Source organism: Novipirellula galeiformis, assembly GCF_007860095.1.
In the GTDB taxonomy this organism is placed as follows: domain Bacteria; phylum Planctomycetota; class Planctomycetia; order Pirellulales; family Pirellulaceae; genus Novipirellula; species Novipirellula galeiformis.
Map to the genome: position 1 here is coordinate 1 of NZ_SJPT01000001.1, position 57,671 is coordinate 57,671.

At 55.9% G+C, this 57,671-nt stretch carries 32 protein-coding genes and 1 pseudogene (1 of these 33 running past the window's edge); 14 read left to right on the plus strand and 19 right to left on the minus strand.

What is annotated here, in order from left to right:
- Positions 1 to 420, plus strand: a pseudogene (locus Pla52o_RS00005) (hypothetical protein); the annotation flags it as partial.
- Between the two features lie 194 nt (positions 421 to 614).
- Here Pla52o_RS00005 and Pla52o_RS00010 read toward each other — a convergent pair.
- From Pla52o_RS00010 to Pla52o_RS00040, 7 genes are all read right to left on the minus strand, one after another.
- Positions 615 to 1,949: a hypothetical protein gene (locus Pla52o_RS00010; protein WP_146592561.1), complete on the minus strand. Its 1,335-nt coding sequence runs from the start codon at positions 1,947 to 1,949 to the stop codon at positions 615 to 617.
- Between the two features lie 231 nt (positions 1,950 to 2,180).
- Entirely contained in the window at positions 2,181 to 3,572 is a 1,392-nt protein-coding gene (locus Pla52o_RS00015) for a PhoPQ-activated pathogenicity-related family protein (RefSeq protein ID WP_231611978.1), read from the minus strand.
- Positions 3,573 to 3,672: 100 nt separating this feature from the next.
- Positions 3,673 to 4,818, minus strand: a complete 1,146-nt coding sequence (gene pgsW, locus Pla52o_RS00020) for a poly-gamma-glutamate system protein (protein WP_146592562.1) — start codon at positions 4,816 to 4,818, stop codon at positions 3,673 to 3,675.
- The gene (pgsC, locus tag Pla52o_RS00025) at positions 4,815 to 5,297 is read right to left on the minus strand and encodes a poly-gamma-glutamate biosynthesis protein PgsC (RefSeq protein WP_146592563.1); all 483 of its coding nucleotides are present in this window, start codon (positions 5,295 to 5,297) and stop codon (positions 4,815 to 4,817) included. Before pgsC ends, pgsW begins: the two co-directional genes overlap by 4 nt.
- Positions 5,298 to 5,302: 5 nt before the next feature.
- Positions 5,303 to 6,502: a poly-gamma-glutamate synthase PgsB gene (gene pgsB / locus Pla52o_RS00030; RefSeq protein WP_146592564.1), complete on the minus strand. Its 1,200-nt coding sequence runs from the start codon at positions 6,500 to 6,502 to the stop codon at positions 5,303 to 5,305.
- A gap of 398 nt (positions 6,503 to 6,900) precedes the next feature.
- A complete protein-coding gene (locus Pla52o_RS00035) occupies positions 6,901 to 8,193 on the minus strand; it encodes a DUF1501 domain-containing protein (protein WP_146592565.1) in 1,293 nt (430 codons plus the stop codon).
- A 72-nt stretch (positions 8,194 to 8,265) separates the two neighbouring features.
- Positions 8,266 to 10,236 (minus strand): DUF1549 and DUF1553 domain-containing protein, encoded by a 1,971-nt coding sequence (locus tag Pla52o_RS00040; protein WP_146592566.1) that lies wholly within the window; start codon positions 10,234 to 10,236, stop codon positions 8,266 to 8,268.
- Positions 10,237 to 10,250: 14 nt separating this feature from the next.
- On the opposite strand from Pla52o_RS00040, the gene Pla52o_RS26540 reads away from it, so the two are divergent.
- Positions 10,251 to 10,409 (plus strand): hypothetical protein, encoded by a 159-nt coding sequence (locus tag Pla52o_RS26540; protein WP_197168905.1) that lies wholly within the window; start codon positions 10,251 to 10,253, stop codon positions 10,407 to 10,409.
- On the opposite strand, the gene Pla52o_RS00045 is transcribed toward Pla52o_RS26540, so the two are convergent.
- Together Pla52o_RS00045 and Pla52o_RS00050 are read right to left on the minus strand one after the other, a co-directional pair.
- On the minus strand, positions 10,406 to 11,467 hold the full coding sequence (locus Pla52o_RS00045; protein WP_146592567.1) for a peptidase M42: 1,062 nt from the start codon (positions 11,465 to 11,467) through the stop codon (positions 10,406 to 10,408). The genes Pla52o_RS26540 and Pla52o_RS00045 overlap by 4 nt on opposite strands.
- 302 nt (positions 11,468 to 11,769) lie before the next feature.
- Positions 11,770 to 12,834 carry an alpha/beta hydrolase gene (locus tag Pla52o_RS00050; RefSeq protein ID WP_231611979.1) on the minus strand — a complete coding sequence of 355 codons (1,065 nt, stop codon included), beginning with the start codon at positions 12,832 to 12,834 and terminating at the stop codon, positions 11,770 to 11,772.
- 303 nt (positions 12,835 to 13,137) lie between these two features.
- Here Pla52o_RS00050 and Pla52o_RS00055 point away from each other — a divergent pair, with 303 nt between their 5' ends.
- From Pla52o_RS00055 to Pla52o_RS00070, 4 genes are all read left to right on the plus strand, one after another.
- Positions 13,138 to 16,623, plus strand: coding sequence for a PVC-type heme-binding CxxCH protein (locus Pla52o_RS00055; protein WP_197168906.1), 3,486 nt, complete (start codon positions 13,138 to 13,140; stop codon positions 16,621 to 16,623).
- A gap of 237 nt (positions 16,624 to 16,860) precedes the next feature.
- Positions 16,861 to 17,628 carry an ABC transporter ATP-binding protein gene (locus Pla52o_RS00060; RefSeq protein WP_146592569.1) on the plus strand — a complete coding sequence of 256 codons (768 nt, stop codon included), beginning with the start codon at positions 16,861 to 16,863 and terminating at the stop codon, positions 17,626 to 17,628.
- 312 nt (positions 17,629 to 17,940) lie between these two features.
- Entirely contained in the window at positions 17,941 to 20,862 is a 2,922-nt protein-coding gene (locus tag Pla52o_RS00065) for a Gldg family protein (protein ID WP_146592570.1), read from the plus strand.
- A 12-nt stretch (positions 20,863 to 20,874) separates the two neighbouring features.
- On the plus strand, positions 20,875 to 22,974 hold the full coding sequence (locus tag Pla52o_RS00070; RefSeq protein ID WP_146592571.1) for a DUF4340 domain-containing protein: 2,100 nt from the start codon (positions 20,875 to 20,877) through the stop codon (positions 22,972 to 22,974).
- A gap of 241 nt (positions 22,975 to 23,215) precedes the next feature.
- Here the strand turns inward: Pla52o_RS00070 and Pla52o_RS00075 are convergent, their stop codons facing one another.
- Positions 23,216 to 23,740 carry a tRNA (cytidine(34)-2'-O)-methyltransferase gene (locus Pla52o_RS00075; protein ID WP_231611980.1) on the minus strand — a complete coding sequence of 175 codons (525 nt, stop codon included), beginning with the start codon at positions 23,738 to 23,740 and terminating at the stop codon, positions 23,216 to 23,218.
- Here Pla52o_RS00075 and Pla52o_RS00080 point away from each other — a divergent pair.
- The 3 genes from Pla52o_RS00080 to nagB are packed head-to-tail and all read left to right on the plus strand — an operon-like array spanning position 23,739 to position 26,739.
- The gene (locus tag Pla52o_RS00080) at positions 23,739 to 24,515 is read left to right on the plus strand and encodes a hypothetical protein (RefSeq protein WP_146592572.1); all 777 of its coding nucleotides are present in this window, start codon (positions 23,739 to 23,741) and stop codon (positions 24,513 to 24,515) included. The genes Pla52o_RS00075 and Pla52o_RS00080 overlap by 2 nt on opposite strands.
- On the plus strand, positions 24,512 to 25,966 hold the full coding sequence (locus Pla52o_RS00085; protein ID WP_146592573.1) for an HD domain-containing protein: 1,455 nt from the start codon (positions 24,512 to 24,514) through the stop codon (positions 25,964 to 25,966). Before Pla52o_RS00080 ends, Pla52o_RS00085 begins: the two co-directional genes overlap by 4 nt.
- A gap of 5 nt (positions 25,967 to 25,971) precedes the next feature.
- Positions 25,972 to 26,739, plus strand: a complete 768-nt coding sequence (nagB, locus tag Pla52o_RS00090; RefSeq protein ID WP_146592574.1) for a glucosamine-6-phosphate deaminase — start codon at positions 25,972 to 25,974, stop codon at positions 26,737 to 26,739.
- A 255-nt stretch (positions 26,740 to 26,994) separates the two neighbouring features.
- On the opposite strand, the gene Pla52o_RS00095 is transcribed toward nagB, so the two are convergent.
- The gene (locus Pla52o_RS00095; RefSeq protein WP_146592575.1) at positions 26,995 to 27,999 is read right to left on the minus strand and encodes a Gfo/Idh/MocA family protein; all 1,005 of its coding nucleotides are present in this window, start codon (positions 27,997 to 27,999) and stop codon (positions 26,995 to 26,997) included.
- Between the two features lie 43 nt (positions 28,000 to 28,042).
- Complete coding sequence (locus Pla52o_RS00100; RefSeq protein ID WP_231611981.1) at positions 28,043 to 29,221, minus strand: cysteine desulfurase family protein; 1,179 nt, start codon at positions 29,219 to 29,221, stop codon at positions 28,043 to 28,045.
- 232 nt (positions 29,222 to 29,453) lie between these two features.
- Between Pla52o_RS00100 and Pla52o_RS00105 the strand changes: the two genes are divergently transcribed.
- The 3 genes from Pla52o_RS00105 to Pla52o_RS00115 all read left to right on the plus strand — a co-directional run bounded on the left by Pla52o_RS00105 (position 29,454) and on the right by Pla52o_RS00115 (position 33,407).
- Positions 29,454 to 29,780, plus strand: a complete 327-nt coding sequence (locus tag Pla52o_RS00105) for a DUF6793 family protein (RefSeq protein WP_146592577.1) — start codon at positions 29,454 to 29,456, stop codon at positions 29,778 to 29,780.
- Between the two features lie 172 nt (positions 29,781 to 29,952).
- A complete protein-coding gene (locus Pla52o_RS00110) occupies positions 29,953 to 32,379 on the plus strand; it encodes a hypothetical protein (RefSeq protein ID WP_146592578.1) in 2,427 nt (808 codons plus the stop codon).
- 101 nt (positions 32,380 to 32,480) lie between these two features.
- Positions 32,481 to 33,407 (plus strand): ABC transporter ATP-binding protein, encoded by a 927-nt coding sequence (locus Pla52o_RS00115; RefSeq protein ID WP_146592579.1) that lies wholly within the window; start codon positions 32,481 to 32,483, stop codon positions 33,405 to 33,407.
- Positions 33,408 to 33,620: 213 nt separating this feature from the next.
- Here Pla52o_RS00115 and Pla52o_RS00120 read toward each other — a convergent pair whose 3' ends face one another.
- From Pla52o_RS00120 to secA, 4 genes are all read right to left on the minus strand, one after another.
- Complete coding sequence (locus Pla52o_RS00120) at positions 33,621 to 37,259, minus strand: hypothetical protein (protein WP_146592580.1); 3,639 nt, start codon at positions 37,257 to 37,259, stop codon at positions 33,621 to 33,623.
- Between the two features lie 326 nt (positions 37,260 to 37,585).
- Positions 37,586 to 39,094, minus strand: a complete 1,509-nt coding sequence (locus tag Pla52o_RS00125) for a hypothetical protein (RefSeq protein WP_146592581.1) — start codon at positions 39,092 to 39,094, stop codon at positions 37,586 to 37,588.
- A 159-nt stretch (positions 39,095 to 39,253) separates the two neighbouring features.
- The gene (locus tag Pla52o_RS00130; protein WP_146592582.1) at positions 39,254 to 40,570 is read right to left on the minus strand and encodes a 3-deoxy-D-manno-octulosonic acid transferase; all 1,317 of its coding nucleotides are present in this window, start codon (positions 40,568 to 40,570) and stop codon (positions 39,254 to 39,256) included.
- A gap of 149 nt (positions 40,571 to 40,719) precedes the next feature.
- Positions 40,720 to 44,430, minus strand: a complete 3,711-nt coding sequence (gene secA / locus Pla52o_RS00135) for a preprotein translocase subunit SecA (RefSeq protein ID WP_146592583.1) — start codon at positions 44,428 to 44,430, stop codon at positions 40,720 to 40,722.
- Positions 44,431 to 45,638: 1,208 nt separating this feature from the next.
- Between secA and Pla52o_RS00140 the strand changes: the two genes are divergently transcribed.
- Positions 45,639 to 48,611, plus strand: a complete 2,973-nt coding sequence (locus Pla52o_RS00140) for a hypothetical protein (RefSeq protein WP_146592584.1) — start codon at positions 45,639 to 45,641, stop codon at positions 48,609 to 48,611.
- A 44-nt stretch (positions 48,612 to 48,655) separates the two neighbouring features.
- Here the strand turns inward: Pla52o_RS00140 and Pla52o_RS00145 are convergent, their stop codons facing one another.
- From Pla52o_RS00145 to Pla52o_RS00155, 3 genes are all read right to left on the minus strand, one after another.
- Positions 48,656 to 49,297: an RNA polymerase sigma factor gene (locus Pla52o_RS00145; RefSeq protein WP_146592585.1), complete on the minus strand. Its 642-nt coding sequence runs from the start codon at positions 49,295 to 49,297 to the stop codon at positions 48,656 to 48,658.
- Between the two features lie 12 nt (positions 49,298 to 49,309).
- A complete protein-coding gene (locus Pla52o_RS00150) occupies positions 49,310 to 55,363 on the minus strand; it encodes an alpha-2-macroglobulin family protein (protein WP_231611982.1) in 6,054 nt (2,017 codons plus the stop codon).
- 433 nt (positions 55,364 to 55,796) lie between these two features.
- The gene (locus Pla52o_RS00155) at positions 55,797 to 57,134 is read right to left on the minus strand and encodes an NRAMP family divalent metal transporter (RefSeq protein ID WP_146592586.1); all 1,338 of its coding nucleotides are present in this window, start codon (positions 57,132 to 57,134) and stop codon (positions 55,797 to 55,799) included.
- A 176-nt stretch (positions 57,135 to 57,310) separates the two neighbouring features.
- Here Pla52o_RS00155 and Pla52o_RS00160 point away from each other — a divergent pair, with 176 nt between their 5' ends.
- A protein-coding gene (locus Pla52o_RS00160; protein WP_146592587.1) for a glucosamine-6-phosphate deaminase crosses the window boundary here: on the plus strand, positions 57,311 to 57,671 show its 5' portion. Its footprint extends 407 nt past the window's final position; 361 of the gene's 768 nt are visible here — the first part of the coding sequence; it begins with the start codon at positions 57,311 to 57,313; the stop codon falls past the right edge of the window.

Genomic DNA, 57,671 nt, shown 5'->3' on the forward strand with positions numbered 1-57,671 from the left:
CGTCAGCAGCGACGAGCCAAACGTCGTAGTCCTACTGGACGCAATATGCTTCGCGACGCGTGGCTTGCTCCTTTGACGCTCCAGCCGAGCACGCTTTCAACCGATCCACAGACACACACTGCAGGGTTTCGCAGCAGCGATCGCGGTTTTCTGAGTCTATCTATTGGGGACTACTTGCGTCTGTTGCGCTGGACCGCCCGCCAGGGCGTCGGCGGGAAGAAAGTCCCAGCGGGGCTGGCGCGAACGCTGACCGCGATAGGCATTGATGCGTCGATGTGGCGTGACTTGGTTTGGCACTGGAAGCAGTACTTCGGTAGGTCTTCCTGTGTGGGGCGGCCTGAGTCGATGCGAGCCGATGCGGCGCGAACGAAGCACCAATGGCATCGTGGCCAAGCGAGTGCATCGACTTGTTTCGTTTGATCGGTCGCGTGTTGTGGCAGCCGCGGAAGTCACTGCTCAGGTGCATTCGTAGGAGGGTGTCGGCGTTTCGGCGACATGTCCCTTCAGTGCAAGCGGCTCGGCGGCTGTTTATATCACCCAACGCGAGCTCCTGGTATGTGGAGTCGCTGTGAATTATTGCAAGCAATAGGGAATGTAACGCCCAGTGCGCCTTCTTATTTGGTGGGTGGCACCGTCTGGGGCACCGTGTGACCCTGGTTGTTGCAAAAACTCAAACGCTTGAGCTCTTGTTCCGACAAAACGCGATTGAATACTGCAACGCCGTCCAAGTAGAGTTCCGAGCCATGCTTGGGGTCTTCTGATCCTAGCCCCAAAGCGCGACCAAAGGTGAAGGGGGCACCGGCTTGCACCTTCACTTTGACGATCTCGCCCACGGGTTCCCAAGCCGTCTCCTTGAACGCTTCCAATCGAGAGTAAATCTCATCTCCGGGCGCCACTTGAACGTTGTCGGGAATCAACACCTCTCGGCCGGGCGGTTCGTCGAGCATCATTTCGCGATCCAGAATTCGAGTCCCATTCCTTGCGATGTCAAAGAAAACTCGAAACCGCTTTGACGTTCTCGATCCTGCTCCGTCCTGCTCATAAGTCAAACGTCGGTTCTGCAAATCAATCCGCAATCGGTGCTCGCTGATGCCGTCCTGAGTGCGATAGCCATTGTATTTGAGAACAAAGGCTCGGGGAGAATAGATGGGCAGCGAGAAGTGGAACGGGTTGGCCGCTTGTTCATCCTTGAATTGCCAAACGCTTTGAGCCACCGGATCCGTCAAAAGCAGCGGAGTCATTTTCCCATTGAGATAGGCTCGCACCTCCTTCTTTTCGGGATCAAACGTCATCGCCATCGCCCCCCATTGTCCGCTTTCAAAAGCTTGGCCATCAATTGCACGCAACCTCGCGTATTGCGAACCGCGGGCGATTGACTGAGGAAAACTGGCCGCCCCAGTCGCGGAAACATGAGCGATGGTTCCCTGTTGACCAAACAGACCAGCGAATAGGGCGAACTGTCGTTGTCCTCCGTATTTATCCCAGCCCCCTTCGTCCCAAATGCCAGCCACCAAGTGCCGCCTTCCGACGAACTTGGCCCACGCAATCATCGTAAACGGTCGCCGCCCACTGAGATCGAGAAGGCTGTTGTCTAAGATCTCTCGTTCAACCGCTCCGTATAGATAACCTCGGTTGAATCGGACGGCGGTTCCAAAAGGTCCGGTCGCATCAAACTGCAGCGAAGATGCTTCGTCTTTGTTGGGCCAAGTTTTAATCGAGTAGCTTTTAGGATCGCCGATCTGACGAATGCTGATTGGAAACGGCCGCACCGGCAGTTTGGGATCATGCAGCGAAGTCCATTTGTCGTCTTCGGTATGGTGAAAGTCCCAAAATGCAATCAGCCCGTCCGATTCGGCGACGGCATTTACATTGGCTTCGTTTGCAGAGGACGTAAACATTGCACTGGCGGAGTACGCCAGGACGAGTGCGAAGACAGTTAGTCTGGTCATGTGATTTCCTGGCGTGGTGACCCGTGCGATCAGCCCCGTGAGTCAGGGGCCGTTACGGTCGGGGCCAGTGTGAATAACGCGACGTGGCGCCATTGGGCGAATTGGCGGACAATGTTCGTGCAGCAGTATAGCCATTCACACCGTGTTGGTTACTCCAGGCCCGCACGCAACCAAACACGGCCGATTAGCAACACGTGGCTTAAGAAGCTTAGTCTGCTCCCTGAGGTTGTGTTACTTCGAAAGCACGTGGACTTGAGTGGTCAATGAGAGCGGGAAGCTGTCGCCGGTTTCAAAGCGTGCTTCGAGCATGACTGCCGTGCTGCCGGAATCTGGATTTGGCATTTCGAGCCTCCATTTCCCGTCGCCGCTCACCGCCACTGGTTTGGGGTGCCATTGGGAGTCGCGGAAATCACGATGATTCGATTGTGCGATCCAGGCAGTCACGGCGATTGGCTCACGGTCGCTGGTGGCGACGATCACCCCTCCCGTTTTGCCTGGCTTCCATTCGCCGTGCCAATCGGGCATCGGCTGACCGCCACAGACGCTGCGGTGCAATGCGGTGATTCCTCCCAGGATCCGTGGCAGATCGTTCAGTCCGTGCCCATTGTTGGGGATGTTCAGCAGCGACCGCGGCGACGGTAGTTCGTCGTAGTAAAACCGTGACGCGTCGGCCGGCCAATAGGGGTCGTTCGTGCCGAGTAAAATCAACTTAGGCATCGTCAATTGCTTGCGATGCTCAAAGGGATCGATCATTTGACGCAGCGGTTTGCCGGCGGGAGTGCTGAGTGTTTCTTGCAATCCAAGCCGCGTGTAGTCTTCGATTTGCGGTGAGTATTTGCCCCAGGCTGCGAGCTGATGATCCATTTGAGGTTGCAGGTTTAGCATGTCAATCACCATCGGCGCGATCGCCTTCACTCGCGGATCAGCAGCTCCGACCAAATAGGTAGTCCAGCCGCGTTTGCTGGCACCCGTCACCGTAAAATTGGCCAACTCCAGCCCCCACTGTTGCTTCGATGCGCTGACGATCGCATCCATTGCCGCCGAAGCCGCGCGTGCCATCGCCGGAAGGAGTGGCCATTCGGGATCCTTTGTATCGAGGTATTGCTTCAGTGTATGCGCGATCAAGGCGTCTTCATGACGGCCGTTCATCATCGGTTGAAAGGGAACGTGCTTCAGCACGGCCACGGGAGTTTGGGTGTCGCGAGCAACACGGGCCAGCAGGGTCAGCTCTTTCGGGACAGGCAGCTTTCCTGGACCGGTTTGATCCCACTGCGACTGCCATGAGCCACCTGCGATCATCATCAGTGCATGCGTTTGATCACTGGAAACCTCGGGCGGATTGAGGATAAACAGGGCGTGTCGCCACGGGGTGCCTTGCCAACGCTGTGAGATGAGATCGATTTGCAAATACGCACAGCCCTCTAGTTCGCCCCGGTGTTCAATTTCCCATTGGAAGCTACTGTCGCGACGCATCACCATTTCAGACAGCGACACTCCTTGGATTGCATCGGATTGCGTTTGAGGTGTCTCCAGCGTAGGTGGCTGTTGAGCCATTGCAGAGGGCACCGCAATGCCAGTCAAAAACATCGCAAGCCAAACCAAGAGTCCCAAATATCGATTCACGGCGCAGACCTACTTTTCGGTGTCGAGGAGGATGAGTGAGAGGGATACGATTGTAGTCTACGCACGTCGGTAAGAGGGGAGGTTGTCAGGAAAAGATGGGCTACACCATCGGTTCGGGATGACCCGTGATTTTGCGTGAGCCGCGCCCCTTCATGAAGCGATGGCCAAAGTCGGTCAAGACAAAGATGCGGAGCGACCCGAGAATGGCTAGTAATACGGCCAAGATCAACAAGCGGCTGCGACGGGGTTGTTTGAAAACGCCTCCTTCGCCCACCGCCGGTTGCTGCTGTGGTTTCAGCGGCATTCCATAAAGGGTCGCAATTTGATCCATTTCGACTAAATGAATCACGGGCACGTCGCTACGCATAAAACGGGTCATGATTGAGTCAATTTGCAGTGTGGCTCGTGATGCCGATCGATTCAAACCGGGCTTGTACGCTCGTTTGCCAATCGTTTTGCCAACCGATACCGCGCCTCCGCCAACGTTGATATAGGCTTTGTATGCTTGAGAACCGGCTTGTTTTCGATAGATATTCATACGCTCGTCGATGGCCGAGGCGAAGTCTTCGGCCTCGAGCCGATCAAGCTTGTTTTTCGCAATCGACTCACGCACCATTTTGCGAGCTTCGTCGCCGAGACCGATCCCCAAGTCTTCGTAACCACCGATCGAGCTGGCGACCGAACGGAACGGGATGAAATGCTCTTCGAAGAGCATCGTCTCCATGTCGATCCACAAGAAGCGAGGGCTATTGGCACCCCATTGCGACGACCCCACGCTCGTCAAAATGACGGGCCTCGCACCGATCGTTTTCAGGGCGGCTAATACGTTAACGTTCATTCCAGGAAACGAGCCCGAGTAGCCGACGGCGACCAAATCGCCCTGTCCGACACCGGCTTTGAGCAGCATCTCGACGACGACGGCGGCAAGGTTTGGATTGGTCGACGTTTGTTTGGCTCCGAGTCGTCCGCTGAGGGTCGTCACCGGAGTCATCAATTCGCCGATCATGCCAGTCGCGGCGGGATCGACATCGCTGCTAATTCGTAATCCAAGATGAAGTTTTTCATTGCGGATTGCCTCCATCATTTCATTGGACAATTCAGCCGCTTGCATTTTCAATGCCAGGTCCTCTTGCGGCGCATCGACACGGAAGTATTCGACCGTCGCCAGACCGAGAAGTGAAAACGCCGCCATAAAGACGATGATTGATTGCGAGACTTGACGTGGTCGCCAATACAGACGTTTCATAGTACAAGCTCCAAACCGATCAACATCAATACCAAACGAACTACGGTTGCGGCAGTTAGCAGGATCCCAAGGGTTTCCACCATGCCTTGGCGATCAATCCAAATCGCAATCAAGCCAGGAATGATATAGCCAATCACTTCGTAATCATCGGATTGGCCCATTACATCTATCTCGAGTGAATCGGCAGGTAACGCTGAGAAGGGGGAGAGGGATTCCATCAAGATACCGACGAGAAACCCGACCAGCACCATCAAAACGGTGCGTCGTTTGCCGTAAATGATGATCATGTTCGACAACGAATAGACGATGAAATAGGTGATGATTGACGCGGTGAAGGTGGCGATCACGGTCATCGGTTGGTCCAGTGACAACGCGATGTAACCGGGCACGACCATCCCGCCCGCGGCGAGCCCAAATGTTTCTGAAAACAGCAGACTGACGGCCAAGCCGATCCCAATTGATACAGTTAATGTGTCCATAATTCCTAAAATGCTTTCTCGTCGACGATGCCGCGATTGCGAAAGTATCGGACCACGTCCAATCCCGCGCCACCAATATTTGCCATCCCCATCACCAACGAGGAGCGGCCCGAAAGACTAACGACTTTCTCAAAAATCTCGGGCGCCCCATCGCCCTCGGCCATCACCAATTTCCGTGAGTCCAAGCCAGCGTTGATTGCATGTTTGGCGAAAATGTAGGTCCCTGAGCCAATCAAAACGTAGTGGTCCGCCGGACGCCAAGCGGCACAGCACTCGGCTAATTGCCGCGATCGATCGGGGCGATCAAAGCGACAATTGAAAATCATGATCCGCTTGCCAACACTCGGATAGCGATCGCAGGCCATGTTCCAGATCCGTTCGGTGGATTCCGGATCGTTGGCAGCAAATCCATTCACAAAAACAATCTCGCGGCCGAAGAAATCGAGCTCGGCCACGGTCATGATTCCGGGGTCGGGACTCGCCGACCACATGCCTTGTAACGCGGTTGCGCGGTCGACACCGAGATCGCTTAGCACACGTAGCGCGAGTGCGACGTTTTCGGCATGTTCGATATAAGGGAACTGGGCTAAGTCCAGGGGCTGGATCGCATTGACTTCGTCTTCGCCCACCGTGATCAGTTCGGATTTTCGGTCGTCGCAAACTTTGCGAAACGCATCGAGGTGGCGACGTTCGGCGGTGTAAAGTTTGCCATCGTTAGGGACCATGCCCAACAGTGCCCAGGCCACATCGTTTTCCCCGGGCCCCATCACATCCAAGTGGTCGGCGCGTGCGTTGGTGATCACGCTATGGGTTGCATGCACCAGCATGAATTCACAAAGCCATTGCAAGTAAGGGATCAGTGCCATGCACTCGATCACCAGGGCTTCGGATTCCAGTTCGGCGGCGGCGCGGACAATGCGGATCTGTTCGATCACGTTGGCACGCGCGGGACGAAATACCGGATACTCCGCTCCGTCGGGCAGGATCATCCGGGCCAAGGTGCCGGTCGTTTTGGCACAGGTGCGTTTACCTGATGCGCGTAGACCGGCTGCGATCAACCGAGTGACCGATGACTTTCCGCGCGTTCCATTGACATGGATACGTGTGGGAATCGTCGCGAGTTTGCGTCGATGAAAGTAAGACTCTAATAAGCCCAGCCCAACCAGCGACCCGGTCGTGCCAAGCAGCGCAAGCGAACCATCCATTCGTGATGGTTTAACCTTGTAAGAAATTGTGGAGACAGCGGCTCAGGTAGAAAAGAAGAATATGCGATCCTGAGGCGGAGCGAATTATGGTGATGCTTTAAATCCTTGCTAGGCCAGCACGCCAAAATTCCCTCTAAATTTGTCAAAAACAAATGCCCGTGATTTGCAAACGCTGGGCAAGAAGTCGAGCGATCGCTCAAACCAAAACAGGCTACGAAACGGACCGCAGGGTTAAAGGCTGCCAAGACCACCCGAGATGTCATTGCAGTGGATGTTGCGAATCCACTGGCGTAACGAGGTAACCCTTCGCTTTGGCGAATGGACTTCAGCGCGGTGGTGGCGTCTCACCGCAACGAAATTGGAATCGCAATGAGAGGCGCGCGGGGTTTGGGTGAGCGTTACGCTAAGAGCGCTTGCACCGCGGTCCCGTCGCCGCCAATTTTAAAGGGGCGTCCGGAGGGAGAGAAGATTTCTTTGTCGCCGGGCAACCCCGCAGCGGCGGCGATGGTCTTGTTGAAATCGGCGACCGAGACGTGGTCCTTCTCGACAGAATGACCATGCTTGTCCGACGCGCCATAGGCTTGCCCCCCTTTGATTCCAGCCCCAATCAAGAGGCTACAAAAGGCGCCGGGGTGATGATCACGTCCGGCGTTTACATTCAAGCGTGGCGTTCGGCCGAACTCGGTCGTCACAACGATGAGCGTTTGATGGAACAAGCCTTTGCTGTGCAAGTCACGCATTAGATTGCCGACGGCGTTATCTAGATCCGCGGCTCGCTTGTCGAGCGATTCGTACAGATTATTGTGCATGTCCCAGCCTCCGGAGTTGATCTCAATGAATTGGGCCCCCTTTTCGATCAATCGGCGAGCTAGCAAACAGCCTTGGCCGAGCGAGGTGTTTCCGTAGGCATCGCGAATCGCCTTGGATTCTTCCTTGATGTCAAAAACCTTCAATTGATCACTTCCCATCAATTGGTAAGCGTCCTGGTAGGCTTGGTTGTAGGCGATGACCTTGCTGTTGTTGCGGCGTTGTTGGAACGCTTCGTCAAATTTGCTCGCTAGCACCATTCGGCGACCAAACAATTCCGGTGGCAGGTACTTTGGCAACGTCGTGTTTTGCAGTCCCTTGCCGGCGTCGGCGATCGGGACAGGCGAAAAGGAAGGAGGCAGGAATCCGGCGCCGGGATGTCCGTCACTGGCTCCGATCAAATAGTTGCTGGGCAACCCCGAGTTTGATTTGGGTTGTTGCGAGGTCATCCAGGCGCCCATGCCGGGGTGTTGGATGCTGTTAAGTTTTTTGTAGGCGGTCCGCATCAAATAGCGTCCCTGTTCATGCGCTCCCGTCTCGGTGCTCAGTGAACGAACGACCGCGATCGCAGCGGCTAGGTAGCCGAGTTTGGGGAAGCGGTCACCAAACATCAGGCCTGGGACGCGGGTTTGTGTCGGTTTGGTTTCACCGGCTTCCTCGACGCCCTCTTTGGGGTCAAATGTATCGAGGTGGCTCATCGCGCCATCGAGCATGATATAGACGATGTGCTTTGCCTTGCCCGGGGCAACCGCGGCTGCGGCTTGCGCTTGGCTGCACATCGTTTGCGAGCCCAGTCCGCCGACAAAGGAGACTCCAAGCGTTTGCTTGGCGACCCATTTCATGAAATCTCGACGATGTTGAGGGCTGAATTCAGGTCGATTCATTTCAGGATCCAGATTAGTTACACGAAGAGGTTGCTGAGTGATTGCACGAAGAGAGCGCTTGCAGGACGAGCGTTATTGCACGAAGAGAAATTCGCGGGTGTTCAGTAACGCCCAGATAATATTGCCATAACCCACATTGTCGTTGGGAGTCTGAGACAATTCTTTCGCGGTGATCAGCCGATCGGCGTGTGTCGGGCGACGTGCTAACACACTCAGAAAGATGGCGTCGATACGATCCTTGGTTTTTTTGATCGCGAGTACTTTATCGACGATCGCAGAGCCCGGTTCGAGCATCACATGCGTAATCGGACCGTTGAACATGGCTAATGTCTGTGGCACGGTCGGTTCTTGTTCCGCCGTATGGATACTCTCGCGATTGCCTTGGCCGAATTGACGCAAGAAATGATCCGCGGGCGCAGGAGAGGGCAACTCGCTCGCCCGGCACAACACGTTGCCTTCGTAGGCATGTTGATTGAGCGAGCGTCGGTAGCTGCCCATTTCGTAGGTCTTTCGTAATTGATCGGCGAGATCGGTGACTTCTTGGAAGGAGACGGTCGAAAAGTCAATCGAGACATACGGTGCAATGTCGTCGGCGGTGGGCCGTTGGAAGGGCCATGAATTATGCACGGCCAACGTCAGGATGGAGTCCCAGACTTGTTCGGCGGTCATTCGTCGCAAGACGGGACCTGGGAAGTAATACGATTCGCCGCTGGTCAATTCGTAATCGCTCGCTTCGCGTTGGTAGGTGTTGCTGTACAGGATCGTGCGAATGAATTGTTTCAGATCAAAACCGCCACGCACGACCTCGGCGCTCAAAAAGTCGAGCAGGGGTTCGTTGACACAGGGATTGTCTTCACAGAAATCGTCAAACGGTTCGATGATTCCGATGCCGATAAATCGCTTCCACAAACGATTGGCAATCATGCGGCTGAATTTTGGGTTGTCGCGGCTTGTCACCCAAGCCGCAAATTGTTCTCGTGGCGGACGTGATTTGGCTTCGCTGGGGATCTCTCCCCATAGAACCGCAGGCTGCACTGGAGTGTTCGGTTTGGCGTCGTTGTAGGCGTAGTCGTGTGGCAGTTTCAGCGTCGTCTTGACTTCACGCACGTCGAACAAGCTGGCGTTCATCACGCGTCGGTAATGACCGGGAAGCCGTCCGTATTGGTCTCGTTTTTTGGCTTCTTCGGTGATCGCTGCTCGGCCCTTGCGGTCCTCTTGATAGCCGGGCATGTCACCACCGATGCGAGTTCGTGTTCCTGCCGTCATCGCAGCAAGTTGGTAGAACTGGTGCTGAGTCCAATGGTCAAACGGGTGGTCATGGCATTGAGCGCAACCGATTTGGGTTCCCAGGAAAACGCGCGCCGTGTTGTCGATGTACGCCAGCGGCATCAAGTCGTCGCGGAGTTGGAAACCGACCGCAGGGTTCTCCCACGTTTTGCCGTCGGCCGTCAACATTTCATACACCCATTTGTCGTAGGGCTTGTTGGTGCGAATCGAATCTTTGACATAGGCCAAATAGGGATCCGACAAAATATCGGTGCGGGGCCGTTCAACGAGCCGCAAGGTGTCGGCCCAGAGGTTGTACATGTTGCTGACGTAGTCGGAGCTATTGAGCAGTTTGTCGATCAAGTCGTCGCGTCGATCGGGGTGAGTCGAGTCAAGAAACTCCGTTGCTTCCTCGAGCGTGGGGATGCGTCCAGCGACATCCAAATAGAGTCGTCGTAGAAAGACCTCGTCACTGGCCATTTCATTCGGCGCGATGCCTTTGCTTGCCAATTGTGCTTCCACCGCGCGATCGAGCGTGCGCGCGGCCGTCTTGATTCGGATGCGTGCTCCGGGGTCGACCTGAGCAACTTCCATCGTCATCGAGGACGGTTCGAGAACACTCGCGGGAAGTTTGATTTTCGTAGACGTTGGGGCCGACGTCCACTTTCGCTGTGCTTGTGCTTGCGGCGCTGTCGCTGAGATCGCAATCACGATCATGGACAACGCGATCAACCGGGTGCGGATAACGGTATGGGAGACTTGCGGAGCGCTGCTCATCGAATACGGCCCTTTTGAAATACGACGAAATCAATGCAATGGTGTACTCGCCCAAGGCGGCAGGGAACGCAGCCTTAGGGGACGCCCAACGATTGCGTCGTAACGAGCGTCTCGCCACGTTTAACGCGGCGGGGGATCAAGTTCTCGTTGCCAATCGCGAATCTCAGGCCTAGTCAATATAGCTGGTCAGCAGCCGCAATACTGCTCGAATACTGTTAAGTGAAGCCGTTTCGCTAGCCGTGTGGTAGCTCGTGGTGGGGATTTGCAGGGTCGTGCCGTTGATTTTTCCTTCGGTGGCTGCGGTAAGCCGCCCCAGTTCGGTGCGTCCAAAGGAGAGCGGTTTGTCCCGCGTGCGGTTGATCGCTTCGACATAATCGTCTTTGAAACTGTAGGCGATGCCGAGCGATTCACAGCGATTTTGGAGCTCGAGCGTCATCTCGCTGGCAAAATTTGCGGTCGCATCTCGACGTCGCAAAACGACCTCCTGTGCCGCCGCCGCTAGCGGCGTCGGATAGGGGCTGGTGTCAAGGACGATCAAACGCTGAGTCCACAACTGTTGACGCAAAAACCACTCCAACGCGTAACGCCAACTTCGCCCCGCTTCTTCGCCCGCGGTAAACAACACCGTCCCTTGGAAACCGCAACGGAACATGTGAATGAGGATCGCAACCGAAAGCACGTTGTCGAGTTGTGCCGAGATGAAACCGTTTGAAATCGTTAGCCGATCCACGAACGAGACCGGCGTGCCGGGTTGAAGGTGACTCAAGCCGTCAATTTCAAAAATCAAGTTGCGGCGATTCGGGCAGACAAACGAACGTGTGATCGCGCCTTGTCCCAAATACGTTCCCACATGCGGCAAGTGCGATTGGACTCGTTGGCCGATGAAACGATCTTGGATCAATTCCATCATCTGTTCCGATACCGAGTCGCCGTTGAGCTCGCCACGGTTGCCGGCGATGAAGGCGGCGTATTGGAATTCGTTCGGTCCGGTGCACAGCAACCCGTGACGATCCACGTGCGCCGACAACACAATGGAATCGGGGCGTTTGCCTCGTGCTACCAAGACGCCATGGTAGAGAGAGACGTTGACGGAGAGTTCTTCGAGTTCCCGTAACAGGACTCGAAAAAAAGCTTGTTCAACGCCTACCACCGACGGCTCGCGAACCAAGCCACTCAAGAGATGCAAAAAATCGCTTAACCCAGCATCATTCGCTGTCGAATTTTTAATCAACGTGTCACGGCCTTCGCAGTTGTTCGGAAATCACTCGACGCATTTTTCATGCTCGTCGTCCCTGTTCTCGTCCCCCTCCCTCAATCGCCTAGCGGCGCGGTGAGGGAGAAGAGACGGATGACGCCGTTATTTCCGATCAACTACTCGGCGAAAAGGGGGCAGTGCTCGGCGAAAAAGGGGCACCCCCCGGTCGAAGCTCGGCTCGTGCCGCTGAAAAGCGGAATCGCCTTGGGGCACACGGTAGCTCGCCGAGATGCAAGGCCGATCTGAGCGGCAGGCCGCCGCCTTGCTAGCAACGTGATTTAATTGCGTTCGACCCATGGGTTTACGTCATTGCTGGGGTTCACGTTCGCTTTGACAAACTCGACCACCGCAGGGATCACTTCAGACGATTCATTGACCAACGCGGGGCCGCTTAGGCTTGTCTTGACCATTTGTTGATTGAGTCCCGTGACTTCGCCTTGGCCTACTTTCTTTTTAAATACTTCGATTCGCTTTGCGATTCGAATGGTTTCGGAAGCCTCGGAGCTGGTGTCTCCGGCGACCAGCATGATCGGCAAACGAAGTACATTGGCATCCATCAGGGTGGGGTCGATGCCGATGCCTTTTAATTGTTTTTCGGGAGAGATCAAAACGAGCGCTTTGACATCTTGCCCTTGCTTTTTGCTGCCAATCGAAGGCCAACGCCAATCCCGCATGGCAAAATGCGACGCCAGCACGCCTCCTTCGCGGACTCCGATCATGACCAACGCGTTCAGATTCAAGTTGCCCGCATCGTTTTCGTGTTTCAAAAACTGTTTGGCTTCTTCGAGATCCGCCGACAGGATCGCATCAATGTCTCGCCGGTTCATTGTGGCGAGGTTGAATGTTTGTGTTTTTCCACGCCCGTCGATGTATTCGTTGCTGCCGCCGTGGCCACGGTAATCAGGCACTAGGACGGCGCACCCCGCATTGTGAAGGGCGGCGACAAGTTTGCCATACGGACTCGCTTGACCTTCCCACTCATGGACCAAGATCACGGGGATCGCTTCTTTGCCTTTGTCCGACGGCATGTAGAACGCGCGGAGTGCAATCCCATCACGCGTCTTGAGCGTGACCGTTCGCAGTTTCAGCTTGGGATCTTCCTTGGCTTTGCCTTTGCCTTGGCCCAACGCAACCGAGGCGACAGCGATGCTCATCGCGAACACGAGGAAGGTCACCACCATGCGTCGCGTTGAGTCATGCACCTGGTCCCGGCCAGTCGCTTGGCTTGATCGGGGGCGAAGATCCGAGGGATCGTTTGTGTAGGGAACGGCTACCGCGCTGCGCATGAAGGACTCCTGAACTTGTTTCCGGTCGGTTGAAAGCGATTCGCTATCGTAATCCACGCTCGTCTTGAAAAGGCTCTTTTCGAAGAACGAAAAGGGGGTAAACCCGCTCGTTGCCTCTCCGTAAAGGTTAAACTGCCTGCAGTCGCGGGTCAAACTTGCTGCGCAACCGCTCGCGGGTGATCTATACTCATGGTCAATCCCTGCGGAGGAAATTCTCCCCAGCGGATGGGCTCTCGCCCCCCGCTAAGAGCGGTCTCCCACCCTCCTTCTTCGATTAGCCACCCCATGATGATGTCACGTTACCTGTTTCGTACGGATGCCACTGCGATTGGGGTTACTAATCCGCCTCGAAATTTTTTGATGGCCCGAAAGTTCGTGATGGCGACAGCCGCTTGGATCGTGAGCGTGATTGCGATCTCGTCAACGCTCTATGCACAACGGGATCTTACCGATATTCCGCAGCCCGATCCGGTCGCTGAATCGGAAGTCATGCGAGTCGATGAATCCGCCGCCGTAAACCTGTACGCGGCCGATCCTCAGATTCGCAAGCCGATTCAGATGAATTTTGATGCTTCCGGAGCGTTATGGGTGGCGACCAGCGAGGTGTATCCTCAAGTCAAACCGGGGGAGTTCGCCGACGATAAGATTGTCGTGCTTCGCGACACCGACGGGGATGGCGAAATTGACCAATCCACCACGTTTGCCGATGGGTTATTGATTCCCACCGGGGTCGTGCCCGACGGTGAGCATGCCGCCTACGTGGCCGATAGCACCCAATTGTTGCACTTTGAGGATACCGATGGAGACGGGCGAGCGGACAAGCGGCGAGTGATCTTCAGCGGCTTTGGCACCGAGGACACGCACCATCTATTGCACACGTTGCGTTGGGGGCCGGATGGTTGTTTGTACTTCAACCAATCGATCTATATTCATAGCCACATCGACACCGCCTACGGAACACGCCATTTAGAAGGGGGGGGGATTTGGCGATATCGTCCCAGCACGGGGCGGTTGGAGGTGTTCTGCAAAGGGTTTATCAATCCTTGGGGGCACGTCTTTGACGAAAACGGAGAATCGTTGGTGACCGACGGAGCGTACTTCGACGGAATCAATTTTGCTTTCCCCGACGCGGTCTTTGTCACCTCTCCGGGAGCGACTCGATGGTTGAGCGGACTGAATCCCGGCAGCCCCAAGCATTGCGGGCTTGCCATCCTCTCGGGCACTCACGTCCCGTCTCAGTGGCACGGCAATTTGGTCACCAATGATTTCCGCAGCCATCGGGTGTGCCGGTTCGATGTGACCCCAAGTTTGAGCGGATTCCGCAGCCAGCAACAACCTGAAATCATCACCACTTCGCATGTGGCTTTCCGTCCCATCGATGTTCGGATGGGACCGGATGGAGCGATCTACGTTGCCGATTGGTACAACCCGATCATCCAGCATGGCGAAGTTGACTTTCGTGACGAACGCCGCGACCGCAAGCATGGGCGAATTTGGCGAGTTGCTTTCCCCGGGCGTCCCCTCGACCCGTGGCCTGAGTTTTCAAAGCAATCGACCGCGGCGCTTTGCGGTTTGCTCGAAGATCCTTCGCTCGATGTACGTCAATTCGCCCGAGAAGAGCTGTGGCGACGCGCCGCAAGCGATTCTAGCGGCGTGCTTGCCGCGATCCGAGCTTGGCGTGATTCCGACAGCGCAGGTCCAACCTTGGCCGGGCGCGCGTTGGAGGTTCTGTGGATGAACGAGGTCGTCTCCGAAGTGAATCTCGACGATGCAAAAATCGCGGTCCGGACGAATAGCGAATCCAAGTCTCGCGGGTTGGCAGCGGTGCTAAGAAGCGTTTGGCGTAGTCGCGAGAACGTGGCTGCCGACAGCGATGTGATGCGAGCGATCACCGAGATGGTGTTCGCGCAAGCCAATGCGACGGATCCGCGAACTCGGCTCGAAGTGGCTATCGTGGCCGGTCAGGCCGCGGGCAGTGCCGGTCAGGCGTTGGGCCGCGACGCGTTGAGTGCGGTCGTGAATGTTGCCGGTCAACCGATCGACAGCAATCTTGACTTTGCGATTTGGCAATCGCTGCGAGCCCTTGACGCGGTCGATCCGTCGACTTCGATCTTGCAGCAAATCGATTGGGATTCGAAGCAGAGTGAGTTGGCGACGGCGGTCTTGGCAATCGCTAACCCTCGGGCCGCCAAGGTCGGGCTCGAAATGCTGCAACGTGACGATATCAATCACGTCGCTGTCAACGAGTTGTTTCTCGCCGTGACCAAGGCGGGCGACTCGAATCAATTAGGGCAATTGTTGAACCTACTCACCCACAACCCGCCATCGTCGCTCTCGCATGAATGGATGAGGGCGTTGTTGGAGCGAACCAAGGCAGACGCCACGGTGCCGGTCGATGCGAACCAAGCGATTGCCAAGGCCGTTGCCGATGTAGAGACGTTCGCAAGTAACCCGGATTGGTGCACGGTGGTGTGCCAAGCGGTTTCGTTGTGGAAATTAAGTGACGCCGAGACGGCGCTGCTCGAGGCACTTCCAAAAACAACCGCCGAAACCCGCACTGCATTGATTCAAGCGATCGGCTCCTTTGCTTCGGACAAGGCAAAGCAGACAATTGATGAGTTGCTCCGGGCGGACGATATGGAAACTCGCGTTGCGGCTACGCGGGCGATTGCGGCTCATCGCCCCCAGGCATCCTTTTCCGCCGTGATCGAGCTGGTGAAGCGTTCCGAAACGAGGGAGCAAGGGGCCTCGATCGTAGCCGAATTAGCAAAACGCAAGGGGCTTCCCGAGGCCTTGGCGGTCGAGCTTGGAAAGCATTCGCTCGATGCGGATGCGGCGAGTCAACTATTGCGTCATCTCCGCAGTCGCGGCGGCCACACGGGGTTAGAAGAGGCAATCCGCCGTTCAGGAAAGCTGGAGGATCTCGCCTGGAAGTTGACTCCCGAGTTTTCCGCGGAGACCTTGGCGCTGGCCAAACAGGGCTCGCCCAGCAATGGTGAACGAATCTATCGCCGTGAAAAATTGCAGTGCATTGAGTGTCATGCGATCGGCACGGCGGGCGGATTGGTCGGCCCTAATTTGATCAGCATCGGTGGCAGTTCCCAGCCTGATTACATTCTGGAATCGCTGATCGCGCCCAATGCAAAACTCAAAGAAGGCTACACCACGACTCAATTCTTGACCGATGACGGCCGGGTGATCAGCGGGATTGTGCTAACCAAAAATGACAAGGCCGTCCAAGTACGATTGGCCGATGGGACCGTCACCTCGATTGTCGTCGATTCGATCGAAGAGGAGTCGCCGGGCAAATCGTTGATGCCCGAGGGACTACTCGATAATTTGACTCAAGGCGAGTTGGCCGATCTGGTGGCGTTTCTTTCTGTGCTGGGCCGGTCAGCGGAGTTCACTGTTTCGACACAGCCGATTTTGCGAAACGTCGAAACGTTGATTTATAGCGACGAAGCCAATCACAAAATTAATCGAACCAGTACCGATGCGGTCGCCAGCGGCGATGCGGTGATGAAATGGCGTCCTTTGACATCGCATGTCGATGGAACGTTTTGGGTCGACGAGATGGATGCCTTCAAGCAGCATCAAAACACCCCGTCGACGTCGTTTGTTCGCTTCCAAGTCAACGTGCTCTCCGACGGTGCGATGAAAATCGAGCTTCCGGGTGAAGCGATGAAGGCTTGGCTTGATGGCAAACCGACTCCTGTCGCGGCGCTCCGCACGGCGAAGTTAACCCAGGGAACGCACACGATCGTGTTGTCGATCGACCGGACGTTGCAAACGGCCCCCTTTACCATTGCGTTGTCCGAAAATGTGGGTGCGGTGCAGGCTCCATAGCGGGACGCTTGGCCCAGTTGTTGGATTGGCGATCGTTGTCGCGAGGGCTGCATCGGTTGAAATCGTCGATTCGGTTCGCTGCGGCGGCGTGTTGCCGGAGTGGGAAGGCAACTTTTTGTGCTTTCTAGGTGAACCTTGGGGAAATTGAATGCGTAGCGGAGTTGAGAACTTTTCTCAGGCCGTTATATTCCCGGTTTGAAACCTCCCTCCTAGAAGGACTTACCCAAGAACTGCCGCATGACGATTCAAAACGAATCCCGCCGGCCCATGATCGAAGCGATCGGGCTCAGTAAGTTTTATGGTCCTTTTGCCGCAGCTCGCGACGTCACCTTTTCAGTGGGTGAAGGTGAGTTGGTGGCGTTTTTGGGCCCTAATGGTGCGGGAAAAAGCACAACGATGAAGATGTTGACCGGGTATATCGCCGCCAGCGAGGGCGAAGCTCGGATCGCAGGTCACAATATGATGGAAGACCGTATCGAAGGGAGTCGCCGGCTCGGCTACTTGCCTGAGAACGGGCCGCTGTATCCTGAAATGACCCCCTTTGCGATGCTTAGTTTTTTCGCCGAGGCACGCGGCATGACGGCGGCTCGCAAGAAAGATCGCATCGAAGCGGTCGTCGACATCTGTGACCTTTCCAGCGTGATTTACAAACCCACCAGCAAGTTGTCCAAAGGGTTCAAGCAGCGTGTGGGGATGAGCCAAGCCCTGCTGCACGAGCCTGACGTTTTGATTCTCGACGAGCCGACGGCTGGCTTGGATCCAAACCAAATTCGCGGCGTGCGCGCGACGATGAAGAAGTTGAGCGAAACGAAGACGATTCTGCTCAGCACGCACATTTTGCAAGAAGTCGAAGCGATGGCTGACCGCGTTGTGATGATCAACGAAGGGCGGCTGGTCTACGACGGTGACGTCGAGGGGCTTCGCAAACGTGGCGATAACGACCTCGATGAAGCGTTCTACTCGTTGACCCAGGACGCGACGGCCCAGGACGCGACGGCCTCGTGAGGCGGGCTCTTCGCTTTTGACCTCCTTTCCACAAAATGAGAGGGGCCTGGAGATGAGAGGGCGGCGAGTCGAAGGGGTGATTTCCTGGTGCTCGATCGAGGCGTTTGTGCCGCTTTGTGGCGGTGTGCCCGGTGATTGGGGTGCCCGGAATTGGGGTGGCTAAGAACGGTGCCCCACCTCGCTGCGAGCGGGGGAATTTTCAGGCGTGAGCCTGTGATGAGTGCGTTCCAAGGCTTCGGCTTGGGAACGAGTTAGTCCTGAAGTGAAACGCTTCGACAAGTTTTCATTCAAACCAACAATAAAACAGATAACATGACGCTCAATAACGTCGCATTTGCGCTGCTGAACCTGTTCGTCTTGGACGTGATCCTGCTGCTTGTATTGCTGGCGATCGTCGGAGTGCTGGCGGGAACAAAGCGAGTTGCCTACGCCGTGCTGAAGAGGAACTTTGTCGGCTACTTTGGAAATCCGACCGGTTACGTCTTCCTTTGTATTTTCGTTTTCCTCACCTCCGTTGCTGCGTTTTGGCCGTACGAGTTCTTTAACCAGAACTTGGCCACGCTCGACCAGCTGAATTACTGGTTCCCGTTGATCATGCTGGTCTTTATCCCAGCGATCACGATGAGTATTTGGGCGGAGGAAAAACGCCAAGGAACGGACGAGCTTCTGCTGACGTTGCCCGCCGATGACTTTGACATCGTGATTGGCAAGTACATGGCCGCTGCGTCCATTTTCACCGCGTCGCTGTTGTTCAGCCAATTGAGCACGTTTGTGACGTTGGCCGTGTTGACCGAAGGGACGCTCGATACCGGGCTGATCTTCACCACCTATCTCGGTTATTGGTTCGTCGGTTTGGCGATGATTGCGATCGGCATGATTGCTTCATTCTTGACCGGCAACTTGACGGTGGGGTTTATCCTCGGAGCATTGTTCAATGCCCCGTTGGCCTTTGCCTCGCTGGCCGATTCGATCAGCCCCAATAAGCAAATCGCGGAATGGTTGTCCAGCAGCGGGATCGCACGCCCCTTTGACGATTTCGGTCGCGGTGTGATTAGCCTTTCGGCGGTCGCGTACTTTGCCCTCGTCGCCATGGTTGCCTTGTATGCGACGATGGTCTTGATTGGCCGTCGTCACTGGACCGGCGGCAAAGACGGTAACACGATGGCATGGCACTACATCGCCCGTGTGCTGGCCTTGATCGTCATGACCACCGGCGCGGTGACGTTGTTCCGGAACTGGGATTACCGCAAAGACTTGACCGAAGGTAAGGTTAGTTCGCTGGCCGGTGCAACCAAAACTTTGATCCAACAACTCGACACCGATCGACCGATCGTGATCGACGCGTTCATCAGTTCGGATATCCCTGAGATTTACGCGCGAACTCGCTATGAGTTAGTGAACTTGTTGAAAGAGTTCCGCAGCGAAGCGGCCAAGCGAAACCGTACGATCGAAGTCAATTTGTACGACAATATCGAGTTGTTTAGCGAAGACGCGGCACTCGCATCCGAGCGATTTGGCATCGAGCCGGTCACGCGAATGGTGCGAGAAAAGGGCTCCTTCCAGCAGAAACAATTGATTCTCGGGGCCGCATTCCGATCTGGTCTCGAAAAAGTCACCGTGCCCATTTTTGAGTACGGGATCCCGGTCGAATACGAATTGGTTCGCTCCATCAATACGGTTGCCGAGGGGACTCGCAAGCGAATTGGAATCGTCTCGACCGATGCCCGGTTGATGGGCGGGATGGTGATGCAAGGGATGTCGCCAACGCAAGTGCCTCGTCACCCGTTGATCGAAGAGCTCGCCAAGCAATACGACGTTGAAGAGGTCGATTTGGGGGCTCCCGTCACGACGGGGATGTTTGACGCGATGATCGCGGTTCAGCCTTCGACATTGCCACCGGATCAATTCACTCGTTTCGTCGACGCAATCAAAGTGGGCGTCCCCGTGGCGGTTTTCGAAGATCCGATGCCGGTCTTCAATCAAACGATCACGCCGACCGGAATGCCCAAGCAAGCGGCGGGCGGCATGTTTGGCGGCGGCGGGCCGACGCCCAAGGGGAACATCCACGAATTGTGGGATGCGCTTGAGATTGAGTCTCCGGGAACCCCTGGAATGCAAGGTTTGTATTCGTCCGATTTGGTTTGGCAACAATTCAATCCCTACCCCAACCTCGAGCGGAACATCAACGAGTTGTGGGTCTTTGTGGACGAGAATGCACCCGAAGTCGAAGAGGGTGAGGCGCTGAGCGAAAAGAGTGAGATCACTTCCAAGCTACGCCAAGTGTTGTGCTTGTACGCCGCCGCAATTCGAGCCAAAGATAACAGCAGCCTGCAGCACACCAAGTTGATGTCCACCGGAGGACGCAGCGGGTTGCTTCCGTTCAGCAAGGTGCAACAAATTTTGCAAGGCACGTCCACCGTGGCACGCGAAATTGAGAGCGTAAGCCCTGGGCTTTCGGTCGCCATGGCCATCGAAGGTGCTGCCGCGACGTCCGAAACCAAATCGAGCGACGAGGGCTCCGAAAAAGAGGGCGCCGAACCAGATGCGGAGAAAACCGATTCACCGCCAGCAGCCCAAGGAATCAAGGCGGTCTACGTTGCCGATACGGACATCATGTCCCCCGTTTTCTTGCAAATCCGAGCTGACCCCAAGCAGGCGGCCGATATGCGTTTTCAGTTCCAAAACGTCACGTTCATTTTGAACTCGATCGATTGGCTTACCGGTGAAACGGCCTTTATCGAAGTCCGCAAGCATGAACCGATGTTCGCAAGTTTGCGAATGATCGATTCGGTCAAAGAGGTTGCCAGCAGCAATGTCAGCCTTCGCAGCAAGGAGTTCCAAACCGAGTACGACGAGACGGTTCGTGAAGCGCAGGAAAAAATGGACACGGAGTTGAAATCGCTTCGTGAAGAGCTAGAAAAATTGCAGAGGGAAAGCGCCAACGGACGCGTTCCTCCCGATAAGTTGCAAGCCAAGGTGCAAGCTTTCCAAACGCTTCAAGAACGCGAGCAAACCCGCTTGGAAGTGAAGATTGCTAAGTCCGAGCGTGATCGCGAACAAAAAATCGGCGACATTCAACGTGAAGCCGACCAGAAAGTGACCCGGATTCAAAACCAGGTCAAAGCTGCAGCCGTGGTGCTGCCATGCATTCCGCCATTGATCATCGGTGTGATTGTATTCGCCTCCCGGCGATTGCGTGAACGAGAAAATATCAGCAAAAGCCGTTTGAAATAGTGAGATAGATTCGTGAACGAAGGTACCAAGACAGGAATTTTCTGGGGCGTTGCGGTTGCAACGCTCGGCGTTGCCACGCTCGTGGCTTGGCCAGCAACCCGCGAAGACGAAACCGGCGGATTCATCGGGAAACCGCTGTTCGAGGAGTTTAAAGATCCGTTGGTTGCGGCCAGTCTAAAGATCGTGACGTATGACGAAGTCGACGCAACGCTGCAATCGTTTGAAGTTCGCCGCGACCCCGAATCGGGCCAGTGGACGATCCCGTCGCGCAAGGGACCTTCGAATAAAGGTTACCCCGCCGACGCGGTTGACCACATGAAGGAGGCTGCGAACTCGCTAGTCGATTTGAAGGTTCTCGATATCCAAAGCGAAAACCCCGAGGATCACGAGGGACTCGGGGTGGCCGAACCGAAGCTCGAAGCGCTGAAGCCGGGCGATGAAGGCGTCGGTCGTTTGATCACGCTGCGGGATGATTCCCAGAAGACACTCGCTTCGCTCATCATTGGACAACGGCTGAAGGACGATCCCACAAAGGTCTACGTCCGCAAACCAGGTCAAGATCCGGTCTATGTCGTCAAGCTAGACGACACTCCGCTGACGACCCGTTTTCAAGATTGGATCGAAGAGGATCTGCTGAAATTGAGCAGCATCGATATCGATTCCATGGAGATCAAAGATTACAGCGCAAGTCTCGGCGGGAATGGCATTTCGCTGCAACGCAATTATGCCGCCACCGTCGTGATGGATGGTTCGCAGTGGAAACTTGACAAGTTGTTGAAGTACTCCGAAAAAAATCCACTCGCCGAACCGACGCCGATCGCGGTCAAGGATGGCGAGGAGCTCAACGCGACCAAGTTGAACGACATGAAAAATGCACTCGATGATCTAAAGATCGTCGACGTGGTGCGTAAACCTGCTGGTATCAGCGAAAATCTTCGTGCGGACAAGGATCTTGTCTCGGATCAAGAAGCACTCGAGTCGCTTGCTCGCCGAGGATTCTATCCTTTGCAAACATCCGACGGCGGTGAATACGAGATGATCTCTGCCAATGGAGAATTGACCGTCTCGCTCACCAACGGGGTGCAGTACCTTTTAAGGTTCGGGAATGTTTCGGGACTAACCGATGAAGCCGACCAAGAGCCAAGCGAGGGTGACGAAAAGCCGTCCGCAGGAGGTGTCAATCGTTACTTGTTGGTCACCACGCAAGTCGACGAAGCGAAGTTCCCGGCGCCAAAATTGCGAGAAATTCCCAAGACGCTTGAAGAACTCGAAGCCATGCTTGCGAAGCCTGAAGCCGATGCGGCCGCAGAGCCGCCGGTAGGCGAGGTCAAGTCAAACGATGCTCCTGCGGCGGAAGCGGAGATGAAACCGGGCGACGCCAAGTCGGAATCGGCTGAGGAATCGGCAACGCCAGCGGAAGAACCGTCCAAAACCGAAGACGCAAAGGCTGCGGACGCTAAACCCGAAGACGCCAAACCCGAAGAGCCCGCTGCGAAAGAAAAAGCTAGCGAGCCGGACGCAGAAGCCGCTGACAAAGAAACGGCTGACACCGAGAGCGAAACGCCAGCCGAGTCGGGCGAAAGTGAGCTCGAAGGCTCGGGCGAAGCCAGCGGCCAAGGCGAGGCTGAAGAAGAGGTACAAGACGACACCGCCGCGGAAAAGGATGCCGAAGCTGAAACGCCAGCCGAGCCGAAGGCCGACACCGAAGCGGCGATGGAAAAGCCCAGCGATGCTAAGTCTGGCGATGCTTCTGGCGATGCCAGCGATGCGAAGCCCGCTGCCGATGCAAAGGATTCGCCAAAGCAAGAGGAGCTAAGCGAAGAAGAGAAGCTGGAGCGATTGGCTTCCGAGCAAGAGAAGATCACCAAAGAGAACCAGCGAATGTTGGACGAGCGGAAAGACAAACTTGAAGTGGCACGTCGTCGCGTTCGAGATTTGAATGCTCGCTTTGCAGACTGGTACTACGTGATTCCCGAAGAGACGTATCGTAAGTTGCGTCTCAGCCGTGAGGAATTGTTCGCGAGCGAAGAGGCACCCGCAAATCCTAACGCAGGATTCCCTGGGGGACCCGGTGCAATGCCACAGTTCAACTTCGGCCCTCCCGGCCAATAAGCTCAGGTTGATTTAGTCGCTTCGGCCGGCCCGCGGAATCGCGGCCGGCCCCGCGCCGCTACAAATAACACTGAATATTTCATAACCCGAAGCGTTAGCGTGGGGACTCATCATGGAGTCCCTCGCTAACGCTTCGGGTTATGATTTTTGATTGCGCACATCACTCAAAAACCGTAACGCCCGATGGGTTAGCGGTTAAGCCCTTTTTGGCGGTTTCGGTTTTGGCGGCGAAGTCAACGGTTCACTCACCGAGGCTGCGCACTTGTCGTTGGTGTTCGTACAACACGATCCCCGCGGTCGTGGCGAGGTTCAAGCTACGCACCTTCCCAGTGGTGGGGATGCGAAGGGCGCGAGGATCATCGCGGTCCAAGATTGAGTCGGGCAAACCGGACGATTCGCTACCGAAGACGAAAACGTCGTCCGCTTGGAATGTGGCGTCCCAGATGGTTTTCGTCGCGAATCGCGAAAAGAAGAAAAAACGACGAGGGGACAATTTTTCGAGCAGCTCGTTCCAATCGATGACTTCTTCGATCATCAAGTGTTTCCAGTAATCTAAGCCGGCTCGGCGAACGTGTTTTTCATCCAATTGGAAGCCTGCGGGACGGACAATCCAGAGTTTCGCTCCCACGGCGACGCAAGTTCGTCCAATGTTTCCGGTGTTCCCCGGAATCTCGGGCTGGTAGAGTACGACATGCGACGACGGTAAAGTCGCTATACTTTCGCTTTTCCCATGACGCGGCTCCTGCTTTTCTTGATTCTGTTTCATGCCGATCCAAGTTACCTGTCCAAAGTGTTTTAAGCGATTCCAAGTCAGCGATAAATTCGCTGGTAAAAAGGGGCCCTGTCCCGCTTGCAAGAATACCATATCGGTCCCGGAGGAATCCGAGGAAGTGGTCATTCACGTGCCCGACGACGGCGCGCCGAAGGATCGCACGGGGCAAAGTATTCTCAAACCGATCAAGCGGACCGAAACCGATGTCACTCGCAAGGGATTGATACTCACGATCTCGGCGATCGTGGGCGTGTTTGCGATCGCGATTGGCTTTCGCTTCATGGAGGTCGCCGAGGGGGCGCGGATGATAGCGAACATGATTGGCTTGATCGCCATTGCACCGCCCTTGGTTCGCGCGGGCTATTCCTTTGTTTATGACCAAGAACTCGAACCCTTTACGGGAATCGAACTACGAAATCGGGTCTGGTTATGCTCAGCCCTGTTTGCCTCGCTTTGGATCATCTATGCCTTTGTCCCCACCTATGTTTTCGAACTCGATCGCGCGGCCGAGATGGATTACATGACCTTCGGGATCATTCTCTGTGTGATGCTAGGGATCGGCACGTTTATCTCCATGATGACGTTCGAGGTCGAAGGGCTCGGGGGGCTGACTCATGCGGGATTGTACCTGCTAACGACCGTGTTGTTGGCCATTGTTAGCGGCGTCACGCTCGCCGGAGCGGAGACTCGCGACGACATTCGGCGATCCTCGGTTATGGCTATCGAAGTCAGTGTGTCCGAAGTCAACGCGGTCGATCCGACACGATGATTCCCGAAGTCATTCAATTGAACCAAGCATCGACATTGGTTCGCATTCCTCCGGCCGACGGTGTTCCGATCTCGCCCCGCGTGCGGCGAATCATCGATTCGGCGCCGCTGCGCCGACTCGCTTCGATTAGCCAACTCGGCATGGTCGCGTTGGTCTACCCCGGTGCCACCCATTCTCGATTTGAACATTCCCTTGGCGTCTATCTGAACTCGCTGCGGTTGCTCGCACGGTTCACCGGCGATGCGTCGCTTGATCCTCCACTGGACGCACGCAGCGCCGATGCGTTCGTCCTCGCGGCGCTGTTGCATGATGTTGGGCATTGGCCCTTTTGTCATCCGATCGAGGATATGAAGCTGAAGGGGTTTCGCGCTCATGAATCGCGAGTCTCGGACTGGATCGACCATTCCGAGCTTCGTCGTTGTATCGAAGAGGATTGGTCCTGCGAGGTGCAAGATGTCATCGATTTGCTCGAGCCTAAGAAGGGCGACTCCAATTCGAACGAACCCGGCGATGGCGAGATTAAAGCTGCGTCCTCGACCGGGACGACACAAGACTTCTTGCGCAGTTGTCTCAGTGGCCCGATCGACATCGACAAACTCGATTATCTGCAGCGTGACAGCCTGCATTCGGGAGTACCCTACGGTCGCAATTTTGACGTCGGGCGATTGATCGATTCGATGTGCGTCCATCCCAGCAAAGGGATCTTGGCGATTGGAGAAAAGGGGCGCACCGCGGCGGAGATGATGGTCTTTGCACGCTATGTGATGTTCAGCGAAGTGTATTGGCACCACGCGGTTCGAGCGGCGACCGCGATGCTGCAACGCGCCGTGTTCCTGTTGCGGGATCAACTCGATCTTGAATCTGCGATCAAGTTAGATGATGCCCAGTGGATTTCTCGACTGATGCAGATCAGCCATTCGCATGATGAAACCAAACCCTTGGTGAGTGGTTTGTTTGGTCCCCAGCGACGACTCTACAAGCGGGTGGCCGAATTTAATGCGGTCGATGCGATCGGGGGCGAGAGAGTCGAAGTCCATCGTCAAATCGCTCGCCGACCGTATTGGTGGTTGGTTGCGGCCAGCGAGAGGCTTGCGGATCACTTGACCGAGGTGGTGGGAGAGCCAATTCGCCCTACGGATGTTTTGATTGATGCGCCTCCGGTTAAGCTCGAAGTCGATATCAATGTCGATGTCGTGCTGCGAGATCGAAGTCTGCCCCCTCAAGCGGGCGATGTAAAAGGTGGTGTTCCCCCCACATGTGTGGAGCTGGCTAACGTATCCCCCGTAGCGAGGGCCTTGGCTCGGCAGCAGTTTGATGATCAAGTCAAGCGAGTACGGGTTTTCGTGCATCCCCAAAAACGCGACATTATGACCCAAGCGATTCCCAGCAGTCGTGATTGGTCCACAATCCTGCTTGAAGTGATTCACCGCATCGATAACGAGGTAGTTTAGTAGATATGAGCAATCCTGTATCGCAGTCGTCCAACACGTCATCGCCGCAAGTGATTGTTTGTGCGGATGAAGCATCGGCTTCACGAAAGGTGGCCGATATGATTGTCGCCGCGGTCAACGCAAAACCATCGGTCGTGCTTGGGTTGGCCACCGGTGGGACTCCGGTCAAGACCTACGCGAACATCGTTGAAGACTTTCGAGCCGGCAAGGTGGACTTTCGCAACGTAACATCGTTCAATCTGGATGAGTACATTGGGCTAAGTGGGACTCATCCACAGAGTTTTCGGCACTTCATGGAATTGCAACTCTTCAATCACATCAACATTGACCCCAGCAAAACCTTCGTACCCGAAGGCTGTGGTGACGACCCGGCAGCGCACGCAGCCGAGTTTGAAAAGCGAATTGCCGATGCGGGGGGGATTGATCTGCAACTATTGGGCATTGGACACAACGGACACATTGCCTTTAACGAGCCCGGTTCGTCCGCGGATTCGCGGACTCGCGTCGTGGGATTGACGCAGTCGACGATCGAGAAGAACGCGAGATTCTTTGATTCCGAAGACGAGGTTCCCAAGACGGCGATCACGATGGGGATCGGTACGATTCTCGAAGCAAAGCAGATCGTGTTGCTTGCGACCGGCACAGGCAAAGCCGAAGCGATCCGGCTTTCATTGCAAGCGTCGCCGAGTGACGACGTGCCCGCTTCTTGGCTCGCCAAACATCCCCAAGTGACCTTCGTCCTCGACGAAGCGGCTGCCAGCGAATTGGCCTAAGCCTTTTGGAAAATGACGTGGGATTCAATCCGTAGCTGCGTTCGCAAGAACGCGGTGCGACGGGAAAGAGGTGGGCGATCGTAAACTCAGGGTTGCGGCTTACTCGCTGACGCACTCTCGCTTTCCGCAGGTGGCGTTTCGCTTACCTACGGCAAATTTCCTCAATCCCTATCGCGATAGGATCGAAAACCATTCGTCATGACATGTGATGGAAAAAAGCGTGCTGACGCATCGAACCATCAAGAAAACGCAGCTTCAACACTCACGCGGTGGGGGCGCGGACGGTTCGTGATGGGCGAGTTCGACCGATTCTTGGATCGCGTCGATCATGTGTTGGGTGTCCAGGGCTTGTTGGTGAAATGGATCGAGCGGTTCGTCACCAATGAAGCGGGCAATCATGCGTCGTTCTTGGTTGCCTTCGAAGGTCAGTTGCTCGACGGCTCCCGCGGCGTCGTGGATCCAACAGCGCGCCGGCCGGTCGTGCCAAGGACGTGTAAAGTCGTCGCAGACCAGTGATGCGTCACTGCCGGCGACCTCGAACCACTTTCGTGTCGACGTGTCGTAGCCACACGATAGCGTCGCGGTAACGTCATCGTCGAACCAGAGCATCGCTGTGATCCGTTGTGCGACCCCTTGGCGTACGATGCGTCCGGCAACCATCCGGTTGGGTAATGATCCCGCTACGAATCGTGCCAGCGAGCAAACGTACCAACCGAGATCCAGCAAGCAGCCGCCACCGAGTTCAGGGTCAAGGCGATGTTCTCCGGATTGAAACGGGTGAAAGAATGACACAGCCGCCGTGATGTGGCCAAGCTTGCCGAATCGTCCTTCCTGCAGCCAGCCGCGGAACGCATCGGTACGTTCGTGATGCAGCCACGCGGTGGCGTCGAGCAACCGCACCGAGTTCGCCTTGCACGCCGCGTGTACCGCGAGCGATTGGGACGTCGCTACGGTTAGCGGTTTTTCGCAAAGCACATGCTTGCCCGCTTGAGCCGCTGCGATGGCCCATTCGGCGTGCATTGACGGGGGCAATGCGATATAGACCGCGTCGACATCGTCGCGAACCAACAACGACTCGTAGCCTTCGACCGCGGCGGCGATTCCGTATTGGTCGGCGTACCATTGGGCCCGCTGGCTCGTGCGGCTGGCAATCGCGGAGACTTCAGCGCCATCGGTCGATTGAATGTCCGCGACCAATCGCCGGGTGATTCGTCCGGTGCCGATGACTCCAAAGCGTGTGATAGATCCTTCACCACTCATGAACGCGATACTCTCGTTGTAGGGAATTGGGGTTGTGGAAACCTTACGACAATTGTCGTAGTTTCGTGTAGGCCACGATCAGTCGATTCGCGGCCTGTTCTATTTCTTCATCGGTATTGAACCGCCCAATTCCAAAGCGAACGCTGCAGCGGGCGGCGGATTCGCTGAGGCCCAGCGCGGTCAAAACATGGCTGGGGGCTGCATCGGCGCTGCTGCACGCTGAGCCGCTACTAAAGGCCAACTCGGGCGTTGCGGACATCCACGCGGCGCCTTCGATTGCGTCAAGTTGAAAATTTAAATTCCCAGCTAAACGGGATGACTGCGTGAGCGGGGGCCCGTTGAGCACGATTCCTTCGATACCGCGACAGAGCAGGTCAAACAGTTTATTACGCAATTGGGCGATGCGAGCGGTTTCGCTTTCCATTTCATCGACGCAAAGCGTCAATGCGGTTGCCATGGCGACAATCCCTGCGGGATTCAGAGTGCCACTGCGCAGCCCGTGTTGTTGTCCTCCGCCGACGATTTGAGGTTTTAGCCGGACTCGACGATTGCCATTGCCGGCGAGCAAAAAACCGATTCCCTTGGGACCGTAAAACTTGTGAGCCGTGGCGCTCACCAAATCAACATCCGCATCCCCAATGTCCACGGGGATGCGTCCGACCGCTTGAGTCGCATCACTGTGCAATAACGCGCCACGCGAGTGGCAAAGTTGAGCAATGGATTTCATCGGAGCAATCGAGCCGATCTCGTTATTCGCCCACATCACCGAAACGAGTGCCGTGTCCGGCTCAATCGCAGCGGCGAGTCGGTCCAAATCGACGAGTCCAGATGAGTCGTTGCCATTGGCGACCACGGGAACGCGTGTGACTCGGATTCCTTCTCGCTCCAGGTCGTCGGCGACGTCAAGCACGGCATGATGCTCGGACGCGACGGTGACGAAATGTCGCTTTTTCTGGCGTGGATGCAAACAAACACCCCGAATTGCCAAATTATTGCTTTCGGTCGCACCGCTGGTAAACAGCACCGCTTCGGCAGGGGCATTTAGCGCCGAAGCGATCGCGCCGGCCGATCGCTGGACGCCTTCCGCAGCGGTATGCCCCGCGTCGTGCGACACGCTGCTGGGATTCCCATAATCCTCTGACAACCAAGGCAGCATCGCTTGTACGACCCGTGGATCGCAGCGGGTCGTCGCGTGATTGTCCAGGTAAATCATTCGAAGCATTCCAGGAAATGTAGCTCGTTTGTACGAGGCCGTATTGTAGCCCAAGATGACAAATTGCAGACGGGGCGGCGCCGAGTGCGGGGAAACAGCTAAAACCGATGAAAACCATCGTCCAAAACTTTCCAGCAATTCCCTGCGTCGGTATCATGCAGTGGCAAAGCGTGGCGTACAATTTGCTGCTGGCTCGCTGCTGTCCCTCCCCCTCGCCGATTCTCTCCGAAGGAGTTTTCTGATGCCGCTATTCGAGGTTGAAACCAACTCTCATATCATCATCACCTGGGCCGAAGATGAACAGGCGGCTCGTGCCGTGGTTGCCGATGCATACCCCTATGACGAGATCGCTCGGTTGACCAAACGCCCTCGTGACACCTGGGTGATTAGCAAGGGGGCTCTGGGGCTAACCTCCCCGTCGCTGGACCCCTGCTTGGTGGCTCGCGAATGCTTGAGTCGTTCCTCCGGTGACAAGGTGAATGCGATTCGCTTGTATCGCATGGAAACGGGCAGTGACCTCGAACATGCGCGCAAAGCGATCGAGTCGAATATGGTGATGGGCTGGTAGATCGCCGCGATTGTTTCGATTCCCACTCTTCATGCTCGTGTCCTCATCTTGAAGTCGCGAGTTTTTCCTAACCCGCAGCGTCCGCGAGTGAAAATCGATTTTGATTCGGTCCCTCGCTGACGCTTCGGGTTAGGATCTGCTGGAAAAAAAACTGTTATCGACCAGAATCAACATGCCTCGTTTTTCATTTCTGTTCGCCTTGCTCTGTAGCGTCCTGATCGTGGGCTGCGATGGCTGTCGCTGGACGCCCACTGCGGAGGAAGAGGCGGAGGAAAAAAAAGCGTTGCCTGACTTCACTTCCCTTTCGGCTCAACCCTTTCCCGCCGATCGCAATCCCAGTGGAAGTGGGATCAAACCGGGACATTGGTTTTCCGCGGCTCAAGTGCTTAAGAGCAACCGTGACGACACGCGAGGGCAACTCGAGAGCCGGGTGCTATTGGGCGAAGGGGCCAAGCCGGACTCGCAACCCGACGCAGACTCGCTCGTAAACGTTCGCCCGATTGTGCTTCCCAAGGGACAACAGCGACGCTTTGATTACCGTAACTTGGCACCCGGATCGAGCCGGGAACGCGGCAATTTCTTTCTCTCAAGCCAATTGTTCTCCGGGACAAGCCTCGTGCATGACACCGGGGCGGAACGGATTGCGATGCTGCGTCCCGAAGAGTACTTCTTCATCATCTTGACCAATCGCCCTCAGCGATTCGCGAAATTGCTCAGCTCGGATTGGAGGCGACCGTTCCGATCCGATTCTGAGTTTGCCTCGAAGTCGGCGAATTACCGATTTGTGATTCCGAACACCGACCAAGTGTTGCCGGTTGCAGAATCGATGCTGGATTGGACAAGCACGGCGGTCGTGCTTTGGGACGATGTTTCGCCCGATACGCTCACTCCGGGGCAATCACGGGCGATGCAGGATTGGATTCATTTCGGGGGACGCTTGATTGTTAACGGTGCCGATGCAGCCGATTCGATTGCCGCTTCGCCGTTGGCTGGATTGTTACCATTGAATCCACGCGGGAATATTGAACTCGATTCCGAAGCCGCCACGCAGCTCTTGACCCATTGGTCGGTTGAAACGGATCGATCCAGCGAGGGGCAAGTGGCACGGGTCAAAAGCGATTCGGGGCGGATTGCGGTCGATGGGATCGTTGCCTCCGATGCAATCGATGTTCCAGGCACGGGGCATTTGATGCTCAATCGCAGCGTCGGGCGTGGCCGAGTCATGCAGTCGCGATTTGATCTGGTCAGCGATTGGATGACGAACTGGGATTCGTATGACAGTTTTTTTAATGCGGTCATATTGGAACGACCGGCACGCCGCTTTGTTGAGTTTGATCAAGGCATGATGCTGAAGCAGCAATACGTCGTATCGAATCGTTACGATGCGGATCCGACGATGAATAGCACATTTCGCATTGCCGCGCGCGATGCTCGGCTTAGGCTACCCGCGGCCGACCCGCCGCAGAAGCAGATTGCATCGCCGCCCGCGTCGCTCGAAGCCTCCAACGACGTTTCAGCCCCGAAGTCCAATGCCGATTCTATCGTCCCAGCATCAATGCCTGATCGCTACACTCGGGTAGACCCCATTGCGGGGACAAGTGGATGGAGCCATCAAAGTGACGCGATCCAATTGACCCAGGAAATTCTACGCAATGAATCGGGGATTGAGATTCCGTCTTCCTCGTTGGTCATGCGCTCGCTGGGGATTTATTTGCTTGTGCTTGTGCCGCTGAACTACTTGGTTTTTCTGTTGCTTGGAAAGCTAGAATATGCATGGTTGGCCGTCCCCTTGATTGCCGTCCTCGGCGCCGCTTGGGTCGCTCGATCGGCACAACTCGATATTGGTTTTGCGCGGAGCCAAACCGAAATCGCAATTCTCGAAACTCAGCCTGAGTATGATCGCGCGCATCTATCGCGAGTGATCGCTATCTACAATTCGTTATCCAGTACGTACGATTTGCAATTCGCTACCCACGACGCGGTCGCGAACTCGCTCGCCCAATCGACCCCGTCGCGTACTTCATCGTCGTTGCGTTTCAATACGGATTTCGACGAAGGCCCGAGGCTCGCTGGTGTCGCAGTGGGAAGCAACGAAACGCAAATGGTTCGCGCCGAGCAGCTCGTCGACGTCGGCGGGGGCATCACGCTCAAGGGAGAGGAACTTGTCAACGGGACCGACTATGAGCTGCTTGATTCGTTTGTCGTCAAGAAAATCGGCAGCGATCAAACTCGCGTCGCCATCGTAGGACGCTGCGAGTCGGGAGCAAGGATCAAGCTGCGTTTTCAAGAGCCTTCGCCCTCATGGGGGCCAACGGAATTACCACTGCAAGTCTCTACCTTGATGCGTGCGTTGCTCGACGAAAATTCAGTTCCGGACGATTCGGTGCGATTGGTCGGACGGATCGAGCAATCGCTTCCGGGAATGACAGTTTCGCCTGTCGCGAACCAACGCAACGCACAAACGATCGTGCTCGCAAATCTGAGTCATCCGGCTGCCTCGCCCGCACAGAAGGACGTCAATTTAATTAGCGACTTTCGCCCTTCGTTGCCTGGAGCCAGCGGCGGCGAGGATCCGAGCGAGAGCGAAGACGCACTTTAAGCAGAGTGGGGCCTCCCACGCATGTTGACGAGGCATCGACGGAGCGATGGGAAAAGCCCACCGCTAATACCAGCCAGCCCCGAAGGGGAACAGGAAACTTCATGATCACGCTCAATGGATTCGGAAAAGACTACGGCGATTTCATGGCCGTCGAAAGCATCGACTTGCATATCGGTGCTGGCGAAACGTTCGGTTTTATTGGTCCCAATGGCGCCGGGAAAAGTACCACCATTCGCTTTCTGGCAACGTTGCTGCGCGCCAGCCGGGGTAGCGGTTCGGTGGCGGGGTGCGATGTGATGGGCGACCCCGTCGGCGTGCGGCAAGCGATCGGTTACATGCCCGATAATTTCGGTGTCTACGATGGCATGCGGGTGTGGGAATTCCTCGACTTTTTTGCCGTGGCCTACCGCATCGGGCGTACCGACCGAAAACAAATCATCGACAACGTATTAGAACTCTTGGACCTCGGTCATAAACGCAACGATTTCGTTAACGGTCTCTCGCGTGGGATGAAGCAACGACTTTGTCTGGCCAAGACATTGGTTCATGATCCACCGGTGTTGATCCTCGACGAACCCGCCAGCGGGCTTGATCCGCGCGCCCGAATCGAGGTCAAGGCACTGCTAAAAGAGTTGCGGAAAATGGGCAAAACCATTTTGATCAGCAGTCATATTCTGACCGAATTGGCGGATTGTTGCACCTCGATCGGGATTATTGAGCGGGGGCAATTGCTGATGAGCGGACCGATCGAAAGTGTCTATCGTCGAATTCGTCGCAATCGAATGGTGGAAATCAACTTCTTGTCGGGGCTCGAAGCGGGGCTCTCGATCCTAAGAAGTAGTCCGTTGTTGCGTGCGCTCGAGCACGAACCCACGCGAGTGGTCGCGGAGCTTGAGACCGACGATGAAGGGCTCGCTGATTTGCTTGACGAATTGATCGCCGCAGGGGTGCGGATGCGATCGTTTCATGATCGCGATCCGACGCTCGAGGATGTCTTCATGACGGTCACCAAAGGCTTGGTCACATAGTCGCTGATCGCTCCGCGATCATAACGAGAGAGTCGCTGATCGCTCGGGGCGTCGATTTAGTTTGTGACGCATTTGGTTGTAGCGAAAGTCGTCAAGACGTTCGTTTTCTGGGATGACCGAAACCGTTGACGAGTTCCGCTACCTCAGTACATCGAATCGACGTCCTCGCGATGATTACGTATTGATCGCGGGAGCGATCAACGACACTGCATCTCAGCGACCAAAGATCTTGTCGAGACCGCGTCCGAGTTGCTTTTGCAGATAGTTTTCCGCCGTGCCCTGGACCGCTTGCAGACTTAGTTCGGAAACCACCTTGCGAACGCCCGAGGAGTCGAGGCTTGGACGTGACAACGTTCCATCAATCGGTAGCGTTACCGGTTGTCCGGCTAGTCCCTGCAGATCGCTGCCGAGCCAGCGTGCATCGAGCGGAACTTGGGCGATCAAATTCAGTCGGCCATCGATGTTCACATTGCCGCTGGTAACCACTTGGGCTCGGTCGACTTCAAAGAACATCCGTTGGTGGCTAACGACGCCACGATCCAGCGAGAAATCAACGGTTTGCGCGGGCACGCGGATCAAGGTTGTCTCGTTGTTCGAAGCCGCTTGGGGGACGGTTAACTGAGCGAGCGAGCGAAGTTGATGAAGCCCGCCAATGATCTGGTCGGCCATCGGTCCGGAGTTCATATTGATCGATTCGATGTTCAAGCGACCAATGACGCGGCTTTGTTGGGGGTGATCAAAAACGACAATCGCTTCATCAATCTCGGCGCTCAAGGTTCCATCAACGCGGGTCGCATTTGCCGCCAAGGGTGCTAAGTACTTGAGCCAACGATCGGTCATTTCCGGCGTCAAGCGAATGGATTCCGCAACACGTCCGGGCGCAACTCGCATCCATAACGGACCGGGGCGATAGTGGACATCGCCGGCTAGGTTCAACCGCCCTTGGTCCACCGGCACCGACGCGGGTGAAATATAGACGCTGGTTTCCGTCAATCGCACCGGGATGTTGGCGCGACCCAACTTGACTCCAGCGACTTCGCCAGATTCCCAACCTAGGTTTGCCAGGACCTCCATCGCAATTTGATCGTCCGCTTGGCGAGTGAGTTTCAACTCGATCGGAGTTTCTTGAACTCCCTGCATTTGGATTTGAGTTCCTGCCAAATCACTTAATCGTTTAGCGACTTCGTCCATTTTGATACGGGTGGGACCTTTGACGGATACCTCACCCTGCGATTCGTTCCAAATCGCATGCCCTGCCAAATTGGTGGCGAACCAATCGCTGGCCAATTTCAGTGAGGGGGCCGCCACGGTACCGGTCTGAGGATCGAACTGCATCATGCCGTTGATCTTCACGTTGGGTTCCGACCAAACGACACGTGATCCCGAATTTTGGATACTGGTACTACTAGGATTTCCGTTCGCTCCTGTGGCACCCGTCGCGTTGCGAACCGGGCCGACCGTTTGCCAAGCCGCACTGGCTTGGGGCGGTTGGACGATGGCGACGCCAGTGCCGGTAAACTCGGTGTCGATGGAGTATTGCTGCGATTGGCTGGTGATGATGAACCGCCCATCGCAATCGCCCATCACGAGCCATTCATCGGTGGGGACGTTTTGTCCCGGTCGATAGCCCACTTGCGTGATCGCGGGAACGACGCGGGTCGCGACACGAGTTTTCACACTGCCTTGAATGCGTTCCAGCTTGGCTCGCCAAGCGATTTCGAGATCCGTTTTTGTGGGGGTCCATTCGCCTTGAATGGCGGCGGACATGGCATCGCCCTCAACCGTCATCGAGCGGCAATCGAGCGAAGCGGCAGCCCAGTCGTAGTCGCCGTTAAAGTGAAGTTTGATTTTGGGCTGTGCGAAATAGCGATCCGCATAGGCCACGCGAGGTTGGGTCAATTCGATCGAGGTGCCGGTCAATCTTCCGCCCCTCGACGAAATGTCGGCACGTGCATTCATGGTGAATCCGCCGTCGAAATCATGCAGTTCCTCAGGCAACCATGGCCCCAGCGTGTCAGCCAAGGATTCCAATCGCCCGTCGCCTTGAATGCGAAGCGGGAAACGAGTGTCCGCGTTGGGACTACGAATCCCCTGGACCAGCTCTGCTCGTAGGTTGAGTCCCGAGCTAGACAGGACGGCGTTTGCCACCGAAAGCGATTCTAGCCGCCCCGCGTGCCACTGTCCTACGGCGTCGACGTTCATACGCAATGCCGGGTGGCGCAGACGATTTCCGCCGGGCAGTTCGATCAATAGATCCTTGGCATCGGCGGTGCCAGTCAAACGCCATTGGTCACCGCCCGACGCATTCCATTGGATTTTTCCTCTCGCTGAACCCGCCAACGAGGAACTCGAGAGGTCAATGATCGGTCGCAGCATGCTTGCCAAACGTCCAAAATCGACTTCGATATCGGTCGCGCCACTCTGCAGATTGCCTTTTCCACTCGCGGCAGCAAATGTGCTTTTTAATTCAAATTGTTCGGCTTGGATGCGATCGGGGTTACTCGAGACGATGGCCGTCATTTCAACGGGATCGATCACCACGGCTTGTCCATGGGATCTTGCTCGGATGGCATCGCTTCGCAAACTCAAGCGACGCCTGCGCACGTCGTGCGAAGGTAGCGATTCGATCGCGGCGATGGCACGCCCGGAAACAAGCTCCGCGTCACTGCGAATTGGCAAGATCCCCGGCAATGCACGATCCATTGCGGCAAGGTCCAATTCGGCGCTGGCCGTGCCTTCGAGTGCGTCGAGCCAACGGACCGGGTTGTCGCTGGCACCGACTAAGGTGATCGACGTGGAAAAGGCACCATCGAGTTTGATCGAAGCAAAGTCGGTGGTCGCAACTAGCCCGCGTCCCATCACGCGGTCCTCAATCAAACTCAATTGACCATCGAGCATCGCTAGCTTGTTTGTCCAACGTCGCGAGTCTTGTTGAAGATTGGCGGCTTCGAGATTGCGGACTTGAAATTGGCGAACGACCGCGTCAATCGAACCGTCACTGCTGCCGCGAACCTGCAAATTGCCCGTGGCATCGCCAACAAGTTGCGCCGGAATTTGGTCGGCATACGTACTCATCCGTCGTCGCACGAGTGAAACCACCGACAACGGAAGCGAATCACAAGTCAGGTCAATGTTCCAAGGCGAGGCATGGCTGGGATCGGTCGTCGCTGTGAACCCAAACTCAATCGCTCCTTGTAACGATCCTTGGCTTCCCCGCGGTTCGGCTAACACACCTGTAAAGCGGCTTTGAATCGAGTCGGCAAGCAGATCGAGCTGGGTGCTCGCTTGGGACAATTTCCAGGTCTCGCCCGTTTGCTCGTCAGTCACCGTCAGCGTGATATCGCTAATCTCGACGTTGCCTGTGGTCGCGGGGCCATCGCTGGCCGGTTGCTCGAGAAAATACTGCAGGTCCTCTTCAATCGAGCTGTTGCCTTCACTTACCTTGCAGCTCGCATCGACTCCTCGCACCAGAATCGATCCCAATTCGCTGGTCGTGCTTCCCAACAGGTCCAGGACGGTCAATTCGGTATCGATTTGTTCAATACGGATTTGGCTTCCCGCTTGGTTACCGATCACCGTCAAGCCGTTGATACGCAGCGGGGTTACCCAACCGACGCGGAGCCCTTGGGCTTTGGCGTCGAAGCCGTAGGCGGCGGCACTACGGACGACGATCGATTTGCCGATTGGCGAATGGCTGATCAAGCTCGGCGCAGCAAGCAACAGGAACGCGATCAGAAAAACGCCACCGAGTACGTAATAACGCCGCCGTTGATTGCGATTCTCACGTCGACGTCGGGTTTGGTCTTGTTGAGTTCGTTCGAGCTGGTCGAGCAAAAAGTCGTCGGTGGTCACAGGCACATCCTTGCCGCCAATGAAACGAAGAGGAGAAGGTCCGCGGTGCAGTGTACGGGTAAGGCAGCCAAAACCCCAAGATGAGTTTTTGTACGGTAAAACCGGGCCGTTTGGGGGTGGGGCCGTTGGGATTGGCCTGGGCCGCTGAATTTTTAGTCTTGAGCGTCACTAGGCCCAGTGTGTCGGGAGCTGTGTTCTAGCCACGCCGCCTCGCTCTCCAAACGAAGTTGGGGAGGGGGAAGACGAGTGCTTTTACACGCTCGGACGGAGGTGGGATCGCAAAGGTTTGGCGGCCTTCGATAGGCGCAAGAGCTTTGGTTGGCCGCTCAGCCGATCGCATTTTGAATCCGCTCCACCAGCGGCCGCGTCGCTTCGGATGGGCTGCATAATTGGAAAGTCGACGCCGCCAAGAATCGGTTTCGCCAAGCGGGGGAAAGGATGCGATAATCCTCCAGCGCCGCCGAGCTGAACTTGTAGTCGTGTGAATCGTTTCCTTTCAAAAACACCAATCGCCGCGCGTGATCGACCATCGCTTGTGGATCTCCGCCCGCGGCTAAAAGATGGTACATCTGTCGCGAGGCTTGTTGTCGGCTCTTGCCCATCGTTTCGAAGACTTCGGGGATCGACGTGACGTTTTCCTCCGGCGCGGTCGATCCGAGCTCATCAATGCGAGCGTCACTCAGGTCGCCACGCCTACCCGCGGCATCGCGAAACATCGGTAGAAACGATGCGTTTTGTAGCAACAGGTACTTTCGTGTTTGCTCATCGCCCGCGGTTTGGAATGCGTAATGAATTGCGTTGGTGGTGGTAACCGAGTGCAGCGAGACGATCCCTCGTTGGCGCATCAGCAACTCACCGGCTGCGGCGAACATGGCGTCCCAAACCGATTGGACCGAAACATTGCGGCGGAGCAATTCAGCGACTTGGTCGCTCGCTTCGGTCGGCGAACAATCGTGCAATGTCCGCACCAAGTCCCGTGTTGCAACGTCGTCCACAACACCGCCAATGAGTGATGCCGTTAATTTAGCCGATTGCTCACGATTGACTCGGCCCGGGCGGTCGGCTTCTAGATCACTGGTCCCCGGGTTCGGTTCACCATTGTGGTTGAGCATGGCATAAACGAGACTTCTCATCACCGGTTCGGCGTACTCCCATCCGATCGTCTGTAACGTACGAAAGGCGTTGGACAAGTAAATCACCTTATGCCCAATGCTGCGAAAGTCACGGGCGGCATAAGTAGCCAGAAGTTCAAAAACGCGATTTGCGCCTGCGTTTCGGACTAGACTTGTGATCGCCGCGTCGGCCGCCGATTCATCCCAAGCATCCAACGCCACACGTAGGGAGGCGTCGGCCTCAGTTGACGGAGGAAGCGCCGCTTCGTCGACCGCCGGCAAGGTCCAGTTCCCCTCTCGAATATCTCTCGCTTGCGAGCTTTTGAAGTTGTCGATCGCCCAGAATATTGGCAACCATCGGTCTTCGTTGGAGCTGCTGATGCTAGCCAAGTGGGCCGAGTTGACTACCAAGACCGCGTGGAATTTAAATCCTACCGACGGCCGAGGCTCGATGTTCCGCACGCCCGCCAATAACAAAGCGGCAAGCAATTCGCGGTAACCGAGCCCTGCTTTGACCTTCCGGGCGGTTGCTTCGATGATCGATTCCTGAGGGGTTTCTTCTAGAAACCGAACCAAGGGTTCGATGTCGTTGGAAAAACGGGCGATGCCCTGCCCGAGCATGACATCGGCAGCCGATAAAGGACCGAGGGAACGCAGCAGCCCCGTGATTCCTAAGCCCGTTGCCGTGGTGGCTAAAAACGTTCGCCGTTGAAGTTCCGACATTCGATTGCCTCCGATAGGTGAGCGATACCTTGATTGTAGCGTCTCTTCGACGGACTGGCTCGCCAATCCAATCGATCGCGCAATCAAAGCGTCTAGAGTTCACTCGAGGGAAGTCGATGAGGCGCATTGGGTCGTGTTCGGCTTTCGCGTCAATCCCCGTTACGCGGCACGACGTTGGGGCTGCGATGCTCGCAATGGAGCCTGCAGAGCGTCGAGCGTTCGCTCGGTGGCACCTTGATGTTCGGCAATCACACGCCGCGCCGTTCGACCTAATGCGTCGGCGGCAGGAATATCCGTCAGGCATTGTTCGACAAATTGTCGCAACTCCGCTGCATCAGCTACCCGAACGGCGCCGCCCTGAGCGACCAATTGGTTGGCGATTTCTTTGAAATTTCGGGTGTCGGGGCCAAACGAGACCGCGCTGCCGTAGCCCGCCGGTTCAAGCATGTTCTGGCCGCCACGGCTACCAAAACTGCCTCCGACCGTGGCAATTTGGCTGAGCCCCCACCAATGTCGTAGTTCCCCGATTGTGTCGACGAGGATCACGGTGTCGGCACGCCAATGGGTGTCATGCAGCGAAGGAGCGATGGAACGACGGTGCACGTTCAAACCCGCCCCTTCGACCAAATTCGCTACCGCATCAAATCGCTCGACGTGCCGCGGTACCAAGACCAGCCGCAATTCAGGGTGCGATGGGGTTAGCGCGTTATAGATCTCCAACGCCATCGCCTCTTCGCCGGGCTGCGTGCTTCCGACGACCCACACGCGATTCCAGGGATCGAGGCCTGACCATTGGATTCGTGATTGAACTTCGAGTGTCTCACGATCGCTCGGCGCGTTGTCAAACTTGATGGATCCCGTTACCGCAATCTTCTCCGCCGGAGTGCCACAGTCGAGAAAACGCTTCGCTGCCTGTTCATTCTGGCAACCTACCCAAGCGAGTCTTGCAAAGGTCGATTGGGTCAAGAAGCCGAAACGTTGGTAGCCCGCTGCGCTGCGTTCGCTTAGCCGTGCGTTGACGACCATCACGGGGCAATCGTGCTGCGTCGCAATCTGAACCAGATTCGGCCACAGCTCTAACTCCGCAAGCACGAGCAGGCTCGGTTGCAAATGACGAATCGTGCGGGCCACCGCCCAACTAAAGTCCAATGGGCAAAAGAATACCTGATCCGCACCGAACCGTTTCGTCGCCAATTCGTGGCCGGTGTCGGTCGATGAACTGACCAAAATACGGTGCTCGGGATACTGCCGTTGAAGTCGCTTGACGAGGTCCCCGAGTAGGTTGACTTCGCCTACGCTAACCGCGTGCAACCACAGGGTCGGCTTTCCCTGCGTCAACGTCGCTGCCTGAGATTGGCTGATCCCGATTAGTTTTTCGCGAACGCCGCGGCGGTAGCGTCCATGCCGCAGCATGCGATACACGATCAATGGCGAGAGCAGCAATAACGCGATCGTGTAGAGCAGATTGGCAAACATCGGAATCCTTTCCGAGGGGAATCATTCGTGATGGAGTCGTGTGCCGCTGTCGCCCCGCTCGGCGCGACCTTGCCGAGACACGAAACGTCCTAGCCCTCGTTGGCGAGAGACGCTTGCACAAGACACGCGTCTGACTCGGCCATCGCACTCTAGACGACCGGGCCGCTCTTTCGCATGCAGCACGATTTGTACTTTTTACCGCTGCCACAGGGGCATGGATCATTGCGTCCGACGCGAGGCTCGGCATGGCGAACGGGATCGGGACGCGCTTCACCATCCTGGTTGCTTGATTCGGCGGCGCGTTGAGCGGGTGAGTCCATTTCTTGGCTCGTCGCTCGCGATGCGTGCGGATCGGTTCGTCCCGTTTCGGCTTCCACCCAAGTGCTGCGAATGAAATCCTCGTTGAACGATTCCATACGGAAGATCAAATCGGTCACACGCTCGCCAATCGATTCCCACATCGAATCGAATAGCCGCATGCCTTCGCGTTTGTATTCGACTTTCGGATCGAGTTGGGCATAGCCTTTCAAACCGACGCTACTGCGCAAGTGGTCCATCGTGAGCAGGTGGTTCTTCCATGCTTCGTCGACGATGCTCAACAGGATTTGGCGTTCCATCCGTCGCATTTCGGGATAGAAGCGATCGTCGACCGCTCCATCGACCGCCAGCGACAATTCTTTGCGGTTCATTCGCAACAGATCTTCTTTGATCGCGCGATAGTTAAATTCGTCCTTCAACCAATCGGCGAATTGATCGAGCGTGCCGTTGTTGCCGGTGGCAACCGCAGCGGTCGTATCGGCCCCCGCTTTGCCAAACAACTCCTTCAATTTGTTTTGGGCGATCTCGTTTTTCTCGGTCGCGGCTCCGCCTGCCTTGCGACTAAACTCGACCAATTGGGCCTTCAAATCATCACGATTCAGGCGTACTTCCTCGGGCGAGAGTTCTGCACCAAAGCGATGCCCAACCCAATCGACCAAGCCTTCGCGGTCGAGCGATACCTGAGCACCTTGTTTCTCGGTAAAGCGAGAGATACCGGCGATCACCGGGTATTCCGCCTCTTTCTGGGTGTAGGCTTCTTCGGCACGCTTGTTCAACGATTGGCTGACTTTGCGCAAATCTTCGACGTCACGGAATTCATCCGGAGTCGTTTCGATACCGAATTTGTGACGCATCCAAGCGCACATCGTACGTAAACCAAAGTCGGCATCGAGGAACGGTTCGCCCTCGGTGAGATCGACCGTGCTGATGCGAACATGAGCCTTTTGGATCAATTCATCGCTGAGCTCTTCACGCTCCATATTCTTGAGCTGGTGTTCTTGGTAATTCGTGCCCAAGCGGGTGTTGGCCCAATTGGTCAGCGCCTTCCAATTCCACTCATCTTCCATCGCTTGAGGAAGATTCTCTTCGATGATTTCATGGACGGTCACTTCGGACGCACGCTCGGCTTGGTCGACGGCGTAAGCCTTGGCCATCTCGAAATCCATGTTCTGGAAATCGCGAGACTCAAGTTGGCAATCGAGTTGGCTGCCCGCGTAGGCGGCGAACGTGTCGAGACCGTAGTTGGGGTCCAAGAAGGTGTTGACGAACTTGTCGATTTGACCACGAATCAATTCCAAAATCATGGTTCGCGAGCTGTGGCCGTCGAGCAGATTTTGGCGGTAGCGGTAAACCCGTTTACGTTGCTCGTCCATCACCTCGTCGTAATCAAGCAAGCTTTTGCGGATTTCGTAGTTGCGTTCTTCGACCTTTTTCTGGGCCGATGCGATGCGCCGCGTCACCATCGAGTGTTCGATCGCTTCGCCTTCCTTCATGCCCAAGCGTTCCATCATGCTCTTGACGAAATCGCCCGCAAAAATCCGCATCAAGTCATCTTCGAGCGACAAAAAGAATCGGCTCGATCCCGGGTCGCCTTGGCGACCACAACGACCGCGAAGTTGCAAGTCAATACGTCGTGATTCATGACGTTCGGTGCCCAACACGTACAAGCCACCGAGGTCGCGAACGGTGTTCCCTTCTTCGCTCATTTTCTCACGCTCATCGATCTCGTCGACTAGCGCGTTCCACACGTCATCGGGAACTTCCAAACGCGTTGGATATTGATGTTGTAGTTGTGCCCAAGCCAACGTTTCGGGGTTACCGCCAAGCACAATGTCGGTACCACGACCGGCCATGTTCGTCGCGATGGTCACCGCGTTGATACGTCCCGCTTGCGAAACAATATCAGCTTCACGTCCGTGGTTCTTGGCGTTCAAAACATCGTGTTTGATTCCCCGCCGCTCAAGCAGCTCGGAAAGCCGTTCGCTCTTTTCGATACTGACCGTTCCGATCAAAACGGGACGGCCGCTGCGTTCGACCGATTCCACTTTGCTGAGCGAAATCGTCTCGGGAGTCTTTTCCCCTTTAGCGGTGATGACAATCGATTCTTCGTTTTCGCTTTTGATTTTGCCCCAAACTTCGCTGCCATCCTTCATGTTTACCACGTCCCACTTGTGGGCCCGTTCGACTTCATCGGCAAGCGCTTTGAACTTGTCTTTTTCGGTCAGGTAAATCAAATCGAGATGCTCGATTCGCTTCATTTCGCGATTGGTGGGAATGGCCACCACATCGAGTCCATAAATCTTCATGAACTCGGTTGATTCGGTCATCGCCGTACCGGTCATCCCGGAGAGTTTCTTGTACATCTTGAAGATGTTTTGCAGCGATGCGGTTGCAAAGGTTTGCGTCTCCTGCTTGATCGGCACGCCTTCTTTGGCTTCGACGGCTTGGTGCAGCCCATCGCTCCATTGGCGACCTTCCATCAAGCGTCCGGTGAACTCGTCGACGATGACGATTTGACGGTCTTTGACGACGTAGTTGACGTCGACCTTGTAGAGGTAATGAGCCTTCAGTGAGTTGTCGATCAAATGCGGCCATTCCATGTTGCCCGCGGTGTAGAAACTTTCCACCCCGGCCAACTTTTCAGCTTCTCGCACTCCTTCATCGGTCAACGTCACGTTGTGTTGTTTTTCGTCGACGGTGAAATGACTTTCCTTCTTCAGTTGTCGCGCGACGCGATCCGCGTCAGCGTAACGCCCGAGATCGAGATCCGCCGGACCGCTGATGATCAACGGCGTCCGCGCTTCATCGATCAGAATATTGTCGACTTCGTCAATGATCGCGTAGTTCAACGGACCTTGGCACTGTTGGGCTTCCTTCGGATAACGATCGTCCCCCTTGGCTGCCGGACGCATGTTGTCACGCAAGTAATCAAAACCAAACTCGTTGTTGGTTCCGTAGGTGATGTCACAGGCATAAGCAGCTTGCTTCTCGCCCGTCGACATGCCCGATTGGATGGCGTTGACCGTCAATCCCAAGTTCATGTAAAGCGGCGCCATCCACTCCATGTCACGACGGGCCAAGTAATCGTTGACCGTGATCACGTGAACCCCCTTGCCTTCGATCGCGTTCAGGTAAGCCGGTAACGTCGCTACCAACGTCTTACCTTCCCCCGTCACCATTTCGGCAATGTTGCCTTGGTGCAGCACCATGCCACCAATCAATTGGACATCGTAGTGCCGCATGCTGAGAAAACGCTTGCCACCTTCGCGACATACCGCGAACGCTTCTTCGAGAATATCGTCCAACGTCTCGCCATCGCGAAGCCGTTTGCGAAAGGTTTCGGTTTGTTGCCGCAGTTCCTCGTCGCTCATCGCCTCGTATCGCGGTTCCAATTCGCCAATCGCTTCGGCCCGTTGCCGCAACTTGGCGACATGACGAGCATTCGCGGAACCAAAGACGGACGTAATGCTACGCTCCACGGCGCCGAAAGCGCCTCCGAAGATAACGCCACAAATATCAAAAAGTCGTTCGAAGAAAGACATAGTTTTCGTCGGGGTAAGGTCGAATGCGATCCAATGAATTCGCAGTGTCTGGATAATCACGTTTCAAAAGCACGCAACCGATGAGATCGCTCACCACAAGAGCCGATTCACGCGCGCTTTCTATCCGTTCACACGAGCGCCAATATGACACACTCGCGAGTTACCATGGAGGTGTGGCAAATCCAGGACCGAGCTGGAGGCCTCCATGCTATCATCACGGCACGGGATCCCGGATTATTCCAGAAATACGTACCTAAATGCTGTTACATCCGCAAGTTACGAGTTTAGTGAAGATGGGTCAACTGCGATTGTATTTTCTGGTCCCCCAAGTCGCTCTTGTCCGGCGATTTACGCAGGCACCAAGCCCTGCCAAAATCGACAATGCCATAAATTGCTAGCTCAGGGTTCATCATGCACCCCAGCAGTTCAGCGTCGTCATCCAGGCGTCATCCAGAGGATCCGAGCTGAATCGCTCCCAGGAAGCCTCAACTCTCGCTGGCCACGGGGGCCCCAAATGCTCAGCTGAGGTGTCACCAATTTGATTCTCGCGAAATGCCGCGATTCGCTCTCAACGAAAACCAACCGCTGCGACCGGGGGGACAGTGTGACGGGGGACAGAGACAGAGACTGGGGGGCGGGACCGTGTGACGGGGGACAGAGACTGAGACTGGGGGGCGGGACCGAGACGGGGACAGTCCCCGCAGCGGTCCCCGCAGCGGAATGCGATCGACTTTAGTAGCGACGCGAGCGGTCCGGTGGCAGCAAGTCAAACGTTCGAGAAACTCCGGCCGCTCGCACCTCTGGCCGCACCAACGCCCTCGGCTCGATTGGCCCATCAAACCACCTTGGGTCTTGCCTAATCTGCCTATTATTCGCTTCTTAAGTCTTGGTTTAATTTTTTCAATTGTTCCTCTTCGGTATATCCAACGGCGCAACGTCACCGCATTTCTGTTTGCCGGGCAGCTCGATTGCGGAGCGACTCGATCAACTGTTTTCCGAATAAAAGCAGTGCCTCCCAAATAAAATGGAGCCAAAGCGTCCCCGGCGCGAAAATCATTCGACGCTACGTTCCCTACGTCCTAGGATACAAACGAGCCAAACGTTTTCACATTTCGGGACCACCTCCGATTCAAGTCCGACTCCATTAGTCTGCTTATCCTATGCAAATCGCCGGTTTTAAACGCAGCGAAATCTTCCCGTCTGGTGCGATGATGCGAATTTTTGGGGGGCTGATTTTGATCGCCGGAGTGCTTTGCGTGTTTCCACGCATGGCCTCCGCTCAGGGGAGCGGGCTGGGCACCTTTGGGACGCTGGGGGGCGTCGAGCCGGGGGGGCAGTATCCATCGCAAGAGTATTATTTAGCGTTGGAGATTTATCGGAGTGGCGATCTTGAACAAGCCATCGAGGGATTTGAAGCGGCACTTCGCCGCGGTCGGCGTGACGTTAACGGACGATGGATCGATTCGATCCCCGTTTATGCAATGTTGGCCGAATGCTACTGGCACATGGGCAGCCTGCCGCAAGCTCGCGAGAGCATTGACGCAGCGATGCAAGTGGCGATCCGATATCGCGGCTGGCTGAATAAAGTCGACTGGCGTTCAGCGGTGCGCGAGGGGGTCCAGGTTTCGCCTCCGAGTGGTTTATGGCCTGGGGCTGCGGCGGTGAAGCGGATTCCGACCTCGGATCGGATCATGTTTCAATCTGGAAAGCCGCTCACCGAGCAAACGATTCAGCAAGGTGGAGTCATTGAAGAGCCCAACCTGCGCGCGATGGACATCATCGAGATCATGCGAGGTTTGGCAATTGCTTCGTATCGCCGCCGAATCGTGCTGGGGCCGTTGTCCAAAGACGATGCGTTTATCGCCGAACTGACCGAATCGGTTCGCACCGCCGGGGGAGGGCATCCGATTGCGAACTCGATGGCGGGCGCTTTGCACAGCACCGCTCGTTTTGCCCATCACGACGACAAACGCGTCCTACAGGAAGCATCCCAAACGGCGTTCTTCGGCGGCGGGGCGCACCCGTTAACGGCGATCACGTTGTTAGTCCAGGCGTCTGCGGCGGCCGAATCCGACAATGCCGAAGGCGCCTTGGCCGCGGCGCTGGCTTGTGTGAATGTGGCTGCGGCATTGGATCAACCCGAATGGATCGGCGAAGCGATGCAATTGGCTGCCGGGGTGGCCACGGACAAAGAGTCCGTGGTGGTTCGTAATGCCGCGGTCGTCGCAGCGAATGCCATGCAGCGAAAATCACGGCTCGCGTCGGTCCATTGTTTTGTGGCCGCGGCGGACGCCGCGATCAAGGCTCGCGACTACGATGCTGCGACATTGGCGATCGGGCATGCTAAATCGCTTTCGGATCGCCGAGACGTGTTGCAACCACGAATCGATAGTTACGGAGCCTACGTGGCCGCAAGGCTTGCCGCCGGGCGTGGCGAGGCATTTGGGCTGCAGGCGACCAGTGTGGTCGACCAAGCGTACGGATCGATGCGTGCGTTTATCCTAAACCATCGAGTGCGAAATCGACCTCTGGTTTCGATGCCTAGCATTTATCAATTTGCTTTGCTCAGCCAAGCCCTGGGAACGCGCATGGGGGGATCAACGAGTGATGCGGTTTTAAACTATTACACCGGTGATCCTCCTGCGGCGCTATGGCGTCGCGACCCCGTCGATGCGCTGACCTTTTTAACGATCGATCGCTCGAAAGCCCTGCTGATGCGGCTTGCCATTGCGGCCGAACAGAATGATGCCAAGGACGTGTTGGTTCGTACCGATACGCTGTTGGCCGAGCGGTTTTCGCAAACGTTGCCGATGGCAGGCAGAGTGGCTCATGTGCGTGCATTAGCCAACGCCGATGATAAAGCGTTGAGCGACGACCAACGCCTCTTTCGCAACCAAGGGCCGCCCGAATTCAAAAGGCTGCGCCAACTGGTGCTGGCGAATGCCAAATTGGTCCCCGAGACCGTTAATGAGGGAGTGGTCGCGCAGTTGGGGAAAGAACAAGAGTCGGTCGCAACGTTGATCGCATTGTCGCGGGGCACTTTACCTCGTTTGGCTCCTCCGCGTGTCGACGAAAAGGCCCCCATTGAAACGCTGCCCAAACGAACGGCGCTGGTGAGTTTTGCGTTTGCCGGGAATCGGCTTCACGCTACTTTTTCGTTGAACGGAAAAACGCAAATGTGGACGGTCAATAACACGACGCGAATGCCGGCCATGATCGCATCGGTGTTACGTTCGATCGGCGTTGGCAAAACGCGTGGTTCGCGCTTGCCCGAAGACACGACGTGGCGTAAAGACGCGGCGACCTTGATGAAGTTGCTGTTTCCTGACGCGAGTTTGTTCGCGGGCACCGATATCGATCATTTGGTGATCGTGCCCGATGGAGCGTTATGGTATTTGCCACTGGAAATGTTGCCGATGGACGGAGCGGACTCCGAAATGTTGGGTGACAAAATCAGCGTGCGTTACGCTGCGACGCCGGGATTGGCATTGAAGCCAGTGCCGATTCGTCGGCGGAACCCCGCAGTGGGAATCGTGGCGAGTCGTTTCTTTGCACCGCGTGACATGGAGGTCAACACCGCGATCACCCAGTCGATCATTGACGCGGCGGAGGGATCTATCTTGTTACCGGTCGCCGGAATGCCGCCCACCACGATGCTGGGGATTGCCATGGACAGTTTGATCGTGGCGGCTCCGAGTGTGGTCGATACGAGCAATCCATTTGCGATGAGCGTGCTGCCCTACGAGGCTGGAAAACCCCATGCCGCCCTGGGGGCATGGTTACAATTTCCGTCGCAAGTGCCTGCGACGTTGGCATTAGCGGGCTTTCGCTCTCAGGCCGAAGCGGCGCGACTTGGCGATGGACGTGACTTGTTCATGGTCCTTTGTGCGCTGCACACCGCGGGAGTCCGGGATGTGTTGATCAGCCGCTGGGCGGTTGGCGGTGAATCGACAGCCATCGCGCTGCGTGAGTTTTCGCAGGAGCTGCCGTTTTCGGGAATGGTCGACGCCTGGGGGCGGGCTCGGATGGTCTTGCGACGCACCGATCTTGACCCGCAAACCGAGCCGTTATTAACGCATGCCGACAAGGACCTCGAAAGGGTGACGGGCGAAGAACCGCTGTTTTGGGCCGGCTATTTGTTGTCCTCACCGCTCGCCGACGATGCCCCCGCCAAGCCTTAACTCGCGAGCGCGGATTCGCAGTGCGGAAAGCGAACCGAGCGAGATCAATCGGCCAATTCGGGGAACACTTCGGTGTCCAATTCCATGCGGCCGATGATGGACCGCAGCCGGATTTGAAAATCACTCTTAAAATTTGCCACCTGCTGTTCGCTCAGCCCGGCTTTTTCCGCGACCAATTTATTGGACAAGCCGACCACATAGAGCAACTCGATTGCTTTGAGTTTTGACCAACTCTCGCTTTGTTTCCAACGCTCGATTTGTTCGGCAATCGCATCGCGAACGGCGGTCTGTTCGATCTGTTTTCGCTCGCCGCTACGAGCGATCGAACTGGCGACTCGATCGCCACCGACGAATTCCCATTCCGCACTCGTTTGAGAGCCGCGGCGATGCAGTTGCAGCGCAGGGCGTCGCCCCTCACGCCGCAAATGATCCGTCAATTTGTAGGCACAAATCGAAAACAAGTAACTTTCCAGCCGTTTCGATCCGTCATAGTTCGGCAAGCTGATCAAAAAGCCGACGAAGGCCTCTTGAACGATATCTTCGCTCGTTGCGCGGTCGCGAATCCGGCTTTGCGTGTACGCCAACAAGCGACCTTCGTAACGATCGATCAACGCCTGCCACGCCTCGGACTCGCCGGCGCGAATCCGAGTAACCAAGTGCGAATCAATTTCGCTGGGATCTAACATCGATTCATTCTCTTACTGAACCACGATTGGCAAGCTCTCACTATGGCTGTTGAACTCGGGAGCATACATGCATTCGATGTTCGCAAATCCCGTCTGGTACTCGCCCTTTAACTGAACCCGTGTGCTGTACTCGAACACATACGTTCCCTTGGGCAAGTAGTCGATAAAGAAATGCGATGCCGTGTCACGTGTGGATTCGTAATACCCCAGCCCATCTTGGTACTTGTACTGAGATAAAACGTTGACCGGTTCGGTGCCGCTGCCACGATAGTCCTTCATGTGAACATACTCCATGTCACGGTCCGTTCTCAACACGATCCGTACGACTAATTCGTCGCCCACAGCAACCGGTCCATCCACCGCGACCAAGGTGGGGCCTTTCGCGGTGTTCTTTTTGACGAACAATTTCTTTTCCAACGTCAACGGCGTTCCGTCGTGCGGCGTCACCTTGCTGATGTCTTCGAGATATTGCCAATGCAGACTGCCCCACGCGACGCCCTCGTCGACCTTTCGCATGGTCACTTTGCCCAGCTCGGGTTTCACTTCGGCCGCAGGGAAACGAACCTCGTAGAAACCGGTTCCCGCTTCGACATCCTTGGGCTCGATCGGTGTACCGCCGAGGTCGACGCGGACCAATTCGTCGGACGCTAATAGATCGCTGCCACGCAGTAGCAACGCGTAGATCGCATCGGCGGTCGCCTTGGTCGTCTTCCAATCTTGCGTTTGCTTTTGCTTGAGCAGCCAAACTTTACAATCCTCGACCGCTTCGCGATCGTTCATGACCTCGTCAAAGGCTTCGATCATCATCGCCTGGGTTTCGATGGGAGCTCGGTACCACCACCACGAGAGTTCATTCTCACGCCAAAACATGCCGAGTTCTTCGTCGGTGACCGAACGCTCTTTGATCGACGCCATGATGGCTTTGGCCGCATCGAGTTCGTCCCATCGCTTCAGCGCCACCGCCATGTGAGCTTGCGACTGTCGAAAGGCCAGTTTCAACCAATGAGTTTTCGCTTGATCGACCCAGTAATCGACCGCTTCGCGATGTTCCGCTGCAACCGGCTGGTCTTTCAGGAAGAAACTACGGCCGTACAAGTACAACGCAATCGTTGTCGAGAGGTGATTCTCCTTGCGATGGTCCGATTTAAGTTCCTCGTATTGCTTGGTCACCCAGGCATCGAGCCGCGTCAACGAGCGAATCGCAGGTTGCATATCGACCTCGACCCCGAGATGCCGCATCCGTCCAAACCCGGTCGTGATATACAACGTGATGTAATCGTTACCGCGTCCGCCGGGGAACCAGGGCCATGAGCCATCTTCGAGCTGCATTTCGGTCAACTTGAACAACGACCGATTCGTTTCGTCTTGCAAACGATTTTGGTCGAACAAAATCCCTACGTTGCGTCGTGCTTGGCTTTCGCTCTCGGCTTGGCGGACCCAAGGCGTTTCTTCCAACAGGACCGATTTCAGGTCTTGGTTCTTTTCCAATGGGCTGTCCAGCGCCGGCGTGCCACGCCATTGGTCAAAGATCCGTTCGATCTTAGGATCGCTTCCGGCGATATGTTTCGCCAACGAATTGGCGTACAGCCGATTGAAGACTTGCTCGCTGCAATCGTGTGGGAACTCCATCAAATATGGCAGCGCCATCACCGCGTACCACGATGGATTGGACGCGACCTGTAGCGTCAACGATTGATGCTCGAGCGTGTCCGAGCCACCCGAGTTGATCAGCTTTTCGAATTCGAATTGCTTCTCTTGCTGGCCGCGAATCGGCAGCGGCAAGGATTCGGTCACAAGCACGCGTCGCGACAACACGGGCAAATAGCCCTCTTCGCCGTCGGACAAACGTCCCGTCGAGCCCACCGCCTTGTAGGTCAGGAAACCGATGTTATCGGGAACCTTGATCTTCCACGAGAACGAACGCGATTGGCCCGCAGGAATCGTGAACGATTGGTCCACATTTTCGTTACCGAGTTGCTCATCAACGTTATCGGTTGTCTTTGCATCGGCAAACGACAAACGCACTTGACCGCTTTGCTCGGTGGGCGATTGGTTGCTGACCTTGACGGTAAACTCAATCAAATCGCCTTCACGGACAAAGCGAGGTGGGTTCGGTTGGACCATCAAATCTTTCGCCGTCACCGTGGTGGCGGTGATCGATCCGCTGCGTAGTTCTTGGTCGTGGGCAAACCCCAGGAACTTCCACTCGGTCAACGCTTCGGGCATCGTGAATTCCATCCGCACCGTGCCATCCTCGCCCGCCATCAAATGGGGAAAGAAGAAGGCGGTTTCATTCAGGTTTTTGCGCGCCGAGACGTTTTCTAAATCGAGATCCGGGGTCTTCGCACCGCCCTTGTCGTCGGCGCCCTGAACGCCATCTTGTTGCTCGACCGGCGGGGCGGCGGCGACAGCGGACTTGCTCATCATGGCCGCTTCCGGGGCCCCCCTACTCATGGCAGAGTCCATCATCGGGGCCTCCGCCATGTTAAACGCTTCGCCACCTTTCATCATCGCTTGACGCCCACCGCGGGCACGGGCGTGAAATTGGTAGCCATATAAGTTTTGGATGATCATGTTGGGGTAATGGCGATAGCTCAGCGATGCATTGCGTTGCTCGCGATTCCACCCGTACCAAATTTGGCGTAGCGTTTCGGGTGAGTTCTGGAACTGCGAGTTCATACGTGAATGATCCTGATAGAACACGTTGAATCGCTGCATCCATGCGTGCGGCTGAAACGCATCGAGCGAGGCGTCATACAATGTCGCGACCATCTCGGCCGCCGCACGCTCGGCATCCGGTCCTTTGATGATTGCCGTCCAGGATTCTTTGGCGGCGGGAGCCAGTTTGGAAACGAAATGCTCCCATTGGATATCGAGTTCTTTGTTGCTCCAGGGGACTTCCACGCGATGCGTATTCAAGTAGGCGCGGTTTTCGCGCACCATCGTCGTTCGCACGATGAATCCGCCTCGCATCGATTCGTTGACCGCCTGTTCGATCAAAACCTGAGTCGTCTTCGGTTGAGTCCAGTAGCTCTTGATGATCTCTCCGCGATGTTCGATTTCAACGAACGCACGCGCGGTGTTGTAACCGCTGGCCCAAATCGCACGCATCGATTGCCCCGGTTCGACGGAGTTCTTTTCTTGGATGAAAAGATCGGGGATCTTGATCGCAAGCTTTTTGGCTTCAGGATCGAGCACTTGAATTGGCAACAGGGCGGTGACCGCTTTACCGAACCGATCTCGTGTTTCGAGCTTGGCACGATACGCTCCCTCCTCGAGCTTGAATGTCACTTTTGCGTTACCGCCGCCATCGGTTTCGAAGTTTTCTTTGGCAACGGAGTCACCGAGTTCCCAATGCTTGGTGTCCGACAAATCGGCGGGCGAAGTTGCACCGCCCCCGGCTTTCATCGCCGATCCCATGTGGCCGCGGCGCGGCCAATGTCCGCCGCCACTCAGCGGAGCACGGTGCACCTTGCTAGGTTGTTTTAACTGATAAATCGTCACCGTCCCCTTGGCCGATTGGCCCTCGCCATCGAGTGTTTTCGTGGTGATCGAAACGGTAACGGGTTCGGCATTGGTTTGCCAATCTTCGGCGGTCATCGTTGCCGCGAGCGCCGTGTAGCCAACGTTCACGATGCGTTGATCCGAGCGGGTTTCCCCACTCGAATCGGTCACGTCCGCATAGACCGTGAATTGGAAGGTGGGTTCGCTTTGTGCGGGAACCGAGAGATCGGGTTTGGCGACAAACTCGATGTCGAACGTTCCATTGGCGTTGCTACGCGTGGTTCCATGAGCGATTTCTTGGTTGCCTTGCGATGGCATCGGTGGCCAGACCGGACGCCAGAATTGCGACCACGACCACCACACCGGATAACGCACTTCCCGCACCACTCGCCACGAGACCTTGGCGTCGTCAAGCGAAGCTCCGGTGTACGCGGTCGCGTTGCCTTTGACGATCACACGCTCGCCCAAACGGGCTGCTTCCTTCGGAGGATCGAGTTTGACTTGAAACTTCGGCCGTTTGTATTCCTCGACACGGAATTGAGTTTGTCCTTGCGCCGTCCCGTCGACTCGCAATGACATTTGTCCCATCAACCGATCGCGTGGCGCAGTCACGCTGCCGTTAAAGCTGCCGTAGTCGTTCGTGCGATGGGTTAGACGTTCAATTTCCTTGCCGTTGACATCCGAGAACACCACGACGACCGCTTGGTTGGCCAACGTTTTGTAGTCGTTCTGATTTTGATTCACCGAAAAACAAATGCCTTTGTAGCGAATCGTTTGTCCCGGACGGTACAGGGCGCGGTCGGTGAAGAAATGCGTTTGCTGAGAGGTCTCGCGTGAGTGGTTGGCCGTGTAGACCGACATGCCATTGTTTGAGGAAAGGCGATGGCCGCGGTGCGTCGCCAACAACATTAGATTGCGGCCATTGGTGACCTTGCCTTTGAATAGCCCATTGGCATCGGTGGTGAGCGTTGGCAAGGCAACACGCCGATTGCCTTCGTTGGCCCAGATTTTGACGGTCGCGTCTTGGCGTGGGGCTCCCGTCTTGGCATCCAAGACGAATCCTTCGAGTGTGCCCTCGCCATGTTTGGTGCGCAGAACCAAGGCAAGATCGCTGACCCAAACCTCCGCCATACTGACTTGATTGTCGGCTTGCTGGAAATCTTCTCGATGACTGGCGAACAAGAAATACGAACCGGGTTTCACATCCTCGGGCACTTTGACTGACTCGAGTTGCTCTTGATAGTCCTCGGTTTTGGGCAAGTCGGCGGACCATCGTTTAACGACATTGCGGGTCATTAACGCGTTTTGTTCATTTTGATTCAAGTTCATCGGTTGGTAGCGATTCGAATTGACGAATTCATCAAAATCGAATGGCACCAATCGAAAGTACACTTTGTCGACGTTGCGATAACGCACATCAATGGTCGGCCACGGGGCATTCCAAACACGTTCGGTTGTGATCGAAGCGGACGGCGATTCGATCTGCTGGATCAAGTTGAAACAGCGTGCGCCCCCGACGCTATCGGGATGCTGAGCCAAGCCTTGTTCGGCAACTTTCTTGGCGGCGACGAAATCGTTCTCGCTTTGCAGCACGGTGGCGAGCTGATGCAGCGCGCGAGCGGAGATCGGATGCGTGGCATGTTGCTCGGCAAACCGTTTGAGCGCCGCCTTGTAACGGGCGTCCTTCTCTTCGCCAAAGGCGTGGTTGTTCGCGAACTCGAGTCGATGCAGGTCCGTGTCGATGAAGGCCGATGGATCTTTGTCGTCGCGATGAAACGCCAGCAATTGTTGATACAGGCGAATCGCTTTCAGCTTGGGCGAATCGTTGTCCTCGGTGATGGGATTCCAGTCCAGGAACGCTTCGGCCGAAGCGAAGATAGGACTGTCCGCCGAGAGATCAAACGCATCCTCGCTACGCGCCCCGGCCTGTTCCGCCGACGAGTAGAATTCGAGCGCTTCGTAGACCAAGAAATCCCACAGCGTCGGACGATAGGAATCAGGGGCGGAGCCCTTTTCGATCAGTTCGTCGTATTGAGCGATCGGAGTCTTCTGAAGCACATCGCGGTTCTCGAGTGCCTTGTCGAATTGGGCCGCGGTGACTTCCAAGATCCGTGGCAAGTCCCACGTCGTGATGTCATCGCTGGCGGGAGCGGCCGTTTGCGTTCGTTGCAGAAATCGCCAGCGGTTTTGTTGGAAATAGTGCCAGTACCAATGGGCAACAATCGCCTGCATCACCGGTTGCATCTCGGCCGGAGACGGTTCAATCTCGGCGGCCATGCGAGCAATTTTTTCCTCCGGGCGATTGCCTTGAATCGTCCCTTCGAGCGAGATCTTCAACCCGATGGCCTTGATCGCTGCAGCATACTGCTTCTCGGCCTTCGTTTTGACAATGATCGGCTCGAGTTTCTCGATTGCCGTTTTCGGCAACCCTTGATTGATCGCCTCCTGGACCTCGGGCCAAGTGGCCTCAGTGGGGTCGGCGGCCCACAGCCAAGTGGCACATAACAGGACTAAAATGCTGGCAAAACCAAGTTTTTGCAGATTAGAAATTGAGTACGACAAGAGAAAACTCGCACGGTTGGGGGAGCTTGAGAGGAGCGTCTGTTGGGATGTTAACGAACGCCGGGCGAGTTTATTAGCTGAGAAATGTTTTTTTATTCCGGCAACTCAGCTGAGGGCGTTTGAAGTTGCACGTTTTTCATCACCCGCAGCGTCAGCGAGGGAATGATCACCCTTGATTCGGTCCCTCGCTAACGCGTCGGGTTACGATTTTATTGGGGAAACGGCGATTTGCTGGGGAAAACGGCAATGCCGTGATTCCAAAACGCGAGGCTTTCCTCGCTCGTTTTCTGGATACGGTTCCGGTGTAAACGAAAGTGCGACGGACGATGACGTCCGCCGCACTCGGTAAGTTCTCTCAGGTTAGCCCCCTACTCTCAGGGACGCCCGGCTCTCAGGTTAGCCCCGCAGAGCGGTGGGTGACTCGCGGTTTTACCTACGAGATCAGCCCCCACAACGTGCGGGCCGACAATGCAACCACGACGAGCAAGCCAATCCAACACAAAATCGTGATCGCAGCGGGAACCGGAAACGGCAACTTCTTTAATTGCCACACGATCACGAGGGCCAGGATTGGGAAGCACAATACGGTGAGAGCTTGTGCAATCACGATGAAGCTGACCAAGTCGATACCGGTGATCGCCACCGTGCTGGCTACCAACCATCCCAGCAGCAGTGCCGCAATCGTGGAGGTGCGAACGCTGGTCGACGACATCTTGCTGTTCAATCCAATGGCATCACAGAATACCACGCCGCCGATCAAGGCGTTCACCAAGAAGGAGCTGGCGGCCCCTGCAAAGATCCCTAACGAGAAAACGATTTTGGCCCAGGCGCCAAACAGCGGCTCGAGTGACATCGCGACGACGCTGGCGTCCTTCAGCTCCTTCGGATCGATTTTGCCGTGCAGTGCGGTCGCTGCGGTGATGAAAATCATCCCGGTGATCAACGCCAACGAGGCAATCCCAACAAAGCTGTCGACCAACCCAACGCGAAGGTCTTTGGGCCCCCAACCTTTTTCTTTGACTTGGTAAGACTGGTAAAACGCACCGGCCACGGAGAACGTCGTCGCGATCATGGCGCCGATACTGAGCCATGAAACCGCCGCGGCGGTGCCTCCGGCCGAGCTGGTCTCGGTCGAGACGGCCAATTTAGGGACGAGCCCCATCGCGATTTCCGAAATCGAGGGCTGGGATGCGATCATGCTCAACCCGAACGCGAGCACCATCATGCCCACCAACACCGCCATCAAACGTTCCACGATGCGATACAGATCGCGACGCCCAAGCACCACGATCGCAATGATCCCCACGTTGACCAATAGCAACAACATTGACTTGGCAATCGGGCTGAGATCGTCCAGTGTCGAGGGGCCGACGAACCCACCGGCGGCCATTAACATCGCATTGTTATTGGAGGCCTGGAACAGCGTCACCGCGATCATCAACGATCCCCCAACGAGCCACGCGGCGGGACGACCGAAGGTGTCGGCGACACTTTGGCAGAGCGTTTTTTGGCTACATACCCCGATCATCATCGAAGCCATCGTCATGCCAATCATCAACAAGCCCGCAAGCGGCACGACCCACAACAGATCCAAGCCGTATTCACAGCCCACGCGACTCGCGCTGACGATGCTGCCCGGACCTAAAACAACCGCAGCAACGACAATCGCTGGCCCGATTCGGGCGAACCGGCTCAGCCAACTAGTGGAACTCGGCCGCGGACTCGAATCATCATTTGTACGGGACTGGTTTGTTTCGCTATTATCTAACACAATCGTCTACCAACTAAAAAAATGGATGGACAGCACGGCCGTCCTGAAATGTTTTTTTACAGCCGAGCTCAATGGAGCATGGGCCGCCAGAGTATGGCACTCCCATCCTCTCACGAATTCAGCTAATTTGAAAAGATGAACATCTTATGTCCGATCCTACAACAACCTCAAAAGTAATGATGCGAACCATTCTAGCCGCTGACCGACCTGCCATGGGGCAGTGGGTAGCCACGCAAGCCGCCGAAGTGATCCGAACCGCCATCGAGCAACAAGGCCACGCTACGATCGTGATTGCCACCGGAGCTTCACAGTTTGAAGTACTCGGCGAACTTGTCCAGCAGCCTAATATTGATTGGTCCTTAGTGACGGGATTTCATCTGGATGAGTACGTCGGTTTGTCGGCCGATCACCCCGCGTCATTTTGTCGCTACTTGAAAGAACGCTTTGTCGATTTGGTGCCGATTTCCAAGTTTCATTTTCTCTACGGTGACCAAGACGCCAGCGAAACGATTGCCAAAACCGGAGCGGAGCTGCAAA

Excerpts from the sequence above, each read along its gene's own strand:
- Pla52o_RS00010 (WP_146592561.1), bottom strand. The coding sequence starts at position 1,949 with ATGACCAGACTAACTGTCTTCGCACTCGTCCTGGCGTACTCCGCCAGT.
- pgsW (WP_146592562.1), bottom strand. The coding sequence starts at position 4,818 with ATGAAACGTCTGTATTGGCGACCACGTCAAGTCTCGCAATCAATCATC.
- pgsC (WP_146592563.1), bottom strand. The coding sequence starts at position 5,297 with ATGGACACATTAACTGTATCAATTGGGATCGGCTTGGCCGTCAGTCTG.
- pgsB (WP_146592564.1), bottom strand. The coding sequence starts at position 6,502 with ATGGATGGTTCGCTTGCGCTGCTTGGCACGACCGGGTCGCTGGTTGGG.
- Pla52o_RS00035 (WP_146592565.1), bottom strand. The coding sequence starts at position 8,193 with ATGAATCGACCTGAATTCAGCCCTCAACATCGTCGAGATTTCATGAAA.
- Pla52o_RS00040 (WP_146592566.1), bottom strand. The coding sequence starts at position 10,236 with ATGAGCAGCGCTCCGCAAGTCTCCCATACCGTTATCCGCACCCGGTTG.
- Pla52o_RS00055 (WP_197168906.1), top strand. The coding sequence starts at position 13,138 with ATGGCCCGAAAGTTCGTGATGGCGACAGCCGCTTGGATCGTGAGCGTG.
- Pla52o_RS00060 (WP_146592569.1), top strand. The coding sequence starts at position 16,861 with ATGACGATTCAAAACGAATCCCGCCGGCCCATGATCGAAGCGATCGGG.
- Pla52o_RS00065 (WP_146592570.1), top strand. The coding sequence starts at position 17,941 with ATGACGCTCAATAACGTCGCATTTGCGCTGCTGAACCTGTTCGTCTTG.
- Pla52o_RS00080 (WP_146592572.1), top strand. The coding sequence starts at position 23,739 with ATGCCGATCCAAGTTACCTGTCCAAAGTGTTTTAAGCGATTCCAAGTC.
- Pla52o_RS00075 (WP_231611980.1), bottom strand. The coding sequence starts at position 23,740 with ATGAAACAGAATCAAGAAAAGCAGGAGCCGCGTCATGGGAAAAGCGAA.
- Pla52o_RS00085 (WP_146592573.1), top strand. The coding sequence starts at position 24,512 with ATGATTCCCGAAGTCATTCAATTGAACCAAGCATCGACATTGGTTCGC.
- nagB (WP_146592574.1), top strand. The coding sequence starts at position 25,972 with ATGAGCAATCCTGTATCGCAGTCGTCCAACACGTCATCGCCGCAAGTG.
- Pla52o_RS00095 (WP_146592575.1), bottom strand. The coding sequence starts at position 27,999 with ATGAGTGGTGAAGGATCTATCACACGCTTTGGAGTCATCGGCACCGGA.
- Pla52o_RS00100 (WP_231611981.1), bottom strand. The coding sequence starts at position 29,221 with ATGCTTCGAATGATTTACCTGGACAATCACGCGACGACCCGCTGCGAT.
- Pla52o_RS00105 (WP_146592577.1), top strand. The coding sequence starts at position 29,454 with ATGCCGCTATTCGAGGTTGAAACCAACTCTCATATCATCATCACCTGG.
- Pla52o_RS00110 (WP_146592578.1), top strand. The coding sequence starts at position 29,953 with ATGCCTCGTTTTTCATTTCTGTTCGCCTTGCTCTGTAGCGTCCTGATC.
- Pla52o_RS00115 (WP_146592579.1), top strand. The coding sequence starts at position 32,481 with ATGATCACGCTCAATGGATTCGGAAAAGACTACGGCGATTTCATGGCC.
- Pla52o_RS00125 (WP_146592581.1), bottom strand. The coding sequence starts at position 39,094 with ATGTCGGAACTTCAACGGCGAACGTTTTTAGCCACCACGGCAACGGGC.
- Pla52o_RS00130 (WP_146592582.1), bottom strand. The coding sequence starts at position 40,570 with ATGTTTGCCAATCTGCTCTACACGATCGCGTTATTGCTGCTCTCGCCA.
- secA (WP_146592583.1), bottom strand. The coding sequence starts at position 44,430 with ATGTCTTTCTTCGAACGACTTTTTGATATTTGTGGCGTTATCTTCGGA.
- Pla52o_RS00140 (WP_146592584.1), top strand. The coding sequence starts at position 45,639 with ATGATGCGAATTTTTGGGGGGCTGATTTTGATCGCCGGAGTGCTTTGC.
- Pla52o_RS00145 (WP_146592585.1), bottom strand. The coding sequence starts at position 49,297 with ATGTTAGATCCCAGCGAAATTGATTCGCACTTGGTTACTCGGATTCGC.